At 43.5% G+C, this 57,671-nt stretch carries 43 protein-coding genes (2 of these 43 cut by a window edge); 21 read left to right on the top strand and 22 right to left on the bottom strand.

Annotated features, from left to right (window positions below; genetic code table 11):
• Nucleotides 1-54 carry the start of a BPSS1780 family membrane protein gene (locus ACTUJY_RS16125; protein ID WP_463617147.1) on the bottom strand. Its footprint begins 828 nt before the window's first position, so 54 of the gene's 882 nt are visible here — the first part of the coding sequence; its start codon is at nucleotides 52-54; its stop codon lies beyond the left edge, outside the window.
• Between the two features lie 310 nt (nucleotides 55-364).
• Between ACTUJY_RS16125 and ACTUJY_RS16130 the strand changes: the two genes are divergently transcribed.
• Nucleotides 365-2,773, top strand: coding sequence for a prolyl oligopeptidase family serine peptidase (locus ACTUJY_RS16130; protein WP_463617148.1), 2,409 nt, complete (start codon nucleotides 365-367; stop codon nucleotides 2,771-2,773).
• 71 nt (nucleotides 2,774-2,844) lie between these two features.
• Here ACTUJY_RS16130 and ACTUJY_RS16135 read toward each other — a convergent pair whose 3' ends face one another.
• On the bottom strand, nucleotides 2,845-3,177 hold the full coding sequence (locus ACTUJY_RS16135; protein WP_463617149.1) for a hypothetical protein: 333 nt from the start codon (nucleotides 3,175-3,177) through the stop codon (nucleotides 2,845-2,847).
• Nucleotides 3,178-3,467: 290 nt separating this feature from the next.
• Between ACTUJY_RS16135 and ACTUJY_RS16140 the strand changes: the two genes are divergently transcribed.
• From ACTUJY_RS16140 to ACTUJY_RS16150, 3 genes are all read left to right on the top strand, one after another.
• Entirely contained in the window at nucleotides 3,468-4,328 is an 861-nt protein-coding gene (locus tag ACTUJY_RS16140) for a tetratricopeptide repeat protein (RefSeq protein ID WP_463617150.1), read from the top strand.
• Between the two features lie 82 nt (nucleotides 4,329-4,410).
• Nucleotides 4,411-4,983, top strand: a complete 573-nt coding sequence (locus tag ACTUJY_RS16145) for an RNA polymerase sigma factor (protein WP_463617151.1) — start codon at nucleotides 4,411-4,413, stop codon at nucleotides 4,981-4,983.
• 25 nt (nucleotides 4,984-5,008) lie between these two features.
• Complete coding sequence (locus tag ACTUJY_RS16150; protein WP_463617152.1) at nucleotides 5,009-5,584, top strand: hypothetical protein; 576 nt, start codon at nucleotides 5,009-5,011, stop codon at nucleotides 5,582-5,584.
• A gap of 67 nt (nucleotides 5,585-5,651) precedes the next feature.
• Here ACTUJY_RS16150 and msrB read toward each other — a convergent pair whose 3' ends face one another.
• The 3 genes from msrB to ACTUJY_RS16165 form a co-directional block, all read right to left on the bottom strand.
• Nucleotides 5,652-6,050, bottom strand: coding sequence for a peptide-methionine (R)-S-oxide reductase MsrB (msrB, locus tag ACTUJY_RS16155; RefSeq protein WP_463617153.1), 399 nt, complete (start codon nucleotides 6,048-6,050; stop codon nucleotides 5,652-5,654).
• A gap of 18 nt (nucleotides 6,051-6,068) precedes the next feature.
• Nucleotides 6,069-7,805 carry a sensor histidine kinase gene (locus tag ACTUJY_RS16160; protein ID WP_463617154.1) on the bottom strand — a complete coding sequence of 579 codons (1,737 nt, stop codon included), beginning with the start codon at nucleotides 7,803-7,805 and terminating at the stop codon, nucleotides 6,069-6,071.
• Between the two features lie 149 nt (nucleotides 7,806-7,954).
• Nucleotides 7,955-8,869 carry a ketopantoate reductase family protein gene (locus ACTUJY_RS16165; protein ID WP_463617155.1) on the bottom strand — a complete coding sequence of 305 codons (915 nt, stop codon included), beginning with the start codon at nucleotides 8,867-8,869 and terminating at the stop codon, nucleotides 7,955-7,957.
• A gap of 23 nt (nucleotides 8,870-8,892) precedes the next feature.
• On the opposite strand from ACTUJY_RS16165, the gene ACTUJY_RS16170 reads away from it, so the two are divergent.
• Nucleotides 8,893-10,242 (top strand): AmpG family muropeptide MFS transporter, encoded by a 1,350-nt coding sequence (locus ACTUJY_RS16170; RefSeq protein WP_463617156.1) that lies wholly within the window; start codon nucleotides 8,893-8,895, stop codon nucleotides 10,240-10,242.
• Nucleotides 10,243-10,427: 185 nt separating this feature from the next.
• On the opposite strand, the gene ACTUJY_RS16175 is transcribed toward ACTUJY_RS16170, so the two are convergent.
• The 5 genes from ACTUJY_RS16175 to ACTUJY_RS16195 all read right to left on the bottom strand — a co-directional run bounded on the left by ACTUJY_RS16175 (nucleotide 10,428) and on the right by ACTUJY_RS16195 (nucleotide 15,163).
• Nucleotides 10,428-11,435: an ABC transporter permease gene (locus ACTUJY_RS16175; RefSeq protein WP_463617157.1), complete on the bottom strand. Its 1,008-nt coding sequence runs from the start codon at nucleotides 11,433-11,435 to the stop codon at nucleotides 10,428-10,430.
• A 9-nt stretch (nucleotides 11,436-11,444) separates the two neighbouring features.
• A complete protein-coding gene (locus ACTUJY_RS16180; protein ID WP_463617158.1) occupies nucleotides 11,445-12,329 on the bottom strand; it encodes an ABC transporter ATP-binding protein in 885 nt (294 codons plus the stop codon).
• A gap of 42 nt (nucleotides 12,330-12,371) precedes the next feature.
• Nucleotides 12,372-13,136: a TIGR04219 family outer membrane beta-barrel protein gene (locus ACTUJY_RS16185; RefSeq protein ID WP_463617159.1), complete on the bottom strand. Its 765-nt coding sequence runs from the start codon at nucleotides 13,134-13,136 to the stop codon at nucleotides 12,372-12,374.
• Nucleotides 13,137-13,484: 348 nt separating this feature from the next.
• Complete coding sequence (locus ACTUJY_RS16190) at nucleotides 13,485-14,045, bottom strand: YajG family lipoprotein (RefSeq protein WP_463617160.1); 561 nt, start codon at nucleotides 14,043-14,045, stop codon at nucleotides 13,485-13,487.
• Between the two features lie 14 nt (nucleotides 14,046-14,059).
• Nucleotides 14,060-15,163, bottom strand: a complete 1,104-nt coding sequence (locus tag ACTUJY_RS16195) for a class I SAM-dependent methyltransferase (RefSeq protein ID WP_463617161.1) — start codon at nucleotides 15,161-15,163, stop codon at nucleotides 14,060-14,062.
• A 188-nt stretch (nucleotides 15,164-15,351) separates the two neighbouring features.
• On the opposite strand from ACTUJY_RS16195, the gene phbB reads away from it, so the two are divergent.
• Together phbB and ACTUJY_RS16205 are read left to right on the top strand one after the other, a co-directional pair.
• A complete protein-coding gene (gene phbB / locus ACTUJY_RS16200) occupies nucleotides 15,352-16,098 on the top strand; it encodes an acetoacetyl-CoA reductase (RefSeq protein ID WP_463617162.1) in 747 nt (248 codons plus the stop codon).
• A gap of 313 nt (nucleotides 16,099-16,411) precedes the next feature.
• Nucleotides 16,412-17,368 (top strand): DUF4339 domain-containing protein, encoded by a 957-nt coding sequence (locus ACTUJY_RS16205; protein ID WP_463617163.1) that lies wholly within the window; start codon nucleotides 16,412-16,414, stop codon nucleotides 17,366-17,368.
• A 10-nt stretch (nucleotides 17,369-17,378) separates the two neighbouring features.
• On the opposite strand, the gene ACTUJY_RS16210 is transcribed toward ACTUJY_RS16205, so the two are convergent.
• The 4 genes from ACTUJY_RS16210 to ACTUJY_RS16225 form a co-directional block, all read right to left on the bottom strand.
• Nucleotides 17,379-18,068 (bottom strand): M15 family metallopeptidase, encoded by a 690-nt coding sequence (locus ACTUJY_RS16210; protein WP_463617164.1) that lies wholly within the window; start codon nucleotides 18,066-18,068, stop codon nucleotides 17,379-17,381.
• A gap of 1 nt (nucleotide 18,069) precedes the next feature.
• Nucleotides 18,070-19,203, bottom strand: a complete 1,134-nt coding sequence (gene dapE, locus ACTUJY_RS16215; RefSeq protein WP_463617165.1) for a succinyl-diaminopimelate desuccinylase — start codon at nucleotides 19,201-19,203, stop codon at nucleotides 18,070-18,072.
• Entirely contained in the window at nucleotides 19,203-19,550 is a 348-nt protein-coding gene (locus tag ACTUJY_RS16220) for an ArsC family reductase (protein WP_463617166.1), read from the bottom strand. The genes dapE and ACTUJY_RS16220 overlap by 1 nt, the downstream gene beginning before the upstream one ends.
• Before the next feature lie 154 nt (nucleotides 19,551-19,704).
• Nucleotides 19,705-21,342, bottom strand: a complete 1,638-nt coding sequence (locus tag ACTUJY_RS16225; protein ID WP_463617167.1) for an alpha-glucosidase — start codon at nucleotides 21,340-21,342, stop codon at nucleotides 19,705-19,707.
• A gap of 306 nt (nucleotides 21,343-21,648) precedes the next feature.
• On the opposite strand from ACTUJY_RS16225, the gene ACTUJY_RS16230 reads away from it, so the two are divergent.
• The 6 genes from ACTUJY_RS16230 (at nucleotide 21,649) to ACTUJY_RS16255 (ending at nucleotide 38,865) form a co-directional block, all read left to right on the top strand.
• The gene (locus ACTUJY_RS16230; protein ID WP_463617168.1) at nucleotides 21,649-23,124 is read left to right on the top strand and encodes an MFS transporter; all 1,476 of its coding nucleotides are present in this window, start codon (nucleotides 21,649-21,651) and stop codon (nucleotides 23,122-23,124) included.
• A 478-nt stretch (nucleotides 23,125-23,602) separates the two neighbouring features.
• On the top strand, nucleotides 23,603-26,422 hold the full coding sequence (locus tag ACTUJY_RS16235) for a TonB-dependent receptor (protein ID WP_463617169.1): 2,820 nt from the start codon (nucleotides 23,603-23,605) through the stop codon (nucleotides 26,420-26,422).
• A 573-nt stretch (nucleotides 26,423-26,995) separates the two neighbouring features.
• Nucleotides 26,996-29,947, top strand: coding sequence for a TonB-dependent receptor (locus tag ACTUJY_RS16240; protein WP_463617170.1), 2,952 nt, complete (start codon nucleotides 26,996-26,998; stop codon nucleotides 29,945-29,947).
• 24 nt (nucleotides 29,948-29,971) lie between these two features.
• On the top strand, nucleotides 29,972-34,321 hold the full coding sequence (locus ACTUJY_RS16245; protein WP_463617171.1) for an alpha-1,6-glucosidase domain-containing protein: 4,350 nt from the start codon (nucleotides 29,972-29,974) through the stop codon (nucleotides 34,319-34,321).
• Between the two features lie 194 nt (nucleotides 34,322-34,515).
• Nucleotides 34,516-36,891 carry a TIM-barrel domain-containing protein gene (locus ACTUJY_RS16250; RefSeq protein ID WP_463617172.1) on the top strand — a complete coding sequence of 792 codons (2,376 nt, stop codon included), beginning with the start codon at nucleotides 34,516-34,518 and terminating at the stop codon, nucleotides 36,889-36,891.
• Between the two features lie 15 nt (nucleotides 36,892-36,906).
• Entirely contained in the window at nucleotides 36,907-38,865 is a 1,959-nt protein-coding gene (locus tag ACTUJY_RS16255) for an alpha-amylase family protein (RefSeq protein ID WP_463617173.1), read from the top strand.
• Nucleotides 38,866-38,992: 127 nt separating this feature from the next.
• Here ACTUJY_RS16255 and ACTUJY_RS16260 read toward each other — a convergent pair whose 3' ends face one another.
• The 3 genes from ACTUJY_RS16260 to ACTUJY_RS16270 form a co-directional block, all read right to left on the bottom strand.
• Nucleotides 38,993-40,021: a LacI family DNA-binding transcriptional regulator gene (locus ACTUJY_RS16260; RefSeq protein ID WP_463617174.1), complete on the bottom strand. Its 1,029-nt coding sequence runs from the start codon at nucleotides 40,019-40,021 to the stop codon at nucleotides 38,993-38,995.
• A gap of 123 nt (nucleotides 40,022-40,144) precedes the next feature.
• Nucleotides 40,145-40,801, bottom strand: coding sequence for a TorF family putative porin (locus ACTUJY_RS16265; RefSeq protein ID WP_463617175.1), 657 nt, complete (start codon nucleotides 40,799-40,801; stop codon nucleotides 40,145-40,147).
• Nucleotides 40,792-42,426 carry a sensor domain-containing diguanylate cyclase gene (locus ACTUJY_RS16270; RefSeq protein WP_463617176.1) on the bottom strand — a complete coding sequence of 545 codons (1,635 nt, stop codon included), beginning with the start codon at nucleotides 42,424-42,426 and terminating at the stop codon, nucleotides 40,792-40,794. The genes ACTUJY_RS16265 and ACTUJY_RS16270 overlap by 10 nt, the downstream gene beginning before the upstream one ends.
• A gap of 155 nt (nucleotides 42,427-42,581) precedes the next feature.
• Here ACTUJY_RS16270 and ACTUJY_RS16275 point away from each other — a divergent pair, with 155 nt between their 5' ends.
• Together ACTUJY_RS16275 and ACTUJY_RS16280 are read left to right on the top strand one after the other, a co-directional pair.
• Complete coding sequence (locus tag ACTUJY_RS16275; RefSeq protein ID WP_463617177.1) at nucleotides 42,582-43,415, top strand: alpha/beta hydrolase; 834 nt, start codon at nucleotides 42,582-42,584, stop codon at nucleotides 43,413-43,415.
• A gap of 105 nt (nucleotides 43,416-43,520) precedes the next feature.
• Nucleotides 43,521-43,766, top strand: coding sequence for a hypothetical protein (locus tag ACTUJY_RS16280; RefSeq protein WP_463617178.1), 246 nt, complete (start codon nucleotides 43,521-43,523; stop codon nucleotides 43,764-43,766).
• 52 nt (nucleotides 43,767-43,818) lie between these two features.
• Here the strand turns inward: ACTUJY_RS16280 and ACTUJY_RS16285 are convergent, their stop codons facing one another.
• From ACTUJY_RS16285 to map, 5 genes are all read right to left on the bottom strand, one after another.
• A complete protein-coding gene (locus tag ACTUJY_RS16285; RefSeq protein WP_463617179.1) occupies nucleotides 43,819-44,631 on the bottom strand; it encodes a 5'-nucleotidase C-terminal domain-containing protein in 813 nt (270 codons plus the stop codon).
• Nucleotides 44,621-46,756 carry a TonB-dependent receptor plug domain-containing protein gene (locus ACTUJY_RS16290; RefSeq protein ID WP_463617180.1) on the bottom strand — a complete coding sequence of 712 codons (2,136 nt, stop codon included), beginning with the start codon at nucleotides 46,754-46,756 and terminating at the stop codon, nucleotides 44,621-44,623. Before ACTUJY_RS16290 ends, ACTUJY_RS16285 begins: the two co-directional genes overlap by 11 nt.
• Before the next feature lie 166 nt (nucleotides 46,757-46,922).
• The gene (gene dapD / locus ACTUJY_RS16295) at nucleotides 46,923-47,747 is read right to left on the bottom strand and encodes a 2,3,4,5-tetrahydropyridine-2,6-dicarboxylate N-succinyltransferase (RefSeq protein WP_463617181.1); all 825 of its coding nucleotides are present in this window, start codon (nucleotides 47,745-47,747) and stop codon (nucleotides 46,923-46,925) included.
• Between the two features lie 140 nt (nucleotides 47,748-47,887).
• Nucleotides 47,888-50,545 carry a [protein-PII] uridylyltransferase gene (glnD, locus tag ACTUJY_RS16300; protein WP_463617182.1) on the bottom strand — a complete coding sequence of 886 codons (2,658 nt, stop codon included), beginning with the start codon at nucleotides 50,543-50,545 and terminating at the stop codon, nucleotides 47,888-47,890.
• The gene (gene map / locus ACTUJY_RS16305; protein ID WP_463617183.1) at nucleotides 50,545-51,312 is read right to left on the bottom strand and encodes a type I methionyl aminopeptidase; all 768 of its coding nucleotides are present in this window, start codon (nucleotides 51,310-51,312) and stop codon (nucleotides 50,545-50,547) included. The genes glnD and map overlap by 1 nt, the downstream gene beginning before the upstream one ends.
• A 303-nt stretch (nucleotides 51,313-51,615) precedes the next feature.
• Here map and ACTUJY_RS16310 point away from each other — a divergent pair, with 303 nt between their 5' ends.
• The 6 genes from ACTUJY_RS16310 to ACTUJY_RS16335 form a co-directional block, all read left to right on the top strand.
• Complete coding sequence (locus ACTUJY_RS16310) at nucleotides 51,616-54,024, top strand: protein kinase domain-containing protein (protein ID WP_463617184.1); 2,409 nt, start codon at nucleotides 51,616-51,618, stop codon at nucleotides 54,022-54,024.
• Nucleotides 54,025-54,259: 235 nt separating this feature from the next.
• Nucleotides 54,260-55,012: a 30S ribosomal protein S2 gene (rpsB, locus tag ACTUJY_RS16315; protein ID WP_463617185.1), complete on the top strand. Its 753-nt coding sequence runs from the start codon at nucleotides 54,260-54,262 to the stop codon at nucleotides 55,010-55,012.
• A gap of 101 nt (nucleotides 55,013-55,113) precedes the next feature.
• A complete protein-coding gene (gene tsf / locus ACTUJY_RS16320; protein WP_463617198.1) occupies nucleotides 55,114-55,998 on the top strand; it encodes a translation elongation factor Ts in 885 nt (294 codons plus the stop codon).
• A gap of 38 nt (nucleotides 55,999-56,036) precedes the next feature.
• Entirely contained in the window at nucleotides 56,037-56,759 is a 723-nt protein-coding gene (gene pyrH / locus ACTUJY_RS16325; protein ID WP_463617186.1) for a UMP kinase, read from the top strand.
• Between the two features lie 44 nt (nucleotides 56,760-56,803).
• The gene (gene frr / locus ACTUJY_RS16330) at nucleotides 56,804-57,361 is read left to right on the top strand and encodes a ribosome recycling factor (protein ID WP_463617187.1); all 558 of its coding nucleotides are present in this window, start codon (nucleotides 56,804-56,806) and stop codon (nucleotides 57,359-57,361) included.
• Between the two features lie 77 nt (nucleotides 57,362-57,438).
• On the top strand, nucleotides 57,439-57,671 hold the 5' portion of the coding sequence (locus tag ACTUJY_RS16335) for an isoprenyl transferase (RefSeq protein WP_463617188.1). The gene runs 520 nt beyond the window's last position; the window shows 233 of its 753 coding nt (coding positions 1-233); the start codon lies at nucleotides 57,439-57,441; the stop codon falls past the right edge of the window.

A 57,671-nucleotide genomic window follows, 5' to 3' on the forward strand; every position in this document is an offset into this window, starting at 1 on the left:
AATATTTTCATTCAAGTTGGCTTGCGGCGCCTGATAAGGAGATGGGTTGCTCATGTTCGTCGAGTCACTTTTTTAATAGCGTCAGTGTAGGTGAACCGCGATGCTTACGCAACTTCAGGCGCTTCCCATGTTGTACGGTTGAAGTCTGAATCTCATAAATGTGACTCAGAATGTTGCAGTCAATCTTTTCCTGAATGCTCGGAAGTGGCATTTAAATAACCGATACATTGAGAAGTACTATTACGAGCTTCTTTGAATTTAAGGACATGATTAATGATTACGTCTCTCTTCGTCATCGAGTTGGGATCTGGTCGACGCAATGATATGCTTGGCGCTTTATTATAGGGTTACAAGAGTAATTGCAATGAATAAAGTTTGGTGTTTTGGCCTGGTACTGGCTTTTAGTTTGGTTTGGGCCGATGAAAACAAATCGAAGTCGTCAACATTAACATTAAAGCAGATCATGGCAGATCCAGACTGGATGGGATTACCACCAGAGCAAGCCTATTGGTCTGACGATAACCAAAATATTTATTTTCAACAAAAAATAAAAGGACATCAATCTCGTCAATTGATGCGAATGAATGTTTCGGGTGGTAAACCCGAAACCGTCGCTTTTGAGCAGTTGGAACATGCCGATGTCGAAGGTGGCAGTTGGTCCGCTGATCGTAAGTTTAAAACTTACATTTATGATGGCGATGTGTGGTTGAAAAACATGCAAACTGGGACACTGCGCGTGATCACAAGAACGCACGATACGGAGTCACAAGCTTTGTTTTTAACCGATGGACGCATCAGTTATCGTCGCGGAGACGATATTTTTGCCTTTGATCCGGATAGTGGCAGTACGCATCAATTGGTTTCAATAAAGATGAGTAAAGCACCAGAAGAGTGGCAAGAGCCAAAAGACTTTTTGGGCGCGCAACAAAGAAGGCTGTTTGATTATGTGCGTACGCAGCAAGATGAAAAAGTATTCAGCCAACAACGCAAACATTCCGTTGAACAATCTCGCTCAGTAGCGATAGCCAAACCTTTTTATTTGGGTGACAACAAAAAACTTCAATATTTGAGCTTGTCTCCTAACGGACGATTTGCCTTTGTTGCTGTTCGCGATGCTAAAGCAGGAGACGGCCGTAACGATAATATGCCCAGGTTTGTTACCGAAGATGGATACGTGACTAATGAGTCGGTACGAACCTTGGTTGGGCAAGAGCTGCCAGAAAGTGAAACGTTCTTTTTGCTCGATTTAATGGCGCAAAAACAACACAAGTTGGACGTGGAAAAGCTTGCCGGAATTTTTGATGATCCATTAGCAAAGCTTAAAAAGCAAGTAGCGAAAGCTAAAGGAGAAAAGTATAAAGCGGAGAAATCGGCTCGACCGTTATACATACATAATTGGTTTGGCAATGGCATTGTTTGGAGTCATAACGGTGAGCAGTTAGCACTAAAATTGTTTGCTTACGATAATAAAGATCGCTGGTTGGTCGGTGTGGATTTGGAAAAAAAACAACTTCGGCAGTTACATCGTTTGCACGACAAAGCATGGGTGAATGACTGGACTTTCAACGAAATGGGGTGGTTGAATGACAACGAACATTTTTATTATTTATCAGAAGAAAGTGGTTATTCACACCTCTATTTACGTAAGCTAGGAAGTCGAGCTGTATCACTCACTCGAGGCAAATTTGAAGTCAGCGATTTAACGTTGACCAAAAACGATCGTTATATTTATTATCGAGCCAATAAAAAACACCCAGGAATTTACGAAGTCTATCGTGTTAATTTAAAAACTCGTGAAAGCGAAACGGTCACTGATCTGGGTGGTGACAATGAGTACCGGTTGTCTCCCGATGAAAATACTTTATTAATTACCCATTCAACATCGCTTCGACCACCTGAGCTTTTTGTACAAGCCGTTGATCAACAAAATCCACGTCAGCTCACCAACTTGGCGAGTCAGGCATTCTCTGAAATTGAGTGGGTGGAACCCCAATTTATCGAAGTCCCTTCAAGTCATGTTAAACAGCCGATTTATTCGCGCTTATATTTACCCAAAGATTTCAAAGCTCAACGCGCGAAGTCTTATCCTGCTGTTATTTTCGTTCACGGTGCCGGGTATTTGCAAAATTCACATCAGGGTTGGTCGGGGTATTTTAGAGAGTTTATGTTCCATACCTTACTTACTCAGCAGGGGTATGTGGTATTGGATATGGACTATCGAGCGTCAAAAGGCTACGGGCGCGATTGGCGTACGGCCATTTACCAGCAAATGGGCACTCCGGAGCTGGAAGATTTATTGGATGGTAAACAATGGCTGCTAAAGAATGCAAATGTTGATAAAAACCGAGTCGGTATTTACGGTGGTTCTTATGGCGGCTTTATGACATTTATGGCGTTGTTTAAAGCGCCGGGTGAGTTTGCTGCTGGCGCTGCGTTGCGTCCGGTGACCGATTGGTCCAGCTATAACCATGGTTACACTTCCAATATTCTCAATACACCAGAGGTGGATCCTGAAAGTTTTAATCGAAGTTCTCCGATTGAATTTGCTAGTGGCTTGAAAGATCCATTACTCATCGCACATGGAATGGTTGATGATAATGTCTTTTTTAAAGACTCGGTTCGTCTGGTGCAGAAGTTAATTGAGCTTGAAAAAACGCCTTTGTTTGAAACGGCTATTTATCCTGTCGAACCTCACGGCTTTCGTGAACCTTCCAGCTGGCTCGATGAATACACTCGTATTTATCTTTTGTTTGAACGTCATGTGAAACAATAAATTAAGTGATAATAAACAGTGAAACATTGAAAGTTCGTTTCACTGTTTTTTGCTTATTTTAAATTTTCAAATTATTTAAAGAGTTGAGTAGTAAAAGGAAAGGGCTCATTGAGAGAAATTTTTTCGGATTTTTTGGCTAAATAGGCATGATATTTTTTGGGATCGTATATTTCGGAAAGGATGTCTAATAGCAAGTTATCGAGCGCCTTGTCACCGTATCGGCTGGCTATATAGGCTTTAATGGCTCGCATCCAAACCGGCCAATTAAAGTGAACTCGGTTATTGTCTTCGGAAAATTCAAGTGGAGAGGAAAACAACTGATGGTATCCACCCATACTTTGCGCCGCATGATCGACAATTTGCCAGATGTAATCTTTGTCTGCGGGAGTGAGCGTAAAGTCCATTTCTTGTGGGATCTCTTATTGATTCCGTAGATTGAATTATAGCAGAGAATATTCCAAATGCTGCTAGTCAGTCGTCAGTTTTATCGCTTATTTCTGTGAGCATTCGCCCATTTTGAGTAAGTTAATTGTTGGTTGCGATCTTTTGTCATCGGTCCTTCGCTTTGAGCGAATTCATTTTTGGATGATTTATAGTCAGTTACCAATTAGTTACAGGTTCACACGAGATTACGCTCATTAAAAATGATAAACTTGCTCCGATATTGATTGGTCAAGCTTTGAACATTTAATTTATGAGACGTATATTCACCCTTTCCTCTATCGGACTTTTATTGTTGAGTGGCTGTCATTCCGACAGTGATCGAGCTTCCGTGCGGCAATGTGAACAACACTATCAAGCCGAAAGTTATAAAGTGGCATTAGAAAAGTGTACTCGAGCTGCCGAAAAGGGGGATTTGAACAGTCAATGGTTGTTGGCGAATCTGTATCGACAGGGTTTGGCAGGCAAGAAAGATGATGCTGCCGCGCTGATTTGGTTGGAAAAGGCGGCGGAGCATGGACATACCGCTGCTCAGCGTGAATTGGCCAAAAGTTTGCTGTGGGGAAGAGGTGTGGAGTCCGATCCACAAGCCGCGATGGCGTGGTTAAAGCTTGCTGCACGCGATCGTGACACCGAAGCCGAATTTTTAATTGGCGTCATTTATCTTGGCTCAAAGAAGCACAAAGCCGACCATGCATCGGCCATCCATTGGTTTAAGAAAGCCGCCGCATCCGGACATAAACTGGCCATCAATAACCTGGCCTGGTTGTACGCCACCAGCCCCAATAAGTCAGTCAGAAATGGCCCGCAAGCTCTCGACATTATTCGGCCATTAATTGAACAAGAGCCCGAGTCTTACGTTTTAATCGATACTTTAGCGGCGGTTTACGCAGAGCTCCAAGAGTTTGAGCAAGCGATTTCTGCCCAACAACAGTCAATTGAGCTGTTGCCCGGTACGGTTAGCGAAAGTGACAAGCAAGGATATTTGGATCGTCTCGCCAGTTATCAAAACCATCAGCCTTGGCGCGAAGATGTCCCTCCATGGGGAAATGAGCACGAAACGGATAAGGATTCCGAAAAGGAAGAGACACCGAAGTCCGAAGCTCATCATTAAAGAATTTTAATAGAGCATACGTTTTGTAATAAAACTGTGAGGCTTATGACTGTGGTTTTAATCGATTTGGGAATCAGTCAGTATGTCGTTACAGAAGGCGGGCTCACTTACCTGTGAAACACAGGTCGTTTATTTTGGGGAAACGATTTCTGCTATGAATGAACAAGAGCGTCTGTTTAATCAGGCGTGGTATCAACACAAGGCCGCTATTGCCCGCGTGGTGCAATCTTACGAAGCGATTCCTGCATTGCAAGAAGAACTGCAACAAGACATCGCTTTTGCAATTTGGCGATCGTTGCCTCGATTTAATCAGAAAAGTTCGCTGAAAACCTACTTATTGTCGATTGCACATAACCGGGCAATTAGCCACGTCGCGAAACATGTTCGAGAAGGTAAATCAACCTCTACAGAGGATGTTGTCTTAAAAGGCGATGATTGTCCATCAGGCCACTTGGAAGTCGAGCGTAAGGAAAACCGACTCATGCGCGGCATGCAGTTAATTCCATTGGCGCAACGACAAATACTGGGCTTGGCTTTGGAAGGACTCAGTTATGAAGAAATTGCTGAAATTCTTGGTATCACCGTTAATAATGTCGGTGTTCGATTAAACCGTGCAAAAAAAGCATTAAAAGACGCGGTAGAAGCACTAAACTAATAGTTGCAAAAGGTTTTAATAACGTATGAGCGAAGAATTTAACTGGGATAAAGCGGTTAATGAGTGGCAGAGCCATCAACCCGAGCTGCCCGCGGTAAAGAAAAACATGCAATGGCAAGCCTGGCGTATGAGGCTGGTTTTGGCGTTAGATGTGGTCAGCTTATTGGTGCTTTTTCCGTTTACTTATTTTATTTTTCTTTCCGATGAAGCCGTAAGTGTTAAAACGTGGTTTTCTATTGCTTGTGTACTTGCTGCCGTCGGCGTTTATTTTGATTTTTATTTGCGACGCGATCTTTGGACTCTACCCGTCACGACGAAAGATATGTTTTTACATTTGATTAAACGGGCTAAAGCTGGGGTCCGCATTGCGCAATTTGCGATTGTTTACTTGTCCACCTTTTTAGTGTTTTTGTTAGGGTGGAGTGGCTATGTTGCTCTGTTTGAAGCCTCGAGGCTGGAAAAGTCTGGGGCTGTTATTGGCTTATTTACCGGCGCTTTAATCATACTTATTTCCATTGCCGTATCTTTCTGGTATCGCAAGCGTAAAGAGTTGCAATTAAAAGAGGCTGAACGCAACTATCAGGAATTTTTAGATTCTTAACAGTTTAAAACTCAGGGAGCGCGTTAAGTGCGTGGCCTTAACTCAACCCGCTCTCATTTAAATCCGTTTATTGTTCATCGGGATAAAATTTTAACGAAAGGGAGTTAACACAGTAGCGTAGTCCGGTAGGCGGTGGGCCGTCTGTAAAAACGTGTCCTAAATGGGCATCGCAGGCACTGCAGGTGATTTCAATACGCTGCATACCTAGGCTCTTATCTTTGGTTTCAGTAATGCAGTCACTCGAAACCGGTTGAAAAAAGCTTGGCCAGCCACTGCCTGAGTGGTATTTGCTGTTAGAACTGAACAGCGGTGTGTTGCAGCATCGGCAGTGATAACTTCCCGCGGTTTTGTTTTGGTAATACTCACCACTTCCCGGCGGCTCGGTTCCTTTTTCCCGCGTGATCCGATACTCATCGGCGGTTAAACAGAGTTTCCACTCTTCTTCAGACTTTCGGTAGTTGCTCATCTTCGGCTCCTTACGACCTCAATCTTTGCGCATAGCGATCGTAAACCAGAAGCGAGACCCTTGCTGCGGTTCACTGTCGACGCCGATATGACCACCCATAAGCTCAGCGAGCTTTTTAGAAACAATGAGCCTTAGTCGACCAGCAAAGCTGCTATTGGTAAGCTTGGTTCTTTGTTCAAGTGAATCGAACAAGCCTTTTTGAGCTTCCGCTGGAATTCCAACTCCGGAATCTTTTACCGCAATGCGTAAATACTCTACAGAATCTTTCAAAATAACATCGGCGTAAAGCGAAACTTCACCTTCTTTTGTAAAGCGAATGGCATTACCCAGCAAGTTTTTCATAATTTGGCGAACCCGCTTGGGATCGTTAAAAACAGCTTCTGGTACATCGGGCAATACTTTGGCGCTGAGTTTGAGTGACTTCGACTCGGCATGCGGTGTGTATTCATTTACAATTTCTTCAAACATCTGGCGAATATCGAAATCGCTTTTGTGCAGCTTAAGCAAATTGGCATCGAGTTTGGAAAAGTCCAAGATGTTGTTCAAGTTATTGATCAACGTATTCGCAGAACGTCGAGCAATGTTTAACAATTCTCGCGGTTCTTCCTGCAAACTGTATTCGCTGAGTAAATGTAACATGCTGGTTAAGGTTTTCATTGGTGTGGTTATTTCATCACCCATGCGCGATAAAAACTCAGACTTGGTTTTAGGAGCTTGCACCGCGTTATCTCGCTCTTCTTGCAAGGCTTCTTTTTCTTCTTCTATTTCGGCAACTTGAGACTCTAGAATTTTTAAGCGATTATTCATCGTTTTATTTTGGCTAGAAAGCTGCGTAACTAAAGCGCTAATATTGGAAGAAATGCCGGCGATGTCCTGTGTGATGTCCATGCGGCTGAGCTCGGTGATGAGCTGATTGGCTGAAGTGGCATTGGCTGTCACATCGGTTAATTGCTTTAGCGCTTTATGCTGATTAGTAAGCATAATAAAAATAATGACCACCAGGCCAAGCATTAAAATTGCAATAATTGCGACAGAAGCAATTCCACTACTGCTTGGCATTGCATCAAGCCAAGCGGGTAACATAAAAGAAAGTTGTCCTTTTTGTTTGGTATTAAAAGGCCAGTCAATCTGTTCGGCCTGCTCAAAACCGTTGCTGTTTGACGTACTCCAGCTTTTTCCGTTTAACCGGAGTTGAAATTCGGCTCCAGTGGATTGTTTGAGGTAATTCAATAACGGTTCACCGATAGGTAATATGCTAAATACCACACCTTTTAATTCACCATTCGACTGATAACCAAACGAGTGAATTAATGCATAACCGTTATTGAATTTGCTGATGGATACTTTACTGGCGGTTTCTTTCATTTGGGAGAGAATGATCGGCTCCATGTCATAAAACTGTTCTTTACGATCGGGTAAGTTATATCGATGAATGATATTGGATGTGGTGTCGTAAATAGCGTATTCAACGGGCAGGTGATTCAGGTTATTGGCCGTGTTGAGAAAACCTGTAAAGTTTTGGTTTTCAAATAGGCTCAAAAGCTCATCGGACTCTTTTAAAGTTTGTGCCGCCTGATGAATTTGATTAAAAAAAAGACTTACGGTGTTTTTGATTTGATGAATATTTTGTGAGCGAGCTAACGTTGAGGCTTCGTCCAATTGTTTATTGACGACGTGATAGTTTGCTAGGGCCAAAAAAGATGTCAGTGCGGCGATTATCAGAGTGATAAGGATGATTTTTAATTTAGTTGTCATTGTTGGTCCTTTCTCCGACAGCTAATGGTAAAAAATTGCGTCGATTGGTCGTTTATGAAGTTGGCGAGTGTACTGAATATAACTGTAGCAAAATGTGATTCGGTTCTCTCGTCATCTCATTACCCGATTGTCTGGTCGGATAACTGCTGTTAATTGCGCTTGAGCTGAGTATAAAGTAGTCGGTGATGCGGTAAATCAATTTGTAACTCAGCAGCCTTTTGTAACAGAAAGCCGGTGATTGCTTCAAGCTCGTTAGCTTTGTTTTGGCTGACATCTTGATACATTGAGCTGTAATTATTCGCTGTTGCTTTTGCGACACCAGTAATTTCTTTAAGCAAATCAATAGACTGCAACTGCGGACAATAGCGGTGCAGTACTGGCAGCATTTCCGTAGTGAGTTGTTGAAGTTGGTTGAAGAGTTTAGGTTGTTGCAAGAGCTCACCGTTTTTGCACTGATGCAATGCGGTTAACGGGTTAATCGTAGCGTTGATCGCTAACTTCTGCCAGAGCAGAACATCAATATCAAAGTGCCACATAACATCCGGCATCGCCAGATGTAACAATTGACACAGTTGTGGTAGCTGGCGCAAAGACTGCTGTTTACGTGCGGGTCCGATAAAGGTGGTTCCCCAGCCCGCATGCACCAGGTTTTTGTCGTTGCTATGAGAACCTGTTTTTATATAGGCTCCGTGTGTATTGGAGGCCATTAACAGTTGGCAAGGCGGTAACAATGATTGTGCCAGCTCGCGATGCCCCATACCGTTTTGAAATAAAATAACTCGGGTTTCCGAATGAACCGCATGCGCAATATCTTGAAGTGCTTGTCGCAGTTGATGCGACTTCACACACATTAACAAAATATCCAGCGATTGAGTTTGTTCTGCTGTTTGTTGTGGAATAGACTGTGCCCAGGTTAGTTCCTTATGGTGATAGGTGATATTTAATGTGGAACAGGTGGAGTCTCTGGTAATTAAAGATACTGGGAAGTCCGCGTGCGTCAGTCGGCTGGCCCATAGGCAACCGATGGAACCTGCGCCGAGTATGTGAATCGAACTTTTGAGCAATTGATAACTCCAGAAATTCAGGCATGACAGAAATAATAAAAGAAAAAAAGTCGCTTAAACAGGCATTGTTAAACAAAAGAATGCTTATTTGCATTTTGATAGGCTTTTCTTCTGGTTTACCTCTTTACTTATTATTGCAGTTTGTTCCACTTTGGTTGCGCGAAAACGGTGTGGATTTAACGACCATTGGGTTATTTGGGATCGTTTTATTCCCTTATACCTGGAAGTTTCTTTGGTCACCGATTATGGATCGCTACGTACCTCCGTTTCTTGGTCGAAGACGCGGTTGGATGTTAATTACACAATTAACATTAATTTCGTTAATGTTTCTGCTCGCTTTCTTTGACCCCAAAACTGAAATTGCTGTTATAGCTGTCATTGTAGGTGTCATTGCTTTCTTTAGTGCCAGCCAAGATATTGTCATTGATGCTTATCGCCGAGAGTTATTGCCCGACGATGAGTTAGGGGCTGGTACTGGATTTTCTATTCAGGCTTATCGTTATTCGTCTTTTGTTCCTAGTGGATTGGGGTTTATTGTTGCCGACTTTTTAGGATGGCAAGCGGCTCACTGGTTTGTCACTGTGTTTATGCTGGTTGGAATTATAACAACCTTGTGTATTGACGAAACTTCGAAAAAAGGTGATGAGCCGCAAACGATTCGCGAAGCCGTCGTTGAACCGTTTCGCGAATTTTTTAATCGAGATGGATACCGTAATGCTGTTTTAATTTTGTTGTTCATGTTGCTCTACAAGTTAGGTGACAATATGGCCACTGCGCTCGAAACGCCATTCTTTTCTGATATGGGATTTTCAGCTTTAGAAATAGGCACTATTGCAAAAATTTCGAAAACTGTGAGCGCGGCCATTGGAACGATTGTTGGCGGTATCATTATGATTAAGCTGGGGATCAACCGCAGTTTGTGGATATTTGGTTTTTTTCAGATTGGATCGATTCTTGGGTATTTTGCTTTGGCTTTAGTTGGCCATAATGCTCTGATGTTAATTGTAGCAACCAGTTTGGAATATTTAGGTGTAGGGCTGGGAAGTGTTGCATTAATAGCATTTATGTCACGAGCAACCAATAAACATTTTACCGCAACTCAGTTTGCATTGTTTTCCAGTTTAGTCGCTATTCCAAGGACCTTTGTAGGTGCAATAAGCGGCTATATTATCGAGCAAGTCGGTTATGCCCAGTTTTTTGTTATCTGTTTTGTTTGCGCAATTCCTGGCATGTTGATGCTTTTTAAAATTGCACCTTGGAATCAGGAAGTTATTGAAAGTACACCTTCAGACAAGAAAAGCGTTAGAAAAATCATACTTTATCTTATTGGTATTGCAATAGGGTTAATTTCACTTTTCATAACATATGGGTGACTTGTAAACAAATATTCAACCTGAGTCTATGCATAGAGTTATTTTTTTAGCAATTCGGCAATCCACAGTTTTTGTTGTCTATTTAGATTGCGTATTTACTTGAGTACATTTACTTTTTGCCCAAGCAAAGCTTGGTGTTTTTCTGGTGGGTTAGCACCACACCCTACAATCCTAATAGTCTGAAATTATCGGTTTTTTCCCCAGCTGAATGTGTAGCTTGCAATGACGAAAAATAAAATCGTCATAACGACTAGCGCTATCAAATTGTGACTCACATCAGCTAATCCGGCACCTTCGGTCATAATGGCTCGTGCGGCATCCACAAAATGCGTTAACGGTAATATCTGAGCGACGTGTCGAATAAACTCTGGTGCGCCTTCTAAACTGAACCAGACTCCAGACAAAAACATCATCGGCCAAGAGGCCAAGTTTAACAATCCTCCGGCTAACTCTTCGCTTTCGCTACGTGACGCCATCATTAAGCCAAGGGCGATCAAGCTGATACTGCCAAGGCATAACACCAGCAACAGATCAAAAAGCGAGCCTTTTACCATAAAGTTAAGACTCCACCAAGTGGCTAGAAAAATTGCTGATGCGATCACCACCACAATGACTAACCGTGAGACAATTTGTGCGGCGATAAACTCAAATGCAGAAACCGGTGTCGCGTGCAATCGTTTGAGCACACCGTTTTTACGATATCGCACAATCACGTAACCGACACCAAACAAACAGCTGAACATGATATTCATGCCTAAAATTCCGGGAATGACCCAGTCCACATAGCGGATCGGTTCGCCTTCAATGGTTTGTTTTTCGAAGCCTGAATGTAAGTGGTTAAATAAATTTTCCGCCAAATAGCCTTTTGGTGCAGACTCATTCACCCAGTAAACACGCTGGTTCCAGTCGATTAATAAATCAATTTGATGTTGGGCAACTTTTTGTTGTGCTTCAGATATCTCGTCATAAAACACATACTCGGTGTATTTTATCGATTGCAAAGAGGTTGGGATTTGCAATTGGTGTACGAGTCCAATTTTTAACTGACTTCTCCCTCCATTAGAAAAGATCATAGAAAAACCAAAAATGAGTAGCAATGGAAAGACGAGGTTCCAGCTCAGTGCCGCGCGATCACGCCAGAACTCCACGTTGCGTGCTTTTAATACGGCAAAAAATCGTTTGCTTTGGAACATAACTTTAACTTATGCTCGCAACTCGTGTCCGGTCAGTTTTAAAAACAGATCGTCCAAGTTTGGGTTATGAATGTATAAGCCTTCCAGAGATATGTCGAGTTTCATTAATTGCTTTAGATCTTTATCAACCTGAGAAGAGACGATTTCAATATGGTGTTGCACGCGATTAACTTTTTCAAACGGAAGTTGTGTGACGTCTTTAATGGATGACTCCGGTAATCGGATTAAGGAACCTTCAAAGTGCTGTGCAATCAAATTTTGGGGTGTTCCGCGTTCAATAATGTTCCCATGATCCATAATAACAATATCATCACAAAGCTGGTGTGCTTCATCCATATAGTGTGTGGTTAATACCAGCGTTTTGCCTTTTTCTTTAATGCTTTCCACTAACGACCAAAAGTTTCGACGTGACTGTGGATCCAGTCCCGTGGTGGGTTCGTCGAGAAATATCACTTCCGGATTGTGTAATAATGCTAACGCCAATAACAGCCGTTGCCTTTGACCGCCCGATAAATTTCGTGTGTCGCGATCCAGAAAGTCGGTTAATGAGCACAAGTTTATTAATGTTTCTATATTGGATCGATCATTATAAAGATCGGCAAATAGATTGAGCGTTTCTTTGACTTTTATGTAGTCTTGTAGCGCTGTATTCTGAAACTGAATGCCAATATGGTGTTGCAAACTTTGCTTGGCAGGTAGCAATGGATAAATCACTTCGCCACTGTCTGCTTGATGTATTCCTTCCAATATCTCAAGGGTTGTGGTTTTTCCTGCACCATTAGGCCCGAGTAAGCCAAAGCAAGCGCCTTGTTTAACCGAGAATGAAATATTATTAACGGCGGTTAAAGAGCCGAACGATTTGCAAAGGTTATTTACGATTAGAGCATCAGTCATTACGGCATTGTAATGACTGATGCTGGGATGAACAATAATTAATTAGAAGTGGAACGTTGCGTTGATGAATACGCCATCGAATTCAATGTCGGAGTTAAAATCGTCTTCATCATCCAACTCGAGGCTAAAGGTGCGTATACCACCTTCAATTCCTAATCCTATTGCTGATTCGTAACCAACGACCATTGATGTGTCGGAAATGGTGTTTCCGCTAGCGCTGATGTAATTTAAGATTACACTAAAGCTCAATCCCGTTAGAGGTAGGTCGAAACGAGCTTTGCCGTATAACATAGGTAAAGTGAAGTCGAAATCTTCTCTTACTTGAGAGCGATCGGGATCATTGTTGTCCTCTTCGACAAATATAAACCCGTCAAACTGGCGACCAGTTAATCCGATATCAAGGTTTACCCAATTATCCAAAATTTCGTAGTAAAGTGTATAGTCTCGGTGCGATAAATCAAATTGGGTATTAACGTCTCCACTGAATGTAATTGGATTTCCATTAGCATCGTTACCAAAATTACCGTTGAATGTGCCACTTCCATTGGAGTCCATCTCTTGTTCTGCTATAAGGAAGTTTGGAATCACAGGAAGTGGATGTTCTAAAGCAATGTAAAACCCAGTTTGCTTCTTCTCTCTAATGTCAACGTCGGAACCCAAGTTCATACTTGTATTAGAGTTATTGGCAATTCGACCAGAAAAGTCAGGTTTCCAATTGCCAAGCCCTGTATATAAACCAATGATATCAGCAGAGGCTGCAGTGGATAATAAAGAGGCTGTTACAAGAGCGGGGATCAGTTTACGCATGATGATTCTCTCTTTATAAATTTTGTGCGGTAATTATGAACCATTGTAGTGTATAAATCATTGACTGATAACACAAAAATATCAGGATAATCGCGGTTGAATTACGGATTAAAGTGATTTGAATCACAAAAAGAGATTAAGTGTCGGTTAAAAAACAGACCGTTTTACTCGATAGAAAAAAAAGGCGCTAATCTAAGCGCCTTGTGGAATGTTGAGGGTTTGGAAAGCCGAATTCAAGCCAGACACCGTTTAAATTCGACTCACTTAAAGTGTAGTTCAGATTGGCCCTGCTGCAAGAAAACTTCAATATATTGTGTTAATAACCAATTAAGCTACTATATAGGGAGTTTATTGCATTTTGTTGTTAATAAAAGCTAAGACCTGCTGATCGTTAAAGGCGGTATGCAGTAGATGAGCAACCACTTCGTTGGCCAAGCCGGTGGCCTCTGCATAATTAGCTCGAAGTGGTACGGTTAATGTTTGTGTGCGGGAAAAGGATTTGCGAAACGTATTGGGTTTACGAACGATTTCCAAAGTGAGTTGCCCATTGATTTCCAGCTCATCTTTAAACGTACCTTTGTTTATTGAAACCTGTAATGCTTCAAAGTTTAGCGTGATGAAAAAATCAGTAAAATGCTTATTAGAGCTGATGCGATACCCATATTGACCTAACGCTGAAATCAGGTTTTTCTTTATCGCGTTTGCAAAATCGTTGTCGGGGGCTAAATATTCTTTGTCTGAACCTTCAAGTGGCTTCGGCGGGATCACCGTGACCGCAACGGTTTTGCCATTGGACTTTTCGGCACCCAGAATGTTAATTTCCGGGTCAACGGTATATTGGGTCGGCCTACTGGCGCAGGCGTTCAGGAAAATTAAAATCAACGGTAAGCATAAAATTTTTATATTCATTTGTAAGTGTCCTGTTACATTTTGCTGCGTAGGATAACAAATTTTGGGTTTTCGTTAATTCGTTCAACATTACCAAATGCTTTTTTCATGTCGAAAGCGTAGTTTAAGTGGCGGTTGGCAACGAGCCAGAGTTCACCTTGCGCCGTCAGCTTATGTTTGGCTTGTTTAATCATGCGTTTAGCCGTATCGGTCGTGACGCGTCGTTGTTGATGAAATGGCGGATTGCATAATATTAAGTCAAATGCTCCGTCCGCTGCTTCGTTGAGCATATTGCTGACCAAAAACTGCCCATTGGTAAGTGCGTTAATACGAAACGTTTCAGTTGCAGAAGCAACTGCCATATAAGACTCATCGTAACCGATAATTTTGGCTTCTGGATATTCGCGTGCCGCGAATGCAGAAAGTACACCGTTTCCGCATCCTAAATCGGCAATTGCTTGGACCTTGTCGAGCCGAGGAAAGTTCTCCAATAAAAAGCGAGCGCCAATGTCCAACGAGTCCGAAGAAAAGACATTCGCCATATTGGCGATGCTTAAATTGTCGTACTCGAAAAAGCGAAATCTTGGTGGCGTTTCCGAATTCTTTATTAAACGACCGCCGATCACACGTGCTTTTTTTTCCGCCAGCCCCGGTTGTAAATCATTTAAGTATTTATCCAATAACGATTTTAATCCTTTGCTGATAAATTTTTGCATGACTCCACAGTAAACATTGGCTCCGGGAAAGAGCGTGGCTAACAGAGCTAATTGGTATTCAAGGAGGCGTAGGTTTTTGGGTGGGCGTAATGCAACTATCGGTAGCGTATTAAAATTCGGTATTTCTGTTGAGGCGATATAGTCAGCGTTGCTCAACGGGTTATGCTCAAGGTTCTTTAAGGTAGCGATTTTCGATAACAAGGAGTCGCTCCAGTGGCTCACTGGAAAGCGAGAGGCCAATGCCGTTGTCAGTGCACCAAATTCATCGTTTACGGATAAAATGGGTGTACTGCTCGTAAGCTCATTGACGATACGATCGACTATCATCCGATCGGCATTATCCCAGGCTCGCAAAGTTTTATCATGCGCCGCTGGAAAGCGACTTAGAGTAAAATCTCCGAGAGCGGTTGTAAATGATGACATAGTCCAAACTTATCTAACAATTAACGACAGGATCTTACCATCTTCATAGCTATTCCTCGTCATTTTTGATAGCTTCTTTTGTGTTGGCTTCATCAAACGGTAACAGGCTTACTATAGTGTAGGGGCTGATAATCCGAAGAACCCTAATTCACTGAACTTGCAAGACTTTCATTAAAGGAGAGTAATATATGTCCAGTCGCGTGGCTTTGGTTACAGGTGGTACCGGTGGAATTGGAACGGCTATTTGTCAAAAATTAGCTAAAGAAGGGTATAAAGTTGCCGCTGGTTATAATAGCGGTGGTGATCATGATAAAGCCAAAACCTGGCAGGCGTTGCAAAAACAACAAGGTTACGATTTCGATATCAGTTATGGCGATGTGCGTGATTTTGAATCTTGCGGCGAGTGTATTGCGCATGTTGAAGAAACCTTAGGCCCTATTGATATTTTGGTAAACAATGCCGGTGTGACTCGCGATGCGACACTGAAAAAAATGTCTGAAAATCAGTGGAGTGAAGTGTTAAGCGCAAACCTCGATTCGGTTTTCAATATGACCCGTCAAGTGATCAACGGTATGATTGAACGCAAGTTTGGTCGCATTATTAATGTATCGTCTGTTAATGCGCAGAAAGGACAGCTTGGGCAAACCAACTATTCAGCCGCAAAAGCGGGAATGCATGGCTTTACCAAAGCCTTATCGCAAGAAGTGGCTCGTAAAGGCATCACTGTGAATACCGTCTCTCCTGGTTATATTGCTACCAAAATGGTCATGGCCGTTGCCGAAGAGATTCGGGAACACATTATTGCCGATATTCCAGTTGGGCGATTAGGCTTACCTGAAGAAGTGGCACATGCCGTAGCATTTCTCGCTTCTGATGACTCCGGGTTTATCACCGGTTCAAACTTGTCGGTCAATGGTGGCCAGCATATGTTTTAAAAGCAGTGACGAGAATCGAGTTACGAGTTTCGAGTTAAACACCGTCAAGTTTCACTTGATAGGATGAAGTCAAATTTCATAATTTTCTCGCAACTCGCAACTCGCAACTCGCAACTCGCAACTCGCAACTCGCAACTCGCAACTCGCAACTCGCAACTCGCAACTCGCAATTCGCAACTCGCCCCAAAAATGTGACTCACGTCTTTAATTTTAACGCTTTTCTTTTATCAACCGACCTTTGTGATAAATATCACAGCAAAATTTTTGTACCGGACTACACTTTGCGTAAATTCAAGTCAGCAAGGAGCTCCCAATGCAAGATCAAAATTGGTATTTCAGCCGTAACGGACGTGTCGAAGGCCCTTTCTCACTTGAGCAACTTAAACAACGTATACAATTGAACGATGGCTTTCAGGTTTGGAATCCATCATTGGCGCAGTGGAAAAGTGCGGAAGTTGTATTGAACCAAACGATTACGAAACAATCAAAAGAAATGAAAAATTATATTGCCAATCCTACGCAATCGAAAGAAACTGCCTTAGCGATAAAAAAGCTTGCTGAACAATGGCTAAAAATGGAGCATACGCAGGCGGAACAACGGCAACAATTTTTGCGTGACGTGATTAAACAGCAAGATGCAATTCTTAAATTGGAAGCCGGCACAACGATGCAAGCATCGACATTGCAGTCAATAAAGAGAGCTTCGCAATCGGGCCTATCACCTAAAACCATGCCCTCAAAAACTCATCGAACCCATGCAGTGCAATCAAAAGTAACGCAATTACCCCAACGCTCGACTAACGTACACAAGTCTGCAACAACCAGCAACGTGCAATCGATCCAAAATCATCATTCGTTTGGTTCGGCTAATTTATCGGCGAATAAAACCACTGAACATAAATCCACAAAGCCGTCCAGTCGAAGTATCAGTGCTTTAAAAGCACAATTAGAAGACATTCGTAAAGCCAAAGTCGCGACGGATAGCGCGATAAAAACAAAACAGAAAAGTCAGTCTTTAACGGCAGAAAAAGAATACCTTTGGCCAGTTGAGGAAGAGCAATCATTGAAGATCAGCGCGCTGGATTTAGAAGTGAAAAGTGCGACCGATTCTAAAGCTCGTCGTAATGAAACGAAGGGTATTGAAAAGAAAGCTCAAGTAAAAACAAATCCTGCTAATGGATCAGTCGTTTCAGAACCTAAAAGTAACGATAACGAAACCGAAGCGATGATGCGTCGAGTCAGCCGTCGCCGTCGTCGTCGCGTACGTTAAATTTTGGATTTTAGTCAGTATTCAACACAAAGTATCGAAAGTAATTTTCCAAATCCTTGATCACGATTTCTTTTCCCTGCAATGGGCTTTGTGCGATTAACTGAGCAACTTCGGTCGCTCTCAGTTTTTTCTGGTACTCTTGAGCAAGCAGTTGATAGCTGATGTGCCAAGGTTCGGGTGAAACGCCACCACGATCATTTGAGTAGGGGCGATAAAAGCCGAACTTTTCCAAGTTGTTTGCAAGCCATTGATCTAACTCCGCACAAACACCGTCTTTGCCAAACTCACTTGTGATTAATTTTAATTGATACCCATTTTCCAAAGGCTTTTTTAAAAATAAGTCGAAATCGGTACCCCAATGATGGCGGCTGGTGCCTGGCACCGCACTCCAATAACAAAGCGCCTGGTATTTTTCCCATTCCGAAAGTTGCTCGACAATCAAAGGTTGGGAATTACGATCCAGCAGCGGTCGAGTTCCGTTCCATTTGTAATTCCAAATACGGCACTGGTGCTGAAATGAGCGCCAATGACTGACGATGATCACTTCCAAGTTTATAGACTGCAGTTCTTGCAATAACTGAGATAAAGGACTGGCGACTTGTTGATGAACGACAATAAAACTTTCGTCAACTTCCATTGAAGAAAGTAAAGTACTCTTTTCACCATATAAAAGCTTTTGAAGTTCAGTCGTGTTGTTCATATTAGAGCAAAAGTATCTCCAGAATTCGCTGATAGGTAGAGGCTAACTTATCAAGATCGGCAATTCTTACGCACTCGTTTACTTTGTGAATGCTGGCGTTCAATGGACCAAGTTCAACCACTTGCGCGTTCATTTTGGCAATAAATCGACCGTCCGAAGTGCCGCCACTGGTTTCTGCCCGGGTTTCAATATTCAGCTGTTCTAAAATGGCTCTACGGCAAGCTTGTAACAGTTCGCCCTGTTCGGTAATAAAGGGCTCGCCGTTTAATTTCCAGTTTAGTTCATAGTCGAGCTTATGTTGTTTAAGAATCACTTCAACCTGTTTTTTTAAGCTATCAGCGGTTTGCTCGGTGGAGTAGCGAAAATTAAACTCCAGTTTCATTTCTCCTGGAATAATATTTCCAGCACCGGTACCTGCCTGCAGGTTTGTAAACTGAAAACTGGTGGGTGGAAAGTGTTGATTGCCCTTATCCCACTCCTTGTGCGCCAGATCTGCGAGGGCAAAAATGGCTTCATGAAAGGCATTTTTAGCAAGATGCGGGTAAGCGACGTGTCCTTGTATGCCATGAATGGTAAGCCAGCCAGTCAGTGAACCACGCCGACCGTTTTTTATGACATCACCCAAATACTCACTCGATGACGGCTCACCGACCAGAGCGTAGTCGACGCGCTGACCTCTCTTTTGCAGTTCTTCAACAACACGTACTGTGCCATTAATAAACGGGCCTTCTTCATCGCTAGTGATTAAAAAACCGATACTGCCTTTGTGTTCCGGGTATTGCTCTACAAAATGACGGGTCGCAACTAACATAGCCGCGAGACTTCCTTTCATATCGGCAGCACCTCGGCCATACAGTAAGCCGTCTTTTTCGGTCGGAATAAAAGGATCGGTTTGCCATTTGTCCAGGTTTCCTGCGGGTACCACATCTGTATGTCCAGCGAAAATAAAAACGGGCTGCGCCTTCTCGCCGCGTAACGCCCAGAAATTTTCGGTATCGTCAAAGTCCATTTTTTCGCAATGAAAGCCCAAAGGCTTGAGCCAATCGATCATCAATTGCTGGCAGCCTTCATCTAAGGGAGTCACTGATGGTCGACGAATCAACTCTTTTGTCAATTCCAGTACAGACAAGGTCATTAACCGAAGATCTCCGCGTATTGCTCAGGCTTAAAACCGAGGTGGAGTTGGCCATCGACTTCCAATAGCGGGCGTTTTACGATACTGGTATTTTCTATGATCAATTGTTTAGCTGATGTGGGAGTGAGATCATTTTTAATCGATTCGTCCAGTTTGCGCCAAGTAGTACCGCGTTTGTTGACTAACTGATCGAGGGCCACGTTTTGAATCCACTTTGAAGCCAGCCGATCAGAGATGCCTTCCTTTTTATAATCGTGGAAGTGATAAGCGATTTGATGTTCGTCTAACCATTTGAAGGCTTTTTTCATCGTATCGCAGTTTTTAATGCCGTAGATTGTTACTGTCATAGTATGATTATTGCTCAATTCGTTGTTGAATGTTAGCAATAATAACGGCTGATGCCTTGAAGGTAAAATACCTTAATTGAAGCACTAAGCTCTACTATACAATAAAGACAATTACACGGCTCCTGCTGTTGTGAGGAGACGTGTAATTCAGAACTTACCCTTCAATCTCACCAAAAAAGCAACCAAATGCGGGAAGTGTTAATTGTTCGTCGTGTACTTTTCCTAAGTCAATGTGATCGAACTTAATGGCGGACATTGTCGGTAATGATGCAATTGAAGCGGTTTGTTCCTGAGCCGACAGATTAAAAAAGAACGCCAAAGTTTGTGTTGCAGATTGTCGATAAAAACTGAGTATCGGTTCGTGGGTATCGATAAAACGAATGTCTCCATTTAATATCGCTGATTGTTGCTTGCGCCAATGTATCAAATGTTGAAAACATTTTAAGACTGAGTTCTCTGTATTTTGCTGAAGATCAACGGCTAGTAACCGATGTGATTCATTTACTGGTAACCAGGGTAAGCACTCGGAAAACCCACCGTACTTTTCTTGTGAGCTCCAAGGCATTGGTGTTCGGCATCCATCTCGGCCTTTAAAGCTGGGCCAAAACGTAATGCCATAAGGATCTTGCAGTTGATCGAATTCGATTTCTGCCTCAGGTAGCCCCAACTCTTCGCCTTGATAACTGCAAACCGAGCCACGTAAGGATACTAAGAGTGCGGTAAACATTTTAGATTTTTGACTGGTTATCGAATAATCGTTGTTTTGTTTGCTCCAGCGAGTGGCAACGCGTGTTACATCGTGATTGCTGATCGCCCAGCAAGGCCAACCGGCTTTCATTTTGTTTTCGAGCGTTTCTACTGTTTTGCGAATATAAGCGGCAGAGTAGTCTTCGGTTAACAATTCGAAACTGTACCCCATATGCAAACGATTATTGCCTGCTGTGTACTCAGCCATCGTAGCAAGCGAGTCTTCCGAAGATATTTCGCCTAATGCGACTGAACCCGGGTATCGATCGAGCAATTCACGAATACGCTCCATAAAAAGTAAATTTTCGGGTTGCGTATTGTTGTAATAGTGGTATTGAAAGGCGTAAGGGTTATCTTCACTAAAACCACGTCCTACGCGTTCTGTTTCCGGCTTGGGAGGGTTGTCTTTTAATTCAGCGTCGTGATAGCAAAAGTTAATGGCGTCCAAACGAAATCCATCAACACCGCGTTTTAACCAAAACTCGATATTGTCGAGAGCCGCTTGCTGAACTTCTGGGTTGTGAAAATTGAGATCCGGCTGACTGGTTAAAAAATTATGGAGGTAGTATTGTTGTCGTCGAGGTTCCCATTGCCAAGCAGGACCTCCAAATATAGAGAGCCAATTATTAGGTTGCGAACCGTCGGGTTTAGCATCTGCCCAAACGTACCAATCGCTTTTGGCGTTGGTTTTATTTTCTCGGCTTTCGAGAAACCAGGCGTGTTGGTCAGACGTATGACTTAAGACTTGATCAATAATCACTTTTAAATTGAGTGCGTGCGCTTTTTCAATTAGACAATCAAAATCATCGAGCGTACCAAATAAAGGATCGATATCACGATAGTCGCTAATATCGTAACCAAAGTCTTTCATGGGTGACTTAAAAAAGGGTGATATCCAAATCGCATCAACACCTAATGAGGCAATATAATCCAGTTTTTGGTAAATACCGGGCAAATCACCGACGCCGTCGTTGTTGGTATCCATCATACTGCGAGGATAAACTTGATAGATGACGGCTCCGCGCCACCAAGGATTTTGCGACATCAATTCAGTCTCCCGATTGCTCGCTGACGGTCATTCAAACACAGCGAAATAATTCATTTTTATCATTACCAGAGAAGCATACTTGAAAGCTAAAAATTAATTCAAACACCTACATACGTATGCATTGAATTATTTTGCGTTCAAAAAAGTGTTGGGTAAGGCTAACCCGAAAAATAAGGTTGAAAACGCCTATGAATACGTATGCAGCCAAAAAAGCCATGAAACTGCTCGCAATAACGGTATGAAATAAGATAAAAAGAGTCTCATTAGTGTTAGCGATTAGTTTAACAGCTCAGGGGCATAGCAATGAAACAGCCACAATTGTCATTTTGGCAAATTTGGAATGTCAGCTTCGGATTTTTAGGCGTTCAAATTGGCTTTGCGTTACAAAATGGAAATGTCAGTCGAATTCTTTCGGATTTAGGCGCCGATCTGTCTTCACTTTCATTGTTTTGGTTGGCTGCTCCTGTAATGGGGTTGATTGTTCAACCCATCGTTGGGGCTGCATCCGACCGAACCTGGAATCGAATGGGGCGACGATTACCTTTTATACTGGGTGGTGCCATCGTCGCCGCTTCCTGCATGGCATTATTACCTAATTCTTCGATGGTGGTGGCTTTTCTTCCTCCAATGCTGTTTGGCGTCGTGATATTTGCATTAAAAGATGCTGCGTTTAATGTATCGTTTCAGCCTTTTCGCTCCATGGTTTCCGATATGGTTCCACCTGAACAGCGCAACTTAGGCTATTCCGTTCAAACACTGCTGATTAATATTGGTGCCGTTGTTGGTTCCATTTTGCCGTTTGTGCTCACCAATGTCATCGGGTTAGATAATGCGTCTCGTGCGGGAGAAGTAGCTCCTTCGGTCATTTGGTCATTTTACATTGGCGCCACAATATTGCTGGGTTCCGTTTTGTGGACTGTCTTTCGAACCAAAGAGTATCCACCGGAGCAATACTATGCTTATAAAGGAATGCGGGCGGACGAAGTACTGGCAGAGCAAAGAGTAAAAAAATCGATAAACCAGAAGGTTGCGGAGTTTTTGCAATTGTTAACCAGTATGCCGAGTATCATGAAACAACTTGCATTGGTGCAGTTTTTCTCGTGGTTTTCTTTATTTATTATGTGGACGTATTTTCCAGCCGCGCTGGCTCAACATATTTGGGGCGTCGGAGTCGAGTGGTTTGATCCTGCTTTTTTGGCAACGGTTGATACGCCTGAATCTATTTCGCGAGCAAAAGGTGCTGCAGGTGACTGGGTCGGGTTGTTATATGCCGGTTATTCATTATTTGCCGCAATTTTTGCTTTATTTTTAACACGCCTAGCAAATCGTTTTGGGCGTAAAATTATTTATTCGTTTTCACTTTTAGCTGGAGGAATAGGGTATATCAGTTTTATATTTTTCCAGAGTTCAGATGTTGTCCATATAAACTTATTGATAACGGCGGTTGATATTCCGAAAGGCGCTGCTGGTTTAATTTTTCCCATGATTGGAATTGGCATCGCTTGGGCCGCCATTCTTGCAATGCCTTACGCCATATTGGCAGGCGCGCTACCTGCGGATAAAACGGGTGTATATATGGGGATCTTTAATTTTACTATTGCTGCACCTCAAATCGTTTCAGGCCTTGTTGCTGGGCAAATTTTAAGTCATGTGTTTAATAATCATGCAATTTACATCATCGTGTTAGCGGGTGTTTCTATGGTTCTTGGAGCGGTATCGGTTTATTGTGTTAACGAAAAAACTGAGACCTGCTTAAAAACGATTCAGGCCACGAGTTAGTGTGCTGTTTCGAGTAAGTTAGTTATGAGTAAAAGCGAAAACGTTTATTGTTTTATGACTGTTTTGAAAAGGATTTTGAATTCTAAATTACAGTTTTTTATAACACTATAGATTAAGTTACTTTTGTTTCTTTCCGTTTTCTTAGTTCAATTCAATGCTCTGTTTTACCCTGTACTTTTTGTTGAACGAAAGCAATGAGTTCCATTGTCGTCTTATTTATAAAATCATCGTATCGGCTCATTACATTCACTGAATACGTATGCATAACGTTGTTTGACTATCGATCAGGTGATTATTATGGCTTTCGCGTGAAAAACTCCGATTCCGATATTGTTTAAAGCAACTTTTGTGGTTTCAAAGTGTGGAATAATACCGCCGTTATTTTTAAAAGAGCGGTTTTCGAGCAGCGTACTTTTTCGGGATCAAAAGATAACAAAATAACCAACAATAAAGGTTACTGACTGGGGAGGAAACCTGAATGTTAACGTTTAAACCGAATCGAGTCGCGCTCGCATTATTGGCAAGTGGTGCGATGGCTGTTTCTTTTCCAGCCAAAGCAATGGAAGTGCAAGAAAAGTCTATTGAAAAGCAAGCATTAGAAAACAATGAAAATCAAAACGATGCGACCATTACGATTACAGGGTTTCGAGAATCGTTGCAAAAATCGACAGCGATGAAAAAGAATGAAACTTCCGTAGTGGAAACCTTATCAGCGGAAGATATTGGTAAATTACCGGATGTCAGTATTGCCGAATCGCTAGCCAGACTGCCAGGGGTTGCTGCACAACGACTGGATGGTCGCGCAAACGTTATTACCATTCGTGGCATGGGACCAGACTTTAATACAACAACGCTCAATGGCCGAGAACAAGTGTCTATCAACGACAGCCGAGGCGTTGAGTTCGATCAGTATCCTTCAGAAATGATTAATGAGCTCGTCGTTTATAAAACACCTAATGCAACGCTTGCTGCGCCTCAAGGTGTTGGTGGAACAGTGGATATGCGTACCCTACGTCCTTTACAACATGCAAAACAGACCTTTAAGGTTAATGCGCGGTACGAAAACAATAGTTTAGGAAAATTAAATCCCGATGGCAAAGCATCGGGTTCTCGCTTTTCGACTACATTCGTTGATCAATTAGCAGATGACACTTTTGGTGTGGCGGTTAACGTGACATCCATGAAGTCTCCGAATCAGGAAGAACGTTGGGCTGCGTGGGGTTATCCTGAGATAGGCGAAGATTGTTCAACGGATCCTTGTCAGCCATGGCAAGATATTAATGGCAACGATATCGATGCCGGGACATTGGCTTTAGGTGGTGCAAAACCCTACGTTCGTTCCAGTGAATTAAAACGCCTCAGCGGTATGGCGGTACTTGAATGGGTGCCTAGTGAAAACTACGCGATGACGTTTGATGCTTTTTACGCAGATTTTGAAGACAAGCAAATTTTGCGTGGTATTGAAATTCCTGGTTGGTGGGGACAAGGTTGGTCAAATGATGGATTAAGTGAGTTTGTCGTCCAAGACGGATTTTTAACGTCAGGACAAATCGAAAATTCTTTTGTTCAAGTGCGTAACGATATTAATTTCCGAGACGCGGAATTGCAGGCGTATGGGTGGAATCACCTGATCGCTTTAGATGACGGTTGGGAAGTTGAGACTGATCTCGCTTATTCCAAAGCCGATAGAGCGGATTGGGGAATGGAGTCTTATGCGGGAACCGGTCGTGGCAACTTTGTCGGAATAGGTGACACCATTGGTATCATGATGAATGGCACTCGTGGCGCGACCTTTAATCATCAAATTGATTACTCTGATCCTGAAGTGGTGATGCTGGGTGGTAATTTGTCTTGGGGAAATAATGTGACGGTTAATGGTGATGCGCAGGATGGATTCATCAATAACCCGTGGGTTCAAGATGAAATGACGACTTTTCGTTTGACGACTCGAAAGGCGTTGCAAAGTGACTACTTCAGTGGTTTTGAGTTGGGTATTAACGTTTCAGAGCGCGATAAGATAAAACGCGACAGCGGTAATTTTTTAACACTGAATGTATATCCACAAATGCTGGCGGTGCCAGAAGCGTTTTTACTCGCTCCAACGTCACTCAGCTTTATTGGCATGGGAACTATGTTGAGCTATGACTCACTCGCTTTATACAACGCGGGTTACTATACCGAAACCAGTGAAAATGCAACGGTAGGCAGTCGTTCGACGGGGTCATGGGATGTTAACGAGAAAGTAACGACGTTATTTTTTAAATTAGATGTTGATACGGTATGGGCTGATTTACCTGTACGAGGTGATTTTGGTTTGCAAGTGGTTGATACGGAGCAACGTTCAGTAGGTAATGCTGTTCGTAGCGAAGGCGGTTTTGTCATCAGAGCTAAGAATTCTGACGGTGCAAGTTACACCGAAGTACTGCCCAGTTTCAATCTAACGGTGGAAGTTTCCGACGACCATTTGATTCGATTCGGATTGGCCAGAACAATAGCACGTCCGCAAATGGATCAAATGAACGCAAGTTTTGGTTTTAATTTCGAAGCAAACCCCACTGGAGGCAATCCAAACTTCACTGGAGAAGGTGGCAACCCTACATTAATGCCGATTATTTCCGACAATTTTGATTTATCGTATGAAACGTATTTCGATGAAGGTTATTTTGCAGCGGCGATTTTTTATAAACATTTTGAGAACTGGGTTTACGATGGCCAAGTTATCCTGGATTTTGCTGAATTTACTCCGCCCGGAGAAAATCCAGCAAGTACACTTGGAACCTACTCGCAACCCATGAACAGTTCCGGAGGTCATCTTAGTGGTGCTGAATTAACGCTTAATCTTCCTTTGGGCATGTTAACGTCAACCCTTGACGGATTTGGAATTGTCACGAACTTCGGTTATGTCGATAGCGAAGTCCAACAAGAGCCGGGTGCACCCAAAACGGCCATTGAAGGTTTATCCCGTAAAACGGCAAACTTGACTACTTACTATGAAAATAATGGATGGTCTGTTCGTGCCAGCGCTCGTCATCGGTCGGATTTTTTGGGTGAAGTTACGGCGATCAGTTTAACTCGCGTACTTGTTGATGTTAAATCAGAAACGGTTGTTGATGCACAAATTGCTTATGACTTTGGTGATGCGGATAATAGTCGTTTAGATGGATTGAGTGTGTTTTTGCAGGCAACGAACTTAACGGATGAACCCTTCGTGACTTACTTAAATGGTGATAAACGTCAAATACGAGATCATCAAGTTTATGGTCGAAATATCATGCTTGGCTTTGGTTACACGTTTTAATTGTAAGGTCTAACGTTATCCCTCTGTTGCGACAAGCTTCAGGGGGATTTATAGGCAGTTTCTTCGTTCTTTAATATACTCGAAGCGTTTGAATTTTAAGCCTTATAAGCACCTGCCTTTTCGTCCCTGACCGCGTTGCTCCTACTCACAGGGAATGGCCATGCAGCGTCGTCGCGCCTCGTCAGATACGAAAATTCATACACTTCTAAAATCTAAAACTCAAACGCTTCGAGTATAACTGAACCATTGCAGTTGACTTTAAAGAGCTCAGTTCAATCCGCAATTAAATTAATCTCAACTCCTGAGTTATTTATTTCAAAGGTTGCTCGTATTCCAAACAGTTAACGCATTCACTTTTATCTATTCGATACTTGTGCAAAAAATGGTAACGCAAAAAAATCCAATGATTAAGTTTCTTACGCCTTTATGTTTTTAAAGCTTCCTTTCATGAATACGTATGCAGTTCATTGTTTTGCGATTTTGATCCTGCGTATGATTGTACAAATTTAGGACTTAATTTATTGATGCATTGCGTCAATAAAAATAACTAAAAGTACACTTGGGGGTAGGAATATGGCGAGGTTTAAACCGAGTTCGTTAACCATCGCTTTGGCAGTTGCAGGATGTATCAGTAGCTTCATGCCAACGTATGTTATGGCACAGCAAATTGAAGATAAGCAGAACGATGCAAAGGATGACAAAATTAAAAAGGAATCAGAAAAAGTAGAAAATAAAATGACCATTACCGGAAGTTATACCGGTTCTCTTATTCGTTCTCTGGAAGAAAAGCGCAATGCCGATACCGTTTCTGAACAGCTTTCAGCGGATGATATCGGTTCCCTTCCTGACGTATCGATTGCCGACGCGTTAACTCGATTGCCAGGTGTTTCTGCTGTACGTACTGGTGGTCAAGCGGCGGAAATTAATATACGCGGTTTATCCGGTATTTTTATTTTTTCTACTCTTAACGGTAGAGAGCAGGTCGCAACTTCAGGTAGCCGCAGTATTGATTTTGATCAATACCCGTCAGAATTAATCACTTCCGGTTCCGTTTATAAGTCGCAGAAAGCTTCTTTGATTGAGGGTGGTGTTGCCGGTAGTGTTGAGTTACGTACCGCCAGTGCATTGGCGAATGCCGAAAAGCATACTATGGGCTTTAACGCGCGAGCGGTATTTAATGATCGAGCAAATAATGTATACGATGCTGATGATTGGGGAGAGCGACTCAGTTTTTCTTATCAAGGAAAGTTTTTTGACGATACGATCGGACTTTCGCTTGGCGTCGCGCAGCTCACGCAACCCTCAGTGGCAGAACAATTTATTGGATTAAATTACAACGCAGAAAAAGATGTTGATTCATTGACAGGGGATACCGAAGGTTCCGAGTTATGCCCTGAATGTGAAACCGTATCGGAAGGTATGGAGCTGCAACATAAAGGCGGTAGCGAAGAGCGCACCAGCTTTGTTGCTGCCTTTGAATGGATGCCAAATACCGATTTTAAATTTACCGCAGACTACTTTCGATCCAAGTTCTCGTCGAAACAATGGGCGCGTGGTTTGCGTGTGAAGTTTGGTGGGAACCGGGCAAACTATTATTTTCCAACGGTGGCCGATAATTCAATGGTTGGAGGCGTTGTTGCACGAACCAGCGACAGCTTCACGCGTGTCGAAATTGCTAATGATGATGACAGCGAAACCGATATTAGCGAAAGCGTTGGTTTAAAAGGTGAGTGGCAACTGACCGACGCTTTTTCTTTGACAGCCGACTTAAGTCACTCATCAGGTGAAAGTGATTTTCAAAATCGTTTGTTATGGAGCTTAGTTGCTGAAGATGCAACGATTGCTGATCCGGTTTTCGACACGAATGTGGTCATTAACTACCAGTATTCGGGCCTGGACATTCCCAGCGTTGGCTTTAATCAAGACTTTACCAATCCTGATACTTTAATGGTTTCTAAATATGGGACCTATCCTTATTTGTACGATGATAGGGTCAATGCGTTTCGGCTCGACGGTATTTACGAATTATTTAATAACAACTATGTGAAATCTTTTGAGTTCGGGTTTCGTGCTTCGGAGCGCCGCTGGAATGCAGTCAGAAAAGTTTTTGAATACGGTGATGACGGTGGCTTTTCTATGTTTGAGCCGCCGTTTAGGTTGCAACCTGGAATGTACAATATCGTTAATTGGCGTAGCGACTTTAATCATTTCCCAAGTTACCTTGCTATCGATATTGATCAAGTGCTTGCAGCCTGGTTACCCAATGGGATGGGAACACCTTTAACGACCTTTGGTCAAGATGTTAATGGTGAGCTTGACTATTCGTCAAGCTGGGCGGTTCAAGGCACTGGAAGCGTGTTTGAGGTTGTATTAGCGGCTTATTTTCTGGCGAATCTCGACTTTGACGTAGGTGAGTTTAATGTCACTGGAAATATAGGATTGCGTGCAGTAAACAGTGAGCAATCGGCAACGCGATTGAGTTATATTGACGAAACCCTGCCGGAGGAGGATCGAATTGCGTTGGGTGCGCAATGGATTGTGGATGAGGCCGGGTTAGCCAGTTTTCGTTATGCCAGAAATACCGACGGTATCCATTACACGGATTATCTGCCTTCTTTAAATTTAAATCTTAAGTTAACTGACAATTCTCAACTGCGCTTTGCTGCTGCGAGAGTAATGGCAAGGCCAGAAATTAACCGGCTGGCATCGAATTTTAGCGGAAACGTCGATCAAAATCCCGATCGAACACTCGAGCATCCAGAGCCCTATGTTTTTAATGGTTCAGAGTTTAATAGCCCTCGTTTGAAACCTTTTTTAGCCGATCAGTACGATTTGTCTTGGGAATACTATTATCCCGATCAAACTGGTGGTATTGCCGTGGCGATTTTTTACAAGGATATTAAAAATTTTGTTGACGAAGGGTTTGTAAATCGATTCGATTTTTCTTCAATTGGTGTGCCTGCTCCGGAAACGTATGTTGATCCTTTAAGTGGTGTTCCGAGTGACGTCGGTCTGGGTTCATATTCCTTTTCATTCAACAACAACAAACCAGCATCGGTGAAAGGTTTGGAGTTTTCAACTACAACAATGCTCGATCAATTACCGGGCATTTGGTCAGGACTCGGTTTTAATTTCAATTACGCCTATACCGAAAGTTCGGCTACTCGTCGAAGTCAGCAAGGGTTGTTTAATATCGAAACAGCGTTTCCTGGTTTGTCACGACATGTTGCAAGTGGAACTCTGTTTTTTACCGGCGACCAATTTGAAACACGATTAAGTACTCGTTATCGATCTGAATTTATCTCTCAGCAGTGGGGAGTGAATGAGCAAACGGTGAATTTTGATGATGAGACGGTCTTGGATTACCAGGCTTCCTATGATTTTGATGGCGACTTAAAAGTACTGTTCCAGGTTAATAACTTAACCGATCAGCCAACGAAATCGTTCTTCTTTCATGAAGCAAGAACAGGAACCCTACAATATTTTGGTCGCCAATACTTTATGGGTCTCAATTATAAATTCTAAGCTCACCAAAAAAGGAGACAGAAAATGAAAACATTAAAACGGTTATTTTTACTCGTAAGTATTTTGGTGAGTTTGGCGACACTGACAGGGTGTGATAATGAAGTCGCAGGTGAAGTATTAAGTGGTCAGACGTTACTCAGTTGTGATTTACCGTTAGTACCGAATGCAAGTGGTACCGCTTGTGTCGAGCCGCCTCCATTAGCGTGTGATCCGCCTACAGTTCCTAATGAAACGAATGACGCCTGTATTATTGGGTACGATCCCAGTCAACCGGATCCCATTGTGTTTGCCGGTGATAATCAAGCCATTTTATTTTACAACCGAGCGAAGTTGGGGGCGAATAATTCTCCCAATGACTCAGCATACAACGGTTATCGATTGCATACCTGGAACAGTCCAACCTGTGATGCTTATGCCGCTGAATCGTTAGCACCATCTTGGGACAATGGTTTAGTGATTGATGGTATCGATCCCAATTACGGCGCATATTGGATTTTAGATCTAAAAGACGGATATGGTGAATGCGGTCATTTTATTATTCACATTGGTACCGATGATGCGGGTAAGGAACTGGGTGGTGGCGATTGGAAAATGAACTTGATGCAAGACGATCCTACCTTTTCGCGTATGAATTGGACCATTACTGGTCATGCTGCTGTATTTGAATACCCGATCACGTCTTTAGGAGCCGAACAGTTGCAAATTAAAGATGCGCGTGTGCATTGGATCGACTCAACCACTCTGGTTTGGAACCGTGATAATTTTCTTCCAGCCTCTGCTGATGTCGTTTCAGCCAAGCTGCATTATTCCATCTCTGAACCGATCACCGTTGATGATGAGGGCAACGTTTCCGGAACGGCATTTGATTTAACGGACACAGAACTCTCTGGTGCTCAACAATCAATGGTTCCATTGTTGACTTCAATGCCTGGCTTTTCCGGAAGTTGGAGCATTGATGATGCGAAAACCATTGTGAAAGGTCATGTTGTTTGGGTGGGTTATAACGCCGAAGGTGAAGCCGTTTTAGCGACTCACGTGCAAATAGGAAAAGTACTGGATGATCTTTATACCTCAAGTGATGACGATGCAAATGAAGCTCAATTAGGTGTTCATTATGACGACGACACCATTAACTTGGCGTTGTGGGCACCGACAGCTCAGTCCGTAAACCTAGTAATTTACCGTAATGACGGCGTTCGCGAATCATCCTTTGCGATGGTCGAAAACGCAACAACCGGTATTTGGTCATACGCTGCGCCTTTGTCATTGGACAGACGATATTATCGATACGAACTGTCTTTGTTTCATTACGCAACAGGCAAATTTGAAACGATAGAATCAACGGACCCTTACTCCATCAGCTTAGCAATGAATGGCGAGTATTCTCAGTTGGTTAATTTGCAAGATGCGGATTTATTTCCGGAAGATTGGTCTGTGCATGCGGTTCCAACAATCACCGATCCGGAAGACGCGGTGATTTATGAAGTGCATTTAAGAGATTTTAGTGCACGAGATCCATCGGTTTCTGAACAATATCGCGGCAAGTATTTAGCATTTACCGAAACGGCTTCCGATCCCGTTGTGCATTTATTAAATTTAAAAGAAGCTGGGTTAACACATATCCATCTGCTTCCGGTCAATGATATTGCCACAGTGAATGAGTTTGATAATTTAGTGGTTGATCTTGATGATACGGTAGGTGATTTATGTCGGCTCAATGCTGACGCGCCTGTGTGTGGTCATGTGGATGAATCAACCGTAATACAGGAACTTCTTGAAAGTTATGGTTCCCTTTCAGAACAACAACAGGCTCTGGTTGATTCAATGCGAGCTCATGACTCTTTCAATTGGGGATATGATCCTAAGCACTTTAATGTTCCGGAAGGTGTTTATTCAACCAATCCCAACGGTGAAGTCCGTATTAAAGAATTCAGAACGATGGTGAAAGCACTTCACGATCTCGGTTTGCGTGTTGTGATTGATGTTGTGTATAACCATACCAACTCGGCTGGCGTGTTTGATAATTCGGTATTCGACAAAGTTGTTCCTGGTTATTATCACCGTCGCGATATTGCAACAGGTTCAGTCACGCAGTCTACTTGTTGTAACGATACGGAACTTTATAACGTAATGATGGATAAGTTCATGAAAGATTCGCTGCTTTTGTGGACTCGGGAATATGGCGTTGATGGATTCCGTTTTGACATTATGAGTCATGGCTCGCGCAAACAAATGCTAGAAGTACGTGATTTGGTTCAAGAGGTTGACCCCGACAATTATTTTTACGGAGAAGGTTGGTACCGTGGTGACGGATACGATGAGACTTCTGCCAATCAGCAAAATTTGGCGGGTACAGAAATAGCCACATTTAATGATCGCCTGCGTGATGCCGTTCGCTACGCGGATCTGTTTAAGGTTGATGGTGATACCAGCCGACAAGATATTGTAAAACTAGGGTTAGCCGGACAACTCGCCAACTATGTCTTGGTTGGTTCCGGTGGTGTTGCAACATCCGGCTCGGGTTTTAATCCATCGTCGTATGCATTGGATCCTGCCGATGTTATTAATTATGTCTCTAAACATGATAATGAAACGCTTTGGGACATGCTGCAATTGCAATTACCCTTGGAAACGAATCTAGACGATCGTGTACGTATTGCGAATATTGCTGCGGCGATACCGGTAGTGAGTCAAGGCATTCCTTTTCTTCAGCTTGGTGGTGATATGTTGCGCTCCAAGTCGTTAGACAAAAATTCCTACGATGCGGGTGACTGGTTTAATTTCGTAGATTTCTCTATGAACTCCAATAACTGGAACGTTGGCTTACCATTAGCGCAAGATAACCGCTGGCGTTGGTATGCGGATCCTGAAAGCCCAGACCAAATCAGTATTTCTGAATTATCTGCCAGTGCAAAGACTCAAGCGTTTCCTAGTGATATCCAATTCGCGAACAGTGTATTCAAAGAGTTTTTATCCATCCGTCGTGACAGCAAATTGTTTCGATTAACAACAGAACAAGATGTGATTGAACGGGTGGGTTTTCATAACTTAGGAAGCAATCAAACCCATGGCGTGATTGTAATGAGCATTGATGATGGTGTTGGACTATCCGATCTCGATCCGGTAAACGATGCGATTGTTGTCATGATCAATGGTACCGAAACCGAGCAATCTCATACGGTACCCACGGCTGCAGGGTTTGTATTGCATCCTACTTTGGCTGCATCGGTTGATTCTCAAATGTCGTCAGCCATTTTCACTGCAGGTACTGACGAAGGCACGTTCACTGTGCCGGCACGTACCATGGCGGTGTTTGTCAAACCACAAGGTGCTTCACAAGGTGAAGGGCTTTCTGCTTACGCGACGGCTGGTTTACCCGATGTTGTTCCTTATGGTTCAACCTCGGTGTACATTCGTGGTGGCATGAACGGTTGGAGTACTGACGATGCTATGGAGTACATAGGCAACGGCATGTATCGTGTGGCGATGAGTCTTACCGGTGGCACCGGTTATGAGTTTAAGTTTGCGTCAGAAGATTGGTCGGCCGTGAATTACGGACACAGTGACGGTACCGTTACTGAAGGTATTGATAAAGCTCTGGCATACAATGCGGGTAATTTGAGTTTTACCCCTGCGAATGATGATGAGTATTTCTTTGAAGTCGCCGCCAGTACACCCGATGCACCGGTGCTTCAGGTTCGTAGTGCCAATGTGTATGCCGCGACATCGCTATTTGTTCGAGGCGGAATTAATGGTTGGGATACAAGCTCCGAGCTGACTTACCAAGGCAATGGCATTTATAAAGTGATCATTGATATTGGTACGAATACTGGCTTACAGGAATTTAAAATTGCTTCGGAAGACTGGTCGACGGTGGATCTGAGCTATGGCGATGGTCATGCCGCTGTTATTGAAGACGAGCAAAAACTGTTAGGGCCCGGAGCAGGTTTAGGAAATCTTTCGATGGATTTTCCAGAGTCGGGTGAATACACCTTTTTATTCGATGCGGCTGACCGTACACAGCGATTTCTTTCTGTACATCAAACTCAGATGTACGGTTCAGAAACCATTTATCTTCGCGGTGTCAATACCTGGGATGCAGTTGATGTTTTGGCCTACCAAGGAGACTCTATCTATTCCATTGATTTAAGCCTTGAAGCTGGCACATACCATTTTAAATTTGCCGATGCCAACTGGGGTGAAATCAATTATGGATTAAACGGTGATGATAATGTCATGGTTGTGGGCGAGTCGCGTACGTTGATCTATAACGCAGGCGACGTTCAAATTGAAATTCCTTCAGCCGGAACCTACCGCTTTGAAGTTTCGGGGCCGAATGAATCACGACCTGAAATGACTGTAATACAACTTTAAAAATGAATCATTTGGATTTCGCCCGGTCAACACCGGGCGAGTTTTTGTTATTGAGCGCTAATACAAAATAGAATTGTTTTGTGGTTTTGTAGGATGTGTGAAACCCATCAATGATTGATTAAAAAGATGGGTTTCACCCAACCTACTTTAAGGCGAAATCTTTGATTCATTGTCGCTAATTTTGGGTTTCACAAATGAAGAAATTTATTCCTGTTTTTCTTTTTACAAATCTTTTACTGATTGCTTGCAGCGAACACTTCAACTTTACTGAAGACGCTGTCTATCAATTGGAAAATGGTGAATACCGCCTGCAAATGACCGCGTATCAGGGTGATGCCTTCGAGGTGTTGTTGTATCGGTCAGGGCAAGTCATATTTCCTTCTTTTGCGAAAGCGGAGTCGATTCGTAAAGTAAAGCCTCAGGTGTTTGAGCTAGAAGATCAAACGACCCTTATAAACGGAGGATTGAAAGCCGTCATCAATAAAGCAAACTGGCAAATCACCTATTATCGTGACAACCAACAGCTAACAAAACAAACGTCATTCTCATTGAACGAGAAATCTCAGAGTTTTCAGTTTTCATTAACCAATGGTGAAAAAATATTGGGAGGCGGACAACGTGTGTTGGGAATGAATCGCCGAGGTCATCGACTGCCACTCTACAATCGTGCGCACTACGGTTACACCACACATTCCGAACAAATGTACTACAGTCTACCCGCGGTGATGTCCGATAAAAAATACACGTTAATTTACGATAACTCAGCCAGTGGTTTTCTCGACATTGGAAAATCCCAGGCCCATACTCTCAGTTTTGAATCGGTTGGTGGCCGAGCCGCTTATATGGTGGTTGCTGGAGATTCGTATCCCGAACTTTTGGAAAATTTTGTATCCGTTACCGGAAAACAACCCTTACCGGCTCGATGGACGTTGGGCAATTTTGCCTCGCGTTTTGGTTACAGAACTCAGCAACAGGTAGAAGAGGTCGTTGAGCAATTCAAGCAGAAAGACTTTCCGGTCGATGCCATCGTGTTGGACCTCTATTGGTTTGGCCCCGATATTAAAGGACATGTCGGCAATTTGGACTGGGATCGTAACGCTTTTCCTGAGCCAGAAAAAATGGTTGCTCGGTTAAAAGAGCAAGGGATTAAAACCATCGTTATCACCGAGCCTTTTGTTCTTACTTCATCAAAACGATGGCAGGAAGCGGTCGACAAAAAAATATGCGCTAAAGACCAGAATGGTGAACCGAAACGCTTCGAGTTTTATTTTGGTAACACCTGTTTGATTGATGTATTTGATCAAACAGCGGTGGACTGGTTTTCGGAAATTTATCGTGGATTAACGGAACAGGGGATTGCTGGGCATTGGGGAGACTTGGGAGAGCCGGAAGTGCATCCTGACGAAAGCATTCACACGTTATCTGAGTACGGAATTAAAGCTACAGGGGCGGAAATTCATAACGCTTTCGGTCATCAATGGGCAAAGCTGGTGTACCAAAATCAGCGTCAAATAAAACCGAATGAAAGACCGATGACGATGATGCGCTCCGGGTTTGCCGGTACACAGCGATACGGCATTATTCCATGGACCGGCGACGTAGCGCGCAGTTGGGATGGGCTCAAGCCGCAAGTTGAACTGTCATTGCAAATGGGAGTATTCGGTTTGGCCTATACACACTCCGATTTGGGTGGTTTTGCCGGAGGTGAACGTTTTGATAAGGAGCTCTATATTCGTTGGTTGCAGTACGGTGTGTTTCAACCGATTTATCGGCCACACGCTCAAGATCATATTGCGCCAGAACCGGTTTTCCACGACGAGCAAACGCAAAATATCGTGCGAGATTACATGAAATTGCGTTATCGGCTGTTACCTTACCTTTATACCATGGCCTACCAAAACTCAACCAAAGGCATTCCGCTCATGCGGCCACTTTTTTTTGCCGATGAGTCGAATTCGGATTTAATGAGCATTAAAGACAGTTATTTTTGGGGTGACAGCTTTTTAATTTCACCGGTTACCGAGCCGAATTTAACGCAGAAAGACGTTTGGCTGCCGCAGGGCATCTGGTTTGACTACTGGAGTGATCAACGTTTTATTGGAAATGCAAATATCCGCTACCCAATCACTCTGGAGACCATTCCTGTGTTGGTAAAGGCGGGGGCTTTTATACCTATGGTGGAAGCGGTGAATTCTACCGAACAATACTCCAGTAAACATTTAACATTGCATTATTACGCCGACTCTTCGGTTAAAGCGTCCGGCGGTCTAATGTACGAAGACGATGGAAAATCGTTTGGCAGCATTGAGCAGAATGCTTTTGAATTGCTCCGGTTTCAGTCGCAACAAGATGAGTCCGGTTTATCCATTCGCTTATCTCGCAAGGGTCAATATTCTGGATTGCCTGAAAAGCGAAGGGTGACTCTGGTTATTCACCATTGGTTAACGGCACCGAAAAGCATTCAAGTCGATAATCTCCCATTAAATATATTTGCCTTTGATGCGAAGCAGCGTCGTTTGGAGGTTGCCTTTGACTGGGACCTTTCCAACACCGTCATTCGTATTGATTAGCTTTGAGGTAAAAAAGTGGCATTGAAAATTAACGTTTGCTCGAACAATAAAAAGACTATGCGCATTTTAATCCATCGTTATAAGTCAACGCTGATAACGGGAGTAGGGCTTTGTTTTTTATTCATCGGTTGTGCGCAAGTCGACAAAGTGATTGCCGAGCAACGAAACGATGACATCGTGAGTCCAGCTCCTTTAGCGCAAGGAAAGCCCGTCATCTATCAGGTTTTTACTCGTTTGTTCGGCAATAAAAAAAGAACGAATAAACCTTGGGGAACAATGGAAGAGAACGGAGTCGGAAAATTCAACGATTTTACTGACGCGGCTCTAAAAGGGATTAAGGAATTGGGCGTTACCCATATTTGGTATACCGGTGTTTTACATCACGCAGTGATTCATGATTATACCGATTATGGGATCAGTTTGGACGACCCCGATGTTGTAAAAGGGCGAGCCGGATCGCCTTATGCTATTAAAGACTACTACAATGTGAATCCGGATTTGGCCGAAAATCCTACCCATCGCTTGAAGGAGTTCAAAGCGCTGATTAAGCGGACACATCGTCAAAACATGAAAGTGATCATCGACATTGTTCCGAATCATGTCGCGCGCAATTATCAATCCATCTCAAAACCAGACGGTGTAGACGATTTTGGTGCTACGGATAATAAGAACGTTGAATACCACAAGCATAATAATTTTTACTATGTGGTTGGTGAACACTTTAAAGTGCCTGCCGTAGTAAGCAACTATCAACCTCTGGGTGGTGAGTCGCATCCGTTGGCGGATGGTCATTTTAATGAGTTTCCTGCCAAATGGACGGGTAATCGCAGTCGATCAGCCCAGCCAAAACACGATGACTGGTACGAAACGGTTAAAATCAATTATGGTGTTAGGCCAGATGGGGGGTATGATTTTGAGCGCCTTCCCGCTGAGTTTATGAGAAAAGATTTTCGTGCCCATTATCGCTATTGGCAAAACAAAGACGTTCCAAATTCGTGGAAAAAGTTTCGACATATTGTCGAATATTGGCTTGATATAGGCGTTGATGGCTTTCGTTTTGATGTGGCCGAATTGGTGCCTGTCGAGTTTTGGAGCTATTTAAACTCGGCCATCAAAATGAAGCGCGAAGATGCTTTTTTACTTGCAGAAATCTATCAACCGCATTTGTATCGAGACTTTATTCATCTTGGAAAGATGGATTACCTTTACGATAAAGTTGACTTTTACGATGTGACACGGGCAATTTTGCGAGGCGAAGCCAGTACGGATCAATTGGTGGCGATTCAGCTGCAATACGCCGATATTGAATCGCATTTAATGCATTTTCTGGAAAATCATGATGAACAACGCATTGCAAGCGATGCCTTTGTGGGCAATGCACAAAAAGCAAAGCCAGCGATGGTGGTATTGTCGACCATCAGTCGATCACCAACGATGATTTATTTTGCACAAGAACTTGGCGAAGCGGCGCTTGGTGATGCCGGCTTTGGTGATCCATCACGAACCAGTATTTTTGATTATTGGGGTGTACCAAGTCAGCAACGATGGATGAATGATGGCAAGTTTGATGGCGGATTGCTTACAAACGATGAGAAAAGCTTGCGTGATTTTTATCGTCGCTTGTTAAATCTTACGGCTGAATTAACCGCAATGAACGGCGAATATCGGGATATTCATTTATTTAATCGTCAACACACGGAAAATTACGATGATCGTTTAATGTCTTTCGTGCGTTGGAATGGTCAACAAAAACTCATGGTCATCAGTAATTTTGATGATCAAAAAAACTATCAACTGAATCTGAAAATTCCTTCTTCGATCATCGAGCAATGGCAAATTTCTGATGGCGATTACATCGTTTTTGATCGTTTATACCAAAAAGTTGAAAAAAAATTAGTGGTTGATCAAAAAAATGCTACTTTAAAGGTTGATTTACAACCAATGCAGTCGTATATTTTTCAATTGAGTGAATAACTCGTTCTCAGAGTGAGAGAAAGCATTCCAAATACGAGCTCGGTATGCTTTCTCTAACTCTTTTTCTTTATAGTGAGTTGGCTTTTCTTTTCGCTGTCAGGTTAAACTTTGCAAAGCTCGCAACTTGTCATTCCACGTTTCCGCAAGATTGTCGCACGATCAATTTCGCAGGCAGTAATTGACTGGAGACGGCTTCGCTTTTTATCTGCTTGATTAAGCACTCCACCAACATTTCTCCGGCCAGTTTAGTGTCTTGTTGTACTGTTGTTAACGCAGGACGCGTAAATTCAGATAACGGGATATTGTCGTATCCAACAACAGCAACGTCTTGGGGAATTTTAATATTGCGTTCACGCAATGCCTTCATCGCACCAACCGCAATTAAGTCACTTGCGCAAACAATGGCATCAAATGGCTTTTGCATGGCAATTAACTGTAATGTTGCTGCGTAACCTGATTGTTCTGTGGTAATGGCATCAATCTGCAAGGCTTTATTGGGAGTAAACCCTAGATCGGTTTGCGCCTGACAGCTTCCTTTATAGCGATCGTAAAACTCAGGACATCGACTGGAGGCTCCCCCGAGAAAAGCGATGTGTCGTTTGCCAAGTTGAATCAAATGGTGCGTGATGTCGTAGCCGCCTTTAAAATTATCACACCCAATAGAGACGCCTGGTTGCCCTTCTTGCACGGCACCCCAGAGCACAAAATGGGTTTGATTTTCGGCCAGTTGATCCAATTTTTCTTTGTAATCGGTAAAATCACCGTAGCCTAATAAAATAATGCCGTCTGCTTTGTGTGAATCTTCGTATTCGGCGTGCCAGTCTTCATCCAGCTTTTGAAAGGACACGAGAAGATCGTAGCCATGGTCACCACACGCTCGCGTAATACTTCCGAGCATAGAAAGAAAAAATGGATTGATTTGAGAGTCGTCGCTGGTGGGATCTTCAAAGAGCAAGAGAGCAAGGGTTTCGCTGCGTTGTGAGCGTAAATTGCTGGCGTTTTTATCGACCTTATAGTTGAGGTCTTTCGCAATGGCTTTTATTTTTTCGCGCGTTTCTGGGCTAACCAATGGGCTGTTACGTAAAGCCCGTGAAACGGTCGATTGTGATACGCCTGCTAAATGAGCAATGTCGAACGAAGTTGCTTTAGTTTTCACCGGGTTCCTCAAAAAGGAAAAAGTTATCGATTGTTGTGTTGTCTTTCAAAGTGACAGAAAGTTGATGTGAATATACCGGAAGATGAATAAGCGTAAAAGGATTTAAAGGTAGGTCGGGTGAAGTTATTCAAAGTTATAATAAACACTGAGTACCAATGTCGTATGGCTAACAGGATTGCCACTTTGGTTTAGCTTGCCGGACAACTCTTTAGAGCTCTGAATCAGTGACAATTGCCACTCTAAGTGCCACAAATCATGAAATAAACCGAGTTCCCAATGATTACCACTGTACTCACCAGCGAATCGACCATGCTTTAAATAGTATTGATTTATGTCATAACGAGCGGAAAAGTATTGGTAATCATCGGCCGCTTCATCATCACCTTGCCACCAACCACGGGTGAGCTCCACGGTTAAATTTGAGTATTCAACGTAAAAGTTAAGTTCTCGATAAGGTTCATCGTAATCGTCAGTATATTGCGCAGATGTGATGCCTACGCCGGTTGCTAGCTGGCTGTTCCAACTGACGTAGTAGCGGGCATAAATTTCATATTCTACCGCTTCTTGAATATCGGCTACCCATAGGCCTGCAAAAAATTGTTGGTGTTCAATGTCAAATCCTGTGTTCAAAGAGTCGTCTGCAAGAAATTCACCTCGGTCAAAATATTTTGTGGAGAATCCTACGTAAGGGTTAAATTCGGTATTTGCAACACTCCAGTTACTGCTCAGCGCCAGTATTACCATAATCGAAGTAATTGGGTGTTTCGTACTTAAGCGCATTCGTTACACCTCAAGTTGACCACTTGATTTCGACCGAGCGCTTTTGCTTCATAAAGTGCTTGATCGGCGACTTTAAAAAGTTGCTCGGTATCGCAACAGTGTTGAGGTGGGTAAGTCGAGAGCCCAATGGATACCGTAATGTGTTGGGTTGTCGGCGATGTTTCATGGGTAATTTTGAGAGACTCGATACCCTGACAAAGCTTTTGCGCCACATGAATCGCTTTTTGTTCGTCAATATTTCGTAATAGTATGGCAAATTCTTCTCCACCATAACGAGCGACCATATCGAATCCTTGGCGGGTCAGTTTTGTCATTGTTTGAGCCACTCTTTTTAGCGTTTCGTCTCCGGCTTTATGGCCATAGGTATCGTTGTACAGTTTGAAATGGTCTACATCCACCATGAGCACACTCAGCCCTTCTGGGGTTTGGCGTGTCTCGCTCGAAAGGTGACGCAAATAGTTTTCTAAAGAGCGGCGATTAGCGACGCCTGTGAGCTCGTCGGTATCACTCAATTCTTTTAATTGAATATTGTGCTTAATCAATTCATTTTGTTGGGTAAGCACATTATCAAACAATGTGTCGACCAAGCCGGCCAGTTGTCCAATTTCGTCTTGGCGATGGATTCCGGTTGTTTGCCGATAATCACCTTTGTCCATAACCTGACGAATGGTTCTCTGCATGTGTTTTATCGGGAGTATCACGAGCTGATTGAGGAGCACAAATATAACCAACAAAATGACGGCGGAAGCGAGAGAGGCTGAAATGAGTGACGTATCGAACAATCGATCATCGTAGCTCCGTTTTGGTGCCGGGTAGCGAATGTAAAGCATAGGGTCGTTGTTTATGTCATTAAAGGAGACTTCAATAAATTGATCAACACCGCGTAAGCTGGACTGGTTTAGCAAGGTATCTGAATACAGGTTTGATTGATTGATGACTTGGTTTGTACCGGTTGAGTCGACTGATAAAGCAACGTCAAGTTGGAGTATTTCTCTCAATTGATGGCGAACTCGATCGTCGACAAAACGCCAGATTACAAAGGTGCCTTGAGGTTCTCCAATTTCATTTGAGGGCATAATACTGCAACTGACAAACATCACCGGCTGCCCTTGGAGTAATAAAAAACCACGTTTGGATACGGGTCGTTGATTGTTTTGCTGCACTTCTTTGGTGTCGATTAACACTTGCTTTCGAAAAGTTTCATCCGGGTCATCGAAAATATTACGAGCAATAGGAATGAACAGATTATCAACGCCTAATCCCAGCATTTTTTCGTGGCCTTTTGTATAAAAATACAAGCCATTGGTTTTAAGGGCTTGAAAAGACTCACGAAAAAAATAGTTTCTGCGAATGTATTCTCGATCATTCGATTCCATAACCCGGTACATTTCATCCCAAACGGCGTTGTCGTAGGCAATGCTATAGAGCTCATTGAAAAGTCGATCGATTGCGGAGCTGACTCTTTGAATATCTTTGAGATCAGCGTTTGCTTCCATGGCTTGAAGTTGGGGTAACGTCCAAAATACGCGGATGGTGATTTGAACCGAAAGAATAGAAGCCAACATCGCTAAAAAGAGTAGCAACAGTTTAATGCGTAAATTACTGGCAATGGCTCGAACAAACATGGGGCTGGCTCAAAAAACAATTGCTAATCAGTATAGTTGATTCTGAACTTCTGTGGCTTGGACTCAGTACCCTCATTGGTTTATCTTAAGCTGAAGTGGATAAATCAGCTCTGAGCAACTATACACAGAGATATCAGGAAACTGACGGGCTGTGAATGAAAAAGGTCTTTATATTTGCTTTGCTTGTTGCATTGGCACTTGTAATGGGATGTACCGATGTTTTAATTAATCATTTTGCGTTTCATCCCAGTCGAGTAAACGATCGATATCCGCCAGTGAAAACAGAGGCTGTGATAGAAATTCGTATTCATACCGAAGATGGAGTGGCATTACAAGCGTTTGAAATGCCACAAACACAAACTAACGCGAAGAAAGCGGTTCTTTTTTTACATGGCAATGCCGGTAATGCTTACCACCGTATTGATCATGCTCGCCGAATTTCTGAGCTTGGCTATCATGTATTACTTTTAAGTTATCGTGGCTATGGTAAAAGTGAAGGTTCACCTTCGGAACTCGGGGTCTATCTTGATGCGGAAGCGGCGATTCAATATTTGCTTTACGAAAAAGCGTTCGAGCCATCCAATATTGTCATTCTAGGGCGTTCTATTGGCTCGGCCATTGCTGTGCATGTTGCTCAAAATCATTCTTTGGGCGGTTTAATTCTGGTCTCGCCGATGACGTCCGGAGTGGATATGGCGAAAAGCATGGGATTAAGTTGGCTGTTGTTTGGCCGTAAACCTTTTGACTCGCTCGATAAGTTAAAGCATCTTCAGTGCCCGATTTTGATCATTCATGGTGAAGTCGACACCATAGTGCCTTATGCGCATGGACAAAGGTTATTCAGCGCATATGACGGTGTAAAATTTTTTCACAGTGTACCGCGTGCTGGACACAATGATCTCATTGAGGTTGCCGGTGACGCTTACTTTCAATGGATTGATGCTTTTCTTAACCATCAATCCACTCTTAATCATCAACTGCCTCGCTGAAACAGCAAACTTTAAAAAATAGAATGGCATGCTTATTGATACCTTCAAGTTGTGCGATGAGTTTTATTCGTTGGTCTACGCACACACTTTTGAACGAAGGTTTTTATGTGCAATGAAAAACAGCGTTATCGATTACTGAATCTGAATCGGTTGATGATTTATGCTTTTGGCCTACTTGGGCTTTTTCTTGATTATACCTGGGCTTATGTGATTTCGATGACTTTATGGCTATGGCTTCCTTGTTGTTTACGTTTCGAGTGGCAGGTGATGTTTTATGGGCGTCGCTTATGGCAAATTCGAACGAAGGCGTTATCGAGAGTCGTTTGGCATTGGCAAAAAAAAGTGAAATAACGGAAAACCTTTTCCGGTACACAAGGCGTCAATTTTAGGCCATTTAACGGGTTTAGTCTGAAATGGTAATTCGGTTTTCGAAAATCGGACTTACCGGAGAGTTGAGTTGTAGATAGGTTTCTAATGCTTCTCTGTCGAGTAATGGCAGTGTTACTTTCGCGCTATCATCAATATTAGCAAAGGTCACATAGCCGTCACCGCCTGAGGCGATAAAGCCATTGGTTACCAATAAATAGCTTTCACGATTGTCATAGTTTTGTCCGCCCACCAAAATATTCGTGATTCTTTGTCCTTCAGAAACGATGACCTCGGGCGTTTGATTTTGATCGATTACCTGTGCGTCTTGGAATAGGTCGACAAATATTGAAATACCTTCCGATACTTGTAGAAATTGGCCTGGGGGTGAAGGGAGGCCCGGTAAACCCGCTACGCTACGCTCTAAAATTTGTTTCAGCTGTGCACCTGTGACTGTGACCACAACCAAGTTATTGTCGAAAGGCAAAACGTTAAACAGCTCGGCGCGTGTAATAGGACCTGCAGGGAAAATCCCATCAGGATACCTTGCCGCATCGTAGCGAATAGCACCGCCATTGGTGAATGCAAAGTTGACGTTGTATCCGGCATTAATTGCCGCTTCTCGCATGGCATCGGTGATCAGGTTTCCACTTAACGACTCACCTGAACGGACCGTTATCGCAGAAAAGTCGAGTGGAACGCTGGTAAATCCAATTTCGGTTTCATCACCCGGTTTGAGCCCAGGGAGTCGATTGGGATCGCTGCAAGCGGTTAATATAAAACAACAAAAGCAAGCCAGTTGACTTAACCAAAGCCGTAGCGCATGTAAGTTTGACGTGTTAAATATCATAATTAAAACTGATTAAGTAACTGCGGCCGGGTTGAGCCAATCCATCGCTGCCAAAACGGTCGATGTTTTCAGCACTTTCCGGATCGGAAAACTTTTCATCGCCTAAATTATTGATAGCAAATTTGATCGTAAACTGTAAATTCCAATGGTAACGCAGTGTTAAGTCTCCCAGTAGGTATTCGTCGATAATCACTGGCTCATTCACATCTTGAAAAGCTTCTAAAGCAGAACGTTTGTTTGCACCGCTTTTCCCACCATAACGAATGCCGGTGAAAAGTTCCCAAAGATCGTATTTAAGGGTCAGCCCAGAGTTGATGCGTATGCGTGGCGTATGCAATAACGTTCGAACGCCACGTTCACTTAAAAAATTTCTTTGTAACTCAAACTGTTCGTCTTCACTCCAGTAAAACTCGGTTTCATGCTGTTCCCAATTAATAAAATACTCAACAAATTTGTTTGGGTAAGCTTTAAACTCAACTTCAAAGCCTTCACTTTTGGTATCACCTTTGTTTTCGTAAGTACCTCGTTCACTGCGTCCAAATGGGTCGAAGCTTTCAATAAAGTCATCGGTTTCGGTGTAGAAATAATTGGCTCTAAAGATGTAATGTTCCATTTGGTATTCTGCACCAAATTCAAATGACTTAACGGTTTGTGCCTTGAGCTCTTTGTTACCGATGGTGCCTTCCGTTCCGACTCGAGTGTGATCATACAGCTCTTTAAATGTAGGAGAGCGAAATGCATGAGCATAAAGCGACTTTAAACTCAAAGATTCGGTCACCGGGTAAGTCCAACCAATACGAGGGTTTAATGAGGAACCAAAGTCACTGTAGTCGTCAAATCGTAAACCTAATGTAATCTGATGTTGATCTAAATCCGTGATACTTTGAGCAAAAAGAGCACTGATGGTGCGATGTTTTCCTTCTTGCACATTGATAATGCTGTCGTAATTTCCAAAAGTGGATTGAGGGACCAGCCCTCTGACTTGATAGTTTCGAGTTAGGTTGTAATCGTACAAATGTTGGTATTGCAAAACACCGCCAAACAAGACCAATGTTTGTGGGCTCCATTGTCGATTGTATTGAAACTCGTATCCCAGGTTTGCACCACTGTAACTCTCTTTGGTGAGTGCGCCATTAAAAAAGATACCGTTATTTGAAATAAATCCGTCCGGGTGATCTTGGTACAGGGAGTTGTTATTCAACCAACTCAACCGAAAATAGGATTTTGACTGCACTTTTTGTTTCAGTTGGTGATCGACTTTTAAACTGGTCGAAATTAAGGTTTCACGTAGCCGAGAATCGGTACCAAAATCGAAGATTGCCCCAGTCCAAACACCTCGACGACGCTGCATACCAAAGAGGCGTAATTGATAATTATCACCATGCGTTTGAAAGGCAAGAAAGTCATCTTCGACGTATCGGTTGGTGTGTCCGCTTACCGGTTGTGAAATGCCTTGATTCGAAGCGGCGTGTTCAATGACATTAGCGCCGTTACTTGTGGAAAATCCCGTATTGAGGTCCCAGCTCGATTCATCGCCAGACGTGTTTAAAGCGAACAATCGATTCCCTTTGTTTCCTGTTCCGAGTCGAATGTTTCGTTGATTACTGCGAGTAATTACGTTAATAACACCGACCACCGCACTGCTACCATAAAGCGCGGAAGCCGGGCCGCGAATGATTTCAATGCGCTCAATAAAACTGACGGGCAAGTCAAAGATGGCGCGACCATCGTAAAAGTTATTCATACTTTGACTGTTGATGAGGAGCAAAATTTCGCCTTCGCGTCGTTCTCCACGCATAGCGAGTCGGTAATAACCGTCAGGAGCGACACTGGTTTCAATACCCGGCGCATAATGCAGCGCATCGATTAAGCTGGTTACTGAAAACCGCTCTAAATCTTCCCGATTGATGACGCTGATGATGGCAGGCGCTTTGTTGATGGACTGTAACTTTTGAGTGGCAGTGACGACTTCCAATTTCATCAGTTTATCCAACTCCATGCCAAATAGGATATCTTCTAAATCCTTTTCTTTTTGTTGCGCAAGCACCAAGCCAGTGGCCAGAAACAACCAGCTGCAGATTATTGCTCGAATGGGCCGAATTTGCCGCGTTGACCGGCTTTGCACCATAAAGACCAGAGAGTTAGCCAGGATGTCTATAAGAATAGAACATATTTGGCGATTAATAGGTGTTCAGGTAGGAATTTCGGGCGGCTGTTACCAATGGAGAAGGTAATATTTATTCCCTGCTGTCAGATTTGATGTTGACCGCAGGGAAGATCGTTAGAAAGGATCAAGCCAGTCGTAATAATTCGTTAATGCCTGTTTTGGCACGTGTTTTTTCGTCGACCTGTTTAACGATTACTGCACAATAGAGGCTGTAGCGGCCGTCTTCCGATGGCAAACTGCCGGGAACGACTACCGAGCCGGCGGGAATGCGACCATAGCTGATTTCGCCTGTTTCGCGATTGTAGATGCGCGTACTTTGACCGATATAGACCCCCATGGAAATTACAGCGCCTTGTTCAACAACCACACCTTCAACGATTTCCGAACGGGCCCCGATGAAACAGTTGTCCTCAATTATGGTTGGGCTCGCCTGAAGCGGCTCTAATACGCCACCAATACCTACCCCGCCTGAAAGGTGAACGTTTTTGCCTATTTGTGCGCAGCTGCCGACGGTGGCCCATGTATCGACCATTGTGCCTTCATCGATAAAAGCACCAATATTGACATAAGACGGCATCAGAACAACGTTAGGTGCGATATAGCTGCCGAAACGTGCCATTGCTGGTGGTACCACCCGTACACCGGTTGCTGCGAAGTCCTGCGCACTCATATTATTAAACTTGCTCGGCACCTTGTCGTAAAACTGGGTAAAACCGGCATTCATGGTGGTGTTGTCGTTGAGCCGAAAAGACAATAAAACGGCTTTCTTTAACCACTCATGTACCGTCCATTCGCCATTGATGTTTTCGGCAACACGGGCTTTACCAGAGTCGATCAGGGTTAAGGCTTCGTTGACGGCGGCTCGAATGTCTTCGGGAGCGTTTTGAGGTGAAAACGCGTTACGGTTTTCAAAAGCGTCGGTAATTAAGGACTGTAATTGCTGTGTCATAGTATTCTCTATTAAGTTCTAAGTTCTAAGTTCTAAGTTCTAAGTTCATTCGTACCGACGCTCTTAGGTTATTCATCGCTTTAGCGCCGGTTCATGCGTATTCTTGCCAATGCCAGAGCACGAAATAAAATAACTTTAGGTTAAAGTTTATCGATTTGTTGAATGATTTTTTCGCGTAATTGAGTTTGTTGTTGTTCATTTAAGGGTTGCAGATCAAGTGTTGAAATTTCAAAAATGTCTTCTACTTTTTCTCCCAACGTAACTATGCGAGCTGAATGAATGGACATGTCGCATTTTCTTAAGGACTCACCAATAGCCGCCAGTAAACCGGGTTGATCCAAAGCTGTCAATTCCATTTGGGTATATCGCAAGTTTCGACTCTGGCTGAAAGTGACTTTGGTTGTTATATCAAACTGTTTAAATCGGCTGGACATGTGACGCCTTACTTTTTTTGACATGCCTGCAATATTCTTTAGGTTTTTTTGCAATCGCTTACGAATGCTTTGCATTCTTGGTTGCGATTGAATCGGTTTGCCCGATTCTTCGAGCACCACAAAAGAGTCGAAGCATTTTCCATGAGCATTAGTGAACAGCTCAGCCGCTTGAGTGCGTAAGTTTTTTTGACTCAACGTTGCCGTGATCGCAGCAAAAAGACCGGGTTGATCCGACGTATAGATGAACACTTCTGAACCCGCATCATTTCGATGTTTTTTTATTTCAACTAAAGGCGAGGAACCGTGAGCATGTTTGATTACCGAAGACGTTTGCCAAACAATGCGATCGACAGGTGAGGTTTTAAAATAATTGTCTTCTAATGTTGCCCAGAGTGCTTCCGTTTCGCTGAGGCTGATCTTCTTCTTCGCTAATATTGCCAGTGCTTTTTCCTTAACGTCGGCAATGTGCTCTGAGTCGGAAATCGGTTTATGTTCTTTTTCGGCAAGGTAATTACGAGTGGTTAGGTAGAGCTCTTTGAGTAAGGCGTCTTTCCACGAGTTCCATAATTTAGGGCTGGTTGCGCGAATATCGGCAACCGTCAAAATATAAAGTAAATCCAATTTGTATTGTGTTTGTACTTGACTGGCAAAATATCGGATAACATCGGGATCGGAAATGTCTTTGCGCTGTGCGGTTACCGACATGATCAAATGGCACTTTACCAGCCAAGATACCGTTTGTGCATCGTCTTCCGACAGATTCAAGTATCGACAAAACTCTAACGCATCTTTAGCTCCCAGCTCGGAATGGTCACCGCCTCGACCTTTGGCAATGTCATGAAATAGCCCGGCCAAATAAATTAATTGCGGCTTATCTAATTTTTGCATGATTTCGCTGCAAATTGGAAATTCTTGTTGGTACTCTGGGTTGGCAAAGCGAGTGAGGTTTTTTAATAAAAAGAGCGTGTGTTCATCTACTGTATACGCATGAAACATATCAAATTGCATTTGACCGGAAATTTTTTCAAACAAAGGGACAAATCGGGCCAGTATGCCGTTGCGCTTTAATAGAAAAAACGGGCGATCTCCTTGATGTTTCATGCTGAAAAACTGCAGAAACAGCTTTTTGAAATTCTCGTTATTACGGTAACTTGCGTCAATCATATGACGATGATCACGTATCGCTCTTAATGTACGAGCACTGACGTGTTTGTTACCAGGTACTTGTGCAGCAACAATAAATGTTTTTAGCATCAACTCGGGTTCACTCGCGATGCGTTCCGGATTGATTAGCGCGATGCGATCATTTTCAATTTGAAAGTCATCATCGATCGGCTCGATGTTTCGGCTGCAACCGGCATCGAGAATTTCTTCTTCGAACACCTGCAATAACATTTCAGTCACATTTCGAATTTTAATGGCTGCTCGAAAGTACTTTTTCATTAATTGCTCAACAGCAAGCGCTTCTTTTTTGTCTTTAAAGCCCAGGTATTCAGCCACTTTTTTCTGATGCTGAAATAGCAGTCGGTCTTCACCACGACCGGTGATCAAATGTAAAGCATAGCGAATGCGCCACATGAAAAGTTGCGAGCCCATCAAGGTGCGATATTCTTTAAGCGTAAAAACACCTTTGTTGGCCAGATCATGTAAGGACCCGGAGCTAAAGTAGCGCTTCGCGATCCAGCCGACCAATTGAATGTCGCGCAAACCACCCGGATTTCCCTTGAGGTTTGGCTCTAGGTCAAAGGATGTGCCTTTGTATTTGCGATAACGGGCTTTTTGTTCCGCCACTTTGGCTTCGTAAAAAGCGCGAGCTGGCCACATGTGTTCGGGGCCGGTAAGTGTTCTCATTTGGTCGAATAAAGCCGTGTTTCCGCAAATGACGCGTGACTCGATCAGGTTGGTAGCAATAGTGATATCGTCTTCCGCTGCCTGACAACATTCCTTTAAGGTGCGTACGCTGTGGCCAATTTGCAAGCCAATATCCCAAAGCAAGGTGATCAATGGTTGCAACGAATCGAGAATGATTTGTCGGTGATTGTTATCGATAAGGAACAATAAATCGATATCGGAACCCGGATGCAACTCACCACGGCCGTAGCCACCCACGGCGATCAGACTGGCTTCTTGCGAATGAATAGCAAACGCTTGCCATAGTTGTTGCAAGAGTTGGTCAACAATTAAGGAGCGAGCTGTTACTAAATGGCGTACAGAAACTCGCCGGTCGAAGGCATCCGCCAGTGCTTGTTGACTGTTTTTCAGATAGGTTTTACAACTGGTAATGGTGGAAGGGTGTGCCAATTGCTCTTTATTAATGTCTGGCAATGGCGGTAAGTTCAGTTGTTCGGCCTGAAATGGAGTCATTAAAAACTTTCTTCGCTGCGCTTGGTTAGTACCTCAACGCCGGAACCGGTAACCAGTAACGTATGCTCCCATTGCGCTGAAAGGCTGCGATCTTTGGTGATGACGGTCCATTTATCCGGTAGCAAAGAAACATAGCGTTTGCCTGCGTTGATCATGGGCTCTATGGTCAGACACATCCCGGCTTCCAGTGCGACTCCAGTACCCTGTTTTCCATAGTGCAGCACTTGCGGATCTTCATGAAATTCAGCGCCGATACCGTGACCGCAATATTCGCGCACCACAGAATAATTGTGTTTATGTGCGTGTTGCATGATGGCATAACCGATATCACCCAGTTGTATGCCTGGCTTCACCATGTTAATACCCAGATACAGGCACTCTTGAGTGACTTGAATCAGTCTTTCTGCCATTACTTTGGGTTTACCTACGGTAAACATTTTGCTGGTGTCGCCGTGATAACCGTCTTTTATGACGGTTACGTCGATGTTGATGATATCGCCGTCTTTCAGTTTTTTATCAGCTGGAATACCGTGGCAAACCACGTGGTTAACCGAGGTACAAATTGACTTCGGAAAACCGTGATAATTTAGCGGTGCCGGAATCGCCTGCTGTTCATTAACGATGTAATCATGACAGATCTGATTCAGCTCGTTGGTCGTTACCCCTTTTTTAACATGAGGTTCGATCATTTCCAGCACTTCGGCCGCTAGGCGACCGGCTACGCGCATTTTTTCTATCTCATCTGGCGTTTTGATTTTAATGTTCATGCAATGGCTTCAAATTCAAAAATTTTAAAGATGGGCAGCATTCTACTGATTTTTGCCAAGAGAATCATCGAAAGCTGATGTTTACCGGTTATTTCCTTGATTATCATAGCCTTGTTCCATAAAGTTAACTTCAAATCAGGGTAAAGAGTCTGTGCTGGTAGCACAGTCGGCGGGAATGTTCATAACACACCATGAATACTTCCTTGTAGGCTCGGCAGTGGTATCCATGCCACTGACGGTTATGAACATTCCCACCGACTGAGCAACTGGTCATTTAAACCATCGCGCAGGTAAAAACAGTTTATGATTAAATCCGGCGAACACCTGGGAAAATTTCGTATTTTGAACCGGATCGGTTCCGGGGGGATGGCCGATGTGTTTCTGGCGGAAGACACGTCTTTACATCGCACTGTGGCAATTAAGGTACTGCCACCGGAAATGGCACGCGATGTGAATTGGGTATCCCGATTTGCTAAGGAAGTTCGCGCAACGGCCAATTTGTTTCATCCCAATATTGTGACTGTGTTTGAAGTCGGGCATCAGGAGAACACGCATTTTTATGTCATGGAATACCTTCCGGGTGGCGATCTGAAGCAGAAAATTGAACAAGGATTAAGCGAAAAGCAGGCGTTGGTTTATGTGAAACAAATGGCTGAAGCCTTGAATTACGCGCATGTTAAGGGTTTTGTTCATCGTGATATTAAGCCGGAAAACATTCTTTTTGATGAAAACGGTATTGCGAAATTGACGGATCTGGGAATTGCTAAAGCCATGGGCAGCAATTCCCACATTACCAAAACCGGAACCAGCGTTGGCACCCCCAGGTACATGAGCCCGGAACAGGCGCGAGGTAAATCTACGGACGGACGCAGCGATCTTTACAGTCTCGGTGTGGTTTTTTATGAAATGCTAACGGGCGAAGTGCCTTATATCGCAGAAGATACGTTTGCTGTAGCACTGGCGCATATTAATGAACCCATCCCGCAGTTGCCTCAACCCTTTAGCCATCTTCAAGGGTTGCTCGAAATGTTAATGGCAAAAACTCAAGATGAACGTTTCGACACAGCGGCGGATTTGGCTGTTGAAGTAGAGAAAGTCATTCAGGGCGCTCCTTTTGATAAGTGGCAGTATTTAAAGGACAGAAATGAGACCAAATTAGCGCATCAACCGGTTGCTGACAGCCAATTAAACTCAGTTCCTAAGCCGGTAAAACGGCAACTACTGCGATCCGATAGTTTGGCGCCAATTAAGAAACGAATACCTCAAATGTTAGTGCTTCTAGCAACGGTTATTTTTTCGGTGGCGTTGACCAGCTGGTGGTTTTTAAACGGACAAAATGATGCAGCGATACCATCACCTGACAAGAGTGATATAACACCCTTAGTTGCGGATCAACAAGGCTCCTCAAACTTAAGTGAACCACTGGTGAGTGACATCGCCGATGAAGTTGCGGCTGCTGAACAGTTGGATTCAGTCTTAACTCAAAATGAAGGCGCAGAAGAGCAACCACAACAATCCCATTCTGATAAACAACAAGATGATTACGAAAAAAACACCAGTCAAACATCGAGTGATAAACGTTTAAGTGATGCTGCTTCCAAGGGAGCCATTGAAAGTGAGAGCGTCTCGCCAAAACAAGCGAGTAAAGCAGATAAGTCTACACAGCAAATGGCGGATCAAACCGCTTCTGCGCAACGCTCAAAAGTGCGCAGTCAATTGGCGACTCTTTATCAACAAGCATCTGAGTATTTAAAAAACGATCAGTTGACCGAACCCGCAGGCAGTAATGCTTACGAAGTGTTTCAAAAAATATTGAAAAAAAATCCGCGTGATCAGCGAGCCCGAAAAGGCATACATTTTATTGCCGATCGCTATCTGGAACTGGCGGAATTAGCCATAGCAAAAAGCGAAGTCGGTCAGGCGAAATTGTTTCTTGAGAAAAGTCGTGCATTGGGCAGCCCTTATTTTAAACCTGCAAAAGCGAAACAAATAGCAGATAAAGGACGTTACGTTCAGAAGCAACTCATTGAGCAATTGGCCGGCGAGTTCGCGATGATTCCGGCTGGGCAGTTTGTATTTGGTTGTGCGGCGGGTGATGATGAGTGTAAACGCGATGAGCTGCCGCAAAAAGGCATGTCGATAAGGGCGTTTAAGTTAGGAAAAACGGAAGTCACTTTTTCGCAGTGGGATCGCTGTGTGGCTGACCGAGCGTGTCAACGACCGGATGATCAGGGCTGGGGACGCGGCCAACGTCCGGTTATGAATGTGACTTTTGATGACGTCACACAGCATTTTATTCCTTGGCTCAACAATAAAACCGGCGCAAAATTTCGTTTACCAACGGAAGAAGAGTGGGAGTATGCCGCGCATGGTGGAAGCAAAACTCGATTTTATTGGGGCAATGAACCCGGACGTAATCGAGCCAATTGCATTGGCTGTGAAAATCCGCAAGGTAATGAACGAACGACTCTGGTTGGTAGCTTTGCGGCAAATCCTTACGGACTTTACGATATTCTTGGCAATGTATGGGAGTGGACATCCAGCTGTTATACCCGCAGCCATGATAGCGAACCGATATGTAAGTACCGGGTGGCCAAAGGAGGCGCCTACGAATACAAGCCGGTTTACATGCGAATATCCAACCGCTGGGCACGTGGCGAGGTGAAGCACGCTCATGAAGTCTTAGGCTTTCGACTGGTACTGGAGCTGTAACCAGGGCCTCGCTAAGCCATATTTTCGTTGTCCCACCAACCCGGATATGGTATAAAGCGCGCCCAACTGGAGAATCCGGTTGGACTACGAATTTGTTGGCTACGTTGAAGCCAATAGAACCTTAAATCCACACGCAAATCGACACATAAATTTGGGTGCCGGCAAACCGGGAGGTTAAGCTGGTTGATTTATGGGATTTGCGGAGGTTAAACCCTTGTTTTTCGGAGAAAATTAAATGGCTAAAGTATCAATGCGTGACATGCTCCAGGCGGGCGTTCACTTCGGTCACCGTACCCGTTTCTGGAACCCAAAGATGAAGCAATACATCTTTGGTGCACGTAACGACATTCATATCATCAACCTTGAGCACACTGTGCCTATGTTCAACGATGCGTTGAACTACATTTCCAGTGTTGCATCTCGCAAAGGCAAAATTCTGTTTGTTGGCACCAAGCGTGCTGCCAGCGAAATCGTTCGTGAAGAAGCCAAGCGTTGTGGTCAGTTTTTCGTCGACAAGCGCTGGTTGGGCGGTATGTTGACCAACTACAAAACCATTCGTCAATCCATCAAGCGATTAAAAGAGCTGGAGGCTCAAAGTCAGGACGGCACTTTCGATCGTTTGACTAAAAAAGAAGCGCTATTAAAAACGCGTGAAATGGAAAAGTTGGAAGCCAGTATCGGTGGTATTAAAGACATGGGCGGATTGCCTGATGTGCTTTTCGTAATCGACGCCGATCACGAGCATATTGCGGTTGCGGAAGCTCGCAAGCTTGGTATTCCTGTCGTTTCTGTCGTTGATACTAACTCTAATCCAGACGGTGTTGACTATGTGATCCCCGGTAATGACGATGCCATTCGTGCCATCCAGCTTTATGTCAGCGCGGTTGCTGACACGGTATTAGACGGTCGTCAAAGTGCTCAAATTGTTGAGCAAGCTGGTGAAGACGAGTTTGTTGAAGAAGCCGACAAACCAGCTGAAGAAGCTTAAGTCGAGCCAAGTTGACAAAAGAAGGGGGCTCTGCCCCCTTTTTTCGAGAAAAGTAATCGATTTTTAGATTCATTTGCCCAAGCAAATTAATTTGGAGAATTATCATGGCAATTACTGCTGCATTAGTAAAAGAACTTCGTGAGCGTACTGGCGCTGGCATGATGGAGTGTAAAAAGGCGTTGGTTGAAACCAATGGCGATGTTGAGTTAGCGATTGAAAATATGCGTAAATCCGGACAAGCAAAAGCGGCCAAAAAGGCAGGTCGTGTTGCTGCAGAAGGTTTGATCATCGTTAAAACTTCTGCTGATTCGAAAACTGCAGCCATCGTTGAAGTCAACTGTGAAACTGACTTTGTTGCACGCGATGAAAGTTTTGTTGCCTTTGCCAACAAGGTGGCAGATGTTGCGCTTGCAGGAAAAATTACTGATGTTGAAGCGCTTAAAGCCGCTGAGTATGCTGACGGTTTAACTGTTGAGCAAACGCGTGAAAACCTAGTGGCTAAAATCGGTGAAAACATGAACGTTCGTCGAGTGTCTATCATCGAGTCTGCTGAAGGCACATTAGGTTCTTACTTGCATGGCGCCCGTATCGGTGTGGTTGTTGAAACCAAAGGTGGTGATGACGACTTAAATCGCGATTTGGCAATGCACGTTGCTGCGAGTAAGCCGGATTACCTGAATCCAGAGAGTATCCCTGCCGAAATCATCGAAAAAGAGAAAGAAATCATCAAAGCTCAGCCCGATATGGAAGGCAAGCCAGACGAAATCGTCGAAAAGATGATTGGCGGACGCATTCGCAAATTCTCTGCTGAAATTAGCTTAACAGGACAACCTTTCGTAAAAGATCCTTCACAAAGTGTTGAGCAACTGTTGAAATCCAAGTCGGCTGAGGTAGTATCTTTTGTGCGTTTCGAAGTCGGTGAAGGTATTGAAAAGAAAGAAGAAGACTTCGCGGCTGAAGTGGCTGCACAAATGCGTGGCGAATAATTCGCACACGTTTTTTGAATCTATGGAGTAATCACAAAATGAGTCGATCTGAACTTCCGTATAAACGAATTTTGCTTAAGCTTAGCGGTGAAGCGCTGATGGGGAGCGAGCAATTTGGCATCGATCCTCAGGTGCTTGATCGGCTTGCAGGAGAAATTCGTGAAATTGTACAAGCGGGTGTTCAGGTCGGTATTGTGATTGGCGGCGGAAATTTATTCCGCGGTGAAAAGCTGGCCAGAGCGGGAATGAATCGGGTTGCGGGCGACCATATGGGCATGTTGGCAACGGTGATGAACTCTCTGGCTTTGCAAGATGCATTAGAACGTACCGACATAGAAACCCGAGTGATGTCGGCGATTTCGTTGACCGGTGTGTGTGAAGATTATAATCGCCGGTTTGCTGTGCGCTTTATGGATCGCGGGCAAGTGGTCATTTTCTGTGCGGGTACCGGTAATCCATTTTTTACCACAGATACAGCAGCTTGTTTGCGTGGCATTGAAATTGAAGCCGACCTAATCTGTAAAGCCACCAAAGTGGATGGCGTTTATTCGGCGGATCCGAATAAATATTCCGATGCTGTGAAATACAATGAGCTCACCTACCAAGAAGCGCTCGAGCGGCAATTGGCAGTGATGGATTTGACGGCTTTTTGTTTGGCGCGGGATCACCAAAAGAAAATACGTGTTTTTAATATGAACAACCCTGGCGCTTTAGTACGTGTGGCCACTGGCGATCAGGAAGGTACATTGATCTCCTGTTAAGTTGAACAGGTACAATCAAAACCAATTATTGAAGGGGAAGAGTCGTGATTAACGATATCAAAGACGATGCAAAAACCCGTATGGGTAAATCGGTAGATGCTTTTAAAAGTGATTTAACCAAAATCAGAACCGGTCGCGCTCATCCCAGCTTGATTGAGCACTTAATGGTGCCTTATTACGGTTCGGATACTCCTTTGTCTCAGGTGGCGAATATTTCTGTTGCGGATTCTCGCACATTACAGGTTCAGCCTTGGGAAAAAGACATGGTGGCGCCTATTGAAAAAGCGATAATGAATTCGGACTTGGGGCTTAACCCTAATTCTGCGGGACAAGTGATTCGGATCCCGTTGCCACCGCTAACCGAAGAGCGCCGTAAAGATTTGATTAAAGTGGTGCGTGGTGAAGCCGAGGGAGCCAAAGTCGCTATCCGAAATATTCGTCGTGATGCCAATTCAACATTGAAAGATTTGGTCAAAGAAAAAGAGATTTCGGAAGATGACGAGCGTCGCGCTCAGGACGAAATCCAGAAATTAACCGATGAGCATGTCGCCAAGGTCGATAAAGTTTTGGCGGAGAAAGAAGCCGAGTTGATGGAAATATAACGTCATCTGTCTGATTGAGGCTATCCACACGCCGCGTCGTGAAAACGCGGCGTTTGCGTATTTAGCGGGCATTTCTCATGAATATCGAACACAAGCAACAATCTGCTCAAGCCAGCGTTGTACCTCGCCATATCGCCATTATTATGGATGGCAATGGTCGCTGGGCTCAAGCTCAAGGCAAAAAGCGGGTACAAGGTCATAAAGTGGGGATGGATCGTGCCCGCGAAATGGTGGAAACCTGCGGTGCTTTAGGGGTTGAGGTGCTAACGCTCTTTGCATTCAGCAGTGAAAACTGGAGCCGCCCAGCTGA

The sequence above is a fragment of the Pleionea sp. WD8-19 genome (assembly GCF_055326765.1).

Excerpts from the sequence above, each read along its gene's own strand:
- ACTUJY_RS16235 (WP_463617169.1), top strand. The coding sequence starts at position 23,603 with ATGTTAACGTTTAAACCGAATCGAGTCGCGCTCGCATTATTGGCAAGT.
- ACTUJY_RS16140 (WP_463617150.1), top strand. The coding sequence starts at position 3,468 with ATGAGACGTATATTCACCCTTTCCTCTATCGGACTTTTATTGTTGAGT.
- ACTUJY_RS16250 (WP_463617172.1), top strand. The coding sequence starts at position 34,516 with ATGAAGAAATTTATTCCTGTTTTTCTTTTTACAAATCTTTTACTGATT.
- ACTUJY_RS16245 (WP_463617171.1), top strand. The coding sequence starts at position 29,972 with ATGAAAACATTAAAACGGTTATTTTTACTCGTAAGTATTTTGGTGAGT.
- glnD (WP_463617182.1), bottom strand. The coding sequence starts at position 50,545 with ATGACTCCATTTCAGGCCGAACAACTGAACTTACCGCCATTGCCAGAC.
- ACTUJY_RS16275 (WP_463617177.1), top strand. The coding sequence starts at position 42,582 with ATGAAAAAGGTCTTTATATTTGCTTTGCTTGTTGCATTGGCACTTGTA.
- dapE (WP_463617165.1), bottom strand. The coding sequence starts at position 19,203 with ATGACCTTGTCTGTACTGGAATTGACAAAAGAGTTGATTCGTCGACCA.
- ACTUJY_RS16130 (WP_463617148.1), top strand. The coding sequence starts at position 365 with ATGAATAAAGTTTGGTGTTTTGGCCTGGTACTGGCTTTTAGTTTGGTT.
- ACTUJY_RS16180 (WP_463617158.1), bottom strand. The coding sequence starts at position 12,329 with ATGACTGATGCTCTAATCGTAAATAACCTTTGCAAATCGTTCGGCTCT.
- ACTUJY_RS16220 (WP_463617166.1), bottom strand. The coding sequence starts at position 19,550 with ATGACAGTAACAATCTACGGCATTAAAAACTGCGATACGATGAAAAAA.
- phbB (WP_463617162.1), top strand. The coding sequence starts at position 15,352 with ATGTCCAGTCGCGTGGCTTTGGTTACAGGTGGTACCGGTGGAATTGGA.
- ACTUJY_RS16210 (WP_463617164.1), bottom strand. The coding sequence starts at position 18,068 with ATGAACAACACGACTGAACTTCAAAAGCTTTTATATGGTGAAAAGAGT.
- ACTUJY_RS16185 (WP_463617159.1), bottom strand. The coding sequence starts at position 13,136 with ATGCGTAAACTGATCCCCGCTCTTGTAACAGCCTCTTTATTATCCACT.
- ACTUJY_RS16205 (WP_463617163.1), top strand. The coding sequence starts at position 16,412 with ATGCAAGATCAAAATTGGTATTTCAGCCGTAACGGACGTGTCGAAGGC.
- ACTUJY_RS16190 (WP_463617160.1), bottom strand. The coding sequence starts at position 14,045 with ATGAATATAAAAATTTTATGCTTACCGTTGATTTTAATTTTCCTGAAC.
- ACTUJY_RS16175 (WP_463617157.1), bottom strand. The coding sequence starts at position 11,435 with ATGTTCCAAAGCAAACGATTTTTTGCCGTATTAAAAGCACGCAACGTG.
- ACTUJY_RS16285 (WP_463617179.1), bottom strand. The coding sequence starts at position 44,631 with ATGATATTTAACACGTCAAACTTACATGCGCTACGGCTTTGGTTAAGT.
- ACTUJY_RS16280 (WP_463617178.1), top strand. The coding sequence starts at position 43,521 with ATGTGCAATGAAAAACAGCGTTATCGATTACTGAATCTGAATCGGTTG.
- rpsB (WP_463617185.1), top strand. The coding sequence starts at position 54,260 with ATGGCTAAAGTATCAATGCGTGACATGCTCCAGGCGGGCGTTCACTTC.
- ACTUJY_RS16145 (WP_463617151.1), top strand. The coding sequence starts at position 4,411 with ATGTCGTTACAGAAGGCGGGCTCACTTACCTGTGAAACACAGGTCGTT.
- ACTUJY_RS16150 (WP_463617152.1), top strand. The coding sequence starts at position 5,009 with ATGAGCGAAGAATTTAACTGGGATAAAGCGGTTAATGAGTGGCAGAGC.
- ACTUJY_RS16225 (WP_463617167.1), bottom strand. The coding sequence starts at position 21,342 with ATGTCGCAAAATCCTTGGTGGCGCGGAGCCGTCATCTATCAAGTTTAT.
- ACTUJY_RS16170 (WP_463617156.1), top strand. The coding sequence starts at position 8,893 with ATGACAGAAATAATAAAAGAAAAAAAGTCGCTTAAACAGGCATTGTTA.
- msrB (WP_463617153.1), bottom strand. The coding sequence starts at position 6,050 with ATGAGCAACTACCGAAAGTCTGAAGAAGAGTGGAAACTCTGTTTAACC.
- ACTUJY_RS16240 (WP_463617170.1), top strand. The coding sequence starts at position 26,996 with ATGGCGAGGTTTAAACCGAGTTCGTTAACCATCGCTTTGGCAGTTGCA.
- ACTUJY_RS16265 (WP_463617175.1), bottom strand. The coding sequence starts at position 40,801 with ATGCGCTTAAGTACGAAACACCCAATTACTTCGATTATGGTAATACTG.
- pyrH (WP_463617186.1), top strand. The coding sequence starts at position 56,037 with ATGAGTCGATCTGAACTTCCGTATAAACGAATTTTGCTTAAGCTTAGC.
- ACTUJY_RS16160 (WP_463617154.1), bottom strand. The coding sequence starts at position 7,805 with ATGACAACTAAATTAAAAATCATCCTTATCACTCTGATAATCGCCGCA.
- ACTUJY_RS16230 (WP_463617168.1), top strand. The coding sequence starts at position 21,649 with ATGAAACAGCCACAATTGTCATTTTGGCAAATTTGGAATGTCAGCTTC.
- ACTUJY_RS16310 (WP_463617184.1), top strand. The coding sequence starts at position 51,616 with ATGATTAAATCCGGCGAACACCTGGGAAAATTTCGTATTTTGAACCGG.
- dapD (WP_463617181.1), bottom strand. The coding sequence starts at position 47,747 with ATGACACAGCAATTACAGTCCTTAATTACCGACGCTTTTGAAAACCGT.
- ACTUJY_RS16270 (WP_463617176.1), bottom strand. The coding sequence starts at position 42,426 with ATGTTTGTTCGAGCCATTGCCAGTAATTTACGCATTAAACTGTTGCTA.
- map (WP_463617183.1), bottom strand. The coding sequence starts at position 51,312 with ATGAACATTAAAATCAAAACGCCAGATGAGATAGAAAAAATGCGCGTA.
- ACTUJY_RS16135 (WP_463617149.1), bottom strand. The coding sequence starts at position 3,177 with ATGGACTTTACGCTCACTCCCGCAGACAAAGATTACATCTGGCAAATT.
- ACTUJY_RS16195 (WP_463617161.1), bottom strand. The coding sequence starts at position 15,163 with ATGTCATCATTTACAACCGCTCTCGGAGATTTTACTCTAAGTCGCTTT.